At 73.2% G+C, this 57,671-nt stretch carries 53 protein-coding genes and 3 pseudogenes (2 of these 56 running past the window's edge); 23 read left to right on the forward strand and 33 right to left on the reverse strand.

The features are described from left to right. The 4 genes from MF406_RS09515 to MF406_RS09530 form a co-directional block, all read right to left on the reverse strand. Positions 1-348 carry the start of a GTPase gene (locus MF406_RS09515; RefSeq protein WP_242892429.1) on the reverse strand. It extends 1,410 nt beyond the left edge of the window, so the window shows 348 of its 1,758 coding nt (coding positions 1-348); its start codon is at positions 346-348; its stop codon lies off the left edge, out of view. After that, positions 345-2,261, reverse strand: a complete 1,917-nt coding sequence (locus tag MF406_RS09520; protein WP_242892431.1) for a GTPase domain-containing protein — start codon at positions 2,259-2,261, stop codon at positions 345-347. Before MF406_RS09520 ends, MF406_RS09515 begins: the two co-directional genes overlap by 4 nt. Beyond that, positions 2,261-3,697, reverse strand: coding sequence for a histidine--tRNA ligase (gene hisS / locus MF406_RS09525; protein WP_242892433.1), 1,437 nt, complete (start codon positions 3,695-3,697; stop codon positions 2,261-2,263). The genes MF406_RS09520 and hisS overlap by 1 nt, the downstream gene beginning before the upstream one ends. A 161-nt stretch (positions 3,698-3,858) precedes the next feature. Further along, positions 3,859-4,596 carry an MBL fold metallo-hydrolase gene (locus tag MF406_RS09530; RefSeq protein ID WP_242892436.1) on the reverse strand — a complete coding sequence of 246 codons (738 nt, stop codon included), beginning with the start codon at positions 4,594-4,596 and terminating at the stop codon, positions 3,859-3,861. A gap of 490 nt (positions 4,597-5,086) precedes the next feature. Between MF406_RS09530 and MF406_RS19100 the strand changes: the two genes are divergently transcribed. Then, complete coding sequence (locus tag MF406_RS19100) at positions 5,087-7,672, forward strand: DUF349 domain-containing protein (RefSeq protein ID WP_371744453.1); 2,586 nt, start codon at positions 5,087-5,089, stop codon at positions 7,670-7,672. Positions 7,673-7,814: 142 nt separating this feature from the next. On the opposite strand, the gene MF406_RS18720 is transcribed toward MF406_RS19100, so the two are convergent. After that, positions 7,815-8,375, reverse strand: a complete 561-nt coding sequence (locus MF406_RS18720) for a TetR/AcrR family transcriptional regulator (RefSeq protein WP_256463882.1) — start codon at positions 8,373-8,375, stop codon at positions 7,815-7,817. A 196-nt stretch (positions 8,376-8,571) separates the two neighbouring features. Between MF406_RS18720 and MF406_RS09545 the strand changes: the two genes are divergently transcribed. Beyond that, positions 8,572-10,221, forward strand: a complete 1,650-nt coding sequence (locus MF406_RS09545; protein ID WP_242892439.1) for an FAD-binding protein — start codon at positions 8,572-8,574, stop codon at positions 10,219-10,221. A gap of 192 nt (positions 10,222-10,413) precedes the next feature. Here the strand turns inward: MF406_RS09545 and MF406_RS09550 are convergent, their stop codons facing one another. After that, entirely contained in the window at positions 10,414-10,659 is a 246-nt protein-coding gene (locus MF406_RS09550) for an antitoxin (protein WP_242892441.1), read from the reverse strand. 217 nt (positions 10,660-10,876) lie between these two features. Here MF406_RS09550 and MF406_RS09555 point away from each other — a divergent pair, with 217 nt between their 5' ends. After that, a complete protein-coding gene (locus MF406_RS09555) occupies positions 10,877-11,101 on the forward strand; it encodes a hypothetical protein (protein WP_242892444.1) in 225 nt (74 codons plus the stop codon). A 186-nt stretch (positions 11,102-11,287) separates the two neighbouring features. On the opposite strand, the gene MF406_RS09560 is transcribed toward MF406_RS09555, so the two are convergent. The 10 genes from MF406_RS09560 to pdxT form a co-directional block, all read right to left on the reverse strand. Beyond that, a complete protein-coding gene (locus MF406_RS09560) occupies positions 11,288-13,615 on the reverse strand; it encodes a bifunctional (p)ppGpp synthetase/guanosine-3',5'-bis(diphosphate) 3'-pyrophosphohydrolase (protein ID WP_242892446.1) in 2,328 nt (775 codons plus the stop codon). A gap of 175 nt (positions 13,616-13,790) precedes the next feature. Next, on the reverse strand, positions 13,791-14,375 hold the full coding sequence (locus MF406_RS09565; RefSeq protein WP_242892450.1) for an adenine phosphoribosyltransferase: 585 nt from the start codon (positions 14,373-14,375) through the stop codon (positions 13,791-13,793). Beyond that, positions 14,372-15,484, reverse strand: coding sequence for a protein translocase subunit SecF (secF, locus tag MF406_RS09570; RefSeq protein ID WP_242892452.1), 1,113 nt, complete (start codon positions 15,482-15,484; stop codon positions 14,372-14,374). Before secF ends, MF406_RS09565 begins: the two co-directional genes overlap by 4 nt. Positions 15,485-15,490: 6 nt before the next feature. Beyond that, positions 15,491-17,974, reverse strand: coding sequence for a protein translocase subunit SecD (secD, locus tag MF406_RS09575; protein ID WP_242892455.1), 2,484 nt, complete (start codon positions 17,972-17,974; stop codon positions 15,491-15,493). Positions 17,975-18,088: 114 nt separating this feature from the next. Further along, positions 18,089-18,517 carry a preprotein translocase subunit YajC gene (gene yajC, locus MF406_RS09580; RefSeq protein WP_242892457.1) on the reverse strand — a complete coding sequence of 143 codons (429 nt, stop codon included), beginning with the start codon at positions 18,515-18,517 and terminating at the stop codon, positions 18,089-18,091. Between the two features lie 175 nt (positions 18,518-18,692). After that, positions 18,693-19,709: a Holliday junction branch migration DNA helicase RuvB gene (ruvB, locus tag MF406_RS09585; RefSeq protein WP_242892460.1), complete on the reverse strand. Its 1,017-nt coding sequence runs from the start codon at positions 19,707-19,709 to the stop codon at positions 18,693-18,695. After that, a complete protein-coding gene (ruvA, locus tag MF406_RS09590) occupies positions 19,702-20,310 on the reverse strand; it encodes a Holliday junction branch migration protein RuvA (protein ID WP_242892463.1) in 609 nt (202 codons plus the stop codon). The genes ruvB and ruvA overlap by 8 nt, the downstream gene beginning before the upstream one ends. Positions 20,311-20,462: 152 nt before the next feature. Then, positions 20,463-21,080 carry a crossover junction endodeoxyribonuclease RuvC gene (gene ruvC, locus MF406_RS09595; protein ID WP_242892466.1) on the reverse strand — a complete coding sequence of 206 codons (618 nt, stop codon included), beginning with the start codon at positions 21,078-21,080 and terminating at the stop codon, positions 20,463-20,465. A 211-nt stretch (positions 21,081-21,291) separates the two neighbouring features. After that, a complete protein-coding gene (locus MF406_RS09600; RefSeq protein ID WP_242892469.1) occupies positions 21,292-22,053 on the reverse strand; it encodes a YebC/PmpR family DNA-binding transcriptional regulator in 762 nt (253 codons plus the stop codon). A 15-nt stretch (positions 22,054-22,068) separates the two neighbouring features. After that, on the reverse strand, positions 22,069-22,857 hold the full coding sequence (gene pdxT, locus MF406_RS09605) for a pyridoxal 5'-phosphate synthase glutaminase subunit PdxT (RefSeq protein ID WP_242892472.1): 789 nt from the start codon (positions 22,855-22,857) through the stop codon (positions 22,069-22,071). Between the two features lie 51 nt (positions 22,858-22,908). Between pdxT and MF406_RS09610 the strand changes: the two genes are divergently transcribed. After that, entirely contained in the window at positions 22,909-23,700 is a 792-nt protein-coding gene (locus MF406_RS09610; protein WP_242892475.1) for a hypothetical protein, read from the forward strand. Positions 23,701-23,841: 141 nt separating this feature from the next. On the opposite strand, the gene MF406_RS09615 is transcribed toward MF406_RS09610, so the two are convergent. The 13 genes from MF406_RS09615 to thrS all read right to left on the reverse strand — a co-directional run bounded on the left by MF406_RS09615 (position 23,842) and on the right by thrS (position 36,026). After that, positions 23,842-24,396 (reverse strand): NUDIX hydrolase, encoded by a 555-nt coding sequence (locus MF406_RS09615; RefSeq protein ID WP_242892477.1) that lies wholly within the window; start codon positions 24,394-24,396, stop codon positions 23,842-23,844. Positions 24,397-24,632: 236 nt separating this feature from the next. Further along, positions 24,633-24,908 carry a hypothetical protein gene (locus tag MF406_RS09620; RefSeq protein WP_242892480.1) on the reverse strand — a complete coding sequence of 92 codons (276 nt, stop codon included), beginning with the start codon at positions 24,906-24,908 and terminating at the stop codon, positions 24,633-24,635. 26 nt (positions 24,909-24,934) lie between these two features. Further along, the gene (locus MF406_RS09625) at positions 24,935-25,336 is read right to left on the reverse strand and encodes a type II toxin-antitoxin system VapC family toxin (RefSeq protein ID WP_242892482.1); all 402 of its coding nucleotides are present in this window, start codon (positions 25,334-25,336) and stop codon (positions 24,935-24,937) included. Continuing rightward, complete coding sequence (locus MF406_RS09630) at positions 25,333-25,566, reverse strand: hypothetical protein (RefSeq protein WP_242892485.1); 234 nt, start codon at positions 25,564-25,566, stop codon at positions 25,333-25,335. The genes MF406_RS09625 and MF406_RS09630 overlap by 4 nt, the downstream gene beginning before the upstream one ends. A 116-nt stretch (positions 25,567-25,682) precedes the next feature. Beyond that, positions 25,683-26,645 (reverse strand): pyridoxal 5'-phosphate synthase lyase subunit PdxS, encoded by a 963-nt coding sequence (gene pdxS / locus MF406_RS09635; RefSeq protein ID WP_371744454.1) that lies wholly within the window; start codon positions 26,643-26,645, stop codon positions 25,683-25,685. 212 nt (positions 26,646-26,857) lie between these two features. Continuing rightward, the gene (locus MF406_RS09640; protein ID WP_256463884.1) at positions 26,858-27,766 is read right to left on the reverse strand and encodes a GNAT family N-acetyltransferase; all 909 of its coding nucleotides are present in this window, start codon (positions 27,764-27,766) and stop codon (positions 26,858-26,860) included. A 16-nt stretch (positions 27,767-27,782) separates the two neighbouring features. Beyond that, positions 27,783-28,994 carry a PrsW family intramembrane metalloprotease gene (locus tag MF406_RS09645; protein ID WP_242892490.1) on the reverse strand — a complete coding sequence of 404 codons (1,212 nt, stop codon included), beginning with the start codon at positions 28,992-28,994 and terminating at the stop codon, positions 27,783-27,785. Between the two features lie 580 nt (positions 28,995-29,574). Then, the gene (locus MF406_RS09650; RefSeq protein WP_242892491.1) at positions 29,575-30,168 is read right to left on the reverse strand and encodes a hypothetical protein; all 594 of its coding nucleotides are present in this window, start codon (positions 30,166-30,168) and stop codon (positions 29,575-29,577) included. Next, entirely contained in the window at positions 30,169-31,356 is a 1,188-nt protein-coding gene (locus MF406_RS09655) for a glycosyltransferase family 4 protein (RefSeq protein WP_242892493.1), read from the reverse strand. Then, on the reverse strand, positions 31,356-32,492 hold the full coding sequence (locus MF406_RS09660) for a phosphatidylinositol mannoside acyltransferase (RefSeq protein ID WP_371744455.1): 1,137 nt from the start codon (positions 32,490-32,492) through the stop codon (positions 31,356-31,358). Before MF406_RS09660 ends, MF406_RS09655 begins: the two co-directional genes overlap by 1 nt. Next, positions 32,489-33,319 (reverse strand): phosphatidylinositol phosphate synthase, encoded by an 831-nt coding sequence (pgsA, locus tag MF406_RS09665; RefSeq protein ID WP_371744456.1) that lies wholly within the window; start codon positions 33,317-33,319, stop codon positions 32,489-32,491. The genes MF406_RS09660 and pgsA overlap by 4 nt, the downstream gene beginning before the upstream one ends. Continuing rightward, entirely contained in the window at positions 33,310-34,008 is a 699-nt protein-coding gene (locus tag MF406_RS09670; protein ID WP_371744457.1) for an HIT domain-containing protein, read from the reverse strand. The genes pgsA and MF406_RS09670 overlap by 10 nt, the downstream gene beginning before the upstream one ends. Next, positions 34,005-36,026, reverse strand: coding sequence for a threonine--tRNA ligase (thrS, locus tag MF406_RS09675; protein WP_242892495.1), 2,022 nt, complete (start codon positions 36,024-36,026; stop codon positions 34,005-34,007). The genes MF406_RS09670 and thrS overlap by 4 nt, the downstream gene beginning before the upstream one ends. Positions 36,027-36,355: 329 nt before the next feature. Between thrS and MF406_RS09680 the strand changes: the two genes are divergently transcribed. From MF406_RS09680 to MF406_RS18885, 3 genes and pseudogenes are all read left to right on the forward strand, one after another. Further along, complete coding sequence (locus MF406_RS09680) at positions 36,356-36,628, forward strand: hypothetical protein (RefSeq protein WP_242892497.1); 273 nt, start codon at positions 36,356-36,358, stop codon at positions 36,626-36,628. Between the two features lie 1,734 nt (positions 36,629-38,362). Continuing rightward, positions 38,363-39,586 (forward strand): annotated as a pseudogene (gene istA, locus MF406_RS09685) (IS21 family transposase). Next, the gene (locus MF406_RS18885; RefSeq protein ID WP_305852948.1) at positions 39,586-40,053 is read left to right on the forward strand and encodes an ATP-binding protein; all 468 of its coding nucleotides are present in this window, start codon (positions 39,586-39,588) and stop codon (positions 40,051-40,053) included. Before istA ends, MF406_RS18885 begins: the two are co-directional and overlap by 1 nt. Before the next feature lie 303 nt (positions 40,054-40,356). Here MF406_RS18885 and MF406_RS09695 read toward each other — a convergent pair whose 3' ends face one another. Further along, on the reverse strand, positions 40,357-40,788 hold the full coding sequence (locus MF406_RS09695; RefSeq protein ID WP_242892499.1) for a M23 family metallopeptidase: 432 nt from the start codon (positions 40,786-40,788) through the stop codon (positions 40,357-40,359). A gap of 1,290 nt (positions 40,789-42,078) precedes the next feature. Here MF406_RS09695 and MF406_RS09700 point away from each other — a divergent pair. The 5 genes from MF406_RS09700 to MF406_RS09720 all read left to right on the forward strand — a co-directional run bounded on the left by MF406_RS09700 (position 42,079) and on the right by MF406_RS09720 (position 45,853). Continuing rightward, positions 42,079-42,252, forward strand: a complete 174-nt coding sequence (locus tag MF406_RS09700; protein WP_242892500.1) for a hypothetical protein — start codon at positions 42,079-42,081, stop codon at positions 42,250-42,252. After that, complete coding sequence (locus MF406_RS09705) at positions 42,219-42,455, forward strand: hypothetical protein (RefSeq protein ID WP_242892502.1); 237 nt, start codon at positions 42,219-42,221, stop codon at positions 42,453-42,455. Before MF406_RS09700 ends, MF406_RS09705 begins: the two co-directional genes overlap by 34 nt. A gap of 999 nt (positions 42,456-43,454) precedes the next feature. Beyond that, positions 43,455-43,844 carry a D-alanyl-D-alanine carboxypeptidase family protein gene (locus tag MF406_RS09710; protein ID WP_242892505.1) on the forward strand — a complete coding sequence of 130 codons (390 nt, stop codon included), beginning with the start codon at positions 43,455-43,457 and terminating at the stop codon, positions 43,842-43,844. A 156-nt stretch (positions 43,845-44,000) separates the two neighbouring features. Then, a complete protein-coding gene (locus MF406_RS09715) occupies positions 44,001-44,714 on the forward strand; it encodes a response regulator transcription factor (RefSeq protein WP_242892508.1) in 714 nt (237 codons plus the stop codon). Further along, the gene (locus MF406_RS09720) at positions 44,711-45,853 is read left to right on the forward strand and encodes a cell wall metabolism sensor histidine kinase WalK (protein ID WP_242892511.1); all 1,143 of its coding nucleotides are present in this window, start codon (positions 44,711-44,713) and stop codon (positions 45,851-45,853) included. The genes MF406_RS09715 and MF406_RS09720 overlap by 4 nt, the downstream gene beginning before the upstream one ends. 189 nt (positions 45,854-46,042) lie before the next feature. Here the strand turns inward: MF406_RS09720 and MF406_RS09725 are convergent, their stop codons facing one another. Further along, positions 46,043-46,813 carry a prolipoprotein diacylglyceryl transferase gene (locus tag MF406_RS09725; protein ID WP_242892514.1) on the reverse strand — a complete coding sequence of 257 codons (771 nt, stop codon included), beginning with the start codon at positions 46,811-46,813 and terminating at the stop codon, positions 46,043-46,045. A 343-nt stretch (positions 46,814-47,156) separates the two neighbouring features. Here MF406_RS09725 and MF406_RS09730 point away from each other — a divergent pair, with 343 nt between their 5' ends. The 7 genes and pseudogenes from MF406_RS09730 to MF406_RS09760 all read left to right on the forward strand — a co-directional run bounded on the left by MF406_RS09730 (position 47,157) and on the right by MF406_RS09760 (position 52,036). Then, complete coding sequence (locus tag MF406_RS09730) at positions 47,157-47,405, forward strand: heavy-metal-associated domain-containing protein (protein WP_242892516.1); 249 nt, start codon at positions 47,157-47,159, stop codon at positions 47,403-47,405. Between the two features lie 60 nt (positions 47,406-47,465). Next, positions 47,466-47,756 (forward strand): annotated as a pseudogene (locus tag MF406_RS09735) (cupredoxin domain-containing protein); the annotation flags it as partial. 227 nt (positions 47,757-47,983) lie between these two features. Then, a pseudogene (locus MF406_RS09740) lies at positions 47,984-48,088 on the forward strand (hypothetical protein); the annotation flags it as partial. Between the two features lie 36 nt (positions 48,089-48,124). Continuing rightward, positions 48,125-50,500 carry a heavy metal translocating P-type ATPase gene (locus MF406_RS09745; RefSeq protein WP_242892519.1) on the forward strand — a complete coding sequence of 792 codons (2,376 nt, stop codon included), beginning with the start codon at positions 48,125-48,127 and terminating at the stop codon, positions 50,498-50,500. Between the two features lie 63 nt (positions 50,501-50,563). Beyond that, positions 50,564-50,842 (forward strand): metal-sensitive transcriptional regulator, encoded by a 279-nt coding sequence (locus MF406_RS09750; protein ID WP_242897755.1) that lies wholly within the window; start codon positions 50,564-50,566, stop codon positions 50,840-50,842. A 16-nt stretch (positions 50,843-50,858) separates the two neighbouring features. Further along, positions 50,859-51,152 carry a DUF4193 domain-containing protein gene (locus tag MF406_RS09755; protein ID WP_242892521.1) on the forward strand — a complete coding sequence of 98 codons (294 nt, stop codon included), beginning with the start codon at positions 50,859-50,861 and terminating at the stop codon, positions 51,150-51,152. Between the two features lie 53 nt (positions 51,153-51,205). Continuing rightward, entirely contained in the window at positions 51,206-52,036 is an 831-nt protein-coding gene (locus MF406_RS09760) for a type II glyceraldehyde-3-phosphate dehydrogenase (protein ID WP_242892524.1), read from the forward strand. 55 nt (positions 52,037-52,091) lie between these two features. Here MF406_RS09760 and MF406_RS09765 read toward each other — a convergent pair whose 3' ends face one another. Both MF406_RS09765 and MF406_RS09770 read right to left on the reverse strand, forming a co-directional pair. Next, on the reverse strand, positions 52,092-53,183 hold the full coding sequence (locus MF406_RS09765; protein WP_242892526.1) for an integrase core domain-containing protein: 1,092 nt from the start codon (positions 53,181-53,183) through the stop codon (positions 52,092-52,094). Further along, a complete protein-coding gene (locus MF406_RS09770) occupies positions 53,183-53,479 on the reverse strand; it encodes a hypothetical protein (protein ID WP_242892566.1) in 297 nt (98 codons plus the stop codon). The genes MF406_RS09765 and MF406_RS09770 overlap by 1 nt, the downstream gene beginning before the upstream one ends. Positions 53,480-53,614: 135 nt before the next feature. Here MF406_RS09770 and MF406_RS09775 point away from each other — a divergent pair, with 135 nt between their 5' ends. The 4 genes from MF406_RS09775 to MF406_RS09790 all read left to right on the forward strand — a co-directional run. Beyond that, positions 53,615-53,827 (forward strand): hypothetical protein, encoded by a 213-nt coding sequence (locus tag MF406_RS09775; protein WP_242892567.1) that lies wholly within the window; start codon positions 53,615-53,617, stop codon positions 53,825-53,827. 67 nt (positions 53,828-53,894) lie between these two features. Then, the gene (locus tag MF406_RS09780; RefSeq protein WP_242892570.1) at positions 53,895-56,366 is read left to right on the forward strand and encodes a cation-translocating P-type ATPase; all 2,472 of its coding nucleotides are present in this window, start codon (positions 53,895-53,897) and stop codon (positions 56,364-56,366) included. Between the two features lie 88 nt (positions 56,367-56,454). Then, positions 56,455-57,405, forward strand: coding sequence for a DMT family transporter (locus tag MF406_RS09785; RefSeq protein WP_242892572.1), 951 nt, complete (start codon positions 56,455-56,457; stop codon positions 57,403-57,405). Next, positions 57,402-57,671, forward strand: partial view of a beta-phosphoglucomutase family hydrolase gene (locus tag MF406_RS09790; RefSeq protein ID WP_242892575.1) — the 5' end (the start) only. The gene runs 2,955 nt beyond the window's last position; the window shows 270 of its 3,225 coding nt (coding positions 1-270); its start codon is at positions 57,402-57,404; its stop codon lies off the right edge, out of view. Before MF406_RS09785 ends, MF406_RS09790 begins: the two co-directional genes overlap by 4 nt.

Consider the following 57,671-nt stretch of genomic DNA (forward strand, 5'->3'; position numbering starts at 1 on the left):
CTCGGCGACGCCGAGCCAGTCCAGCAGGTCCGCGGCGTCGTCGGCGCCCCACACCGCCGCAAGCGGCCGGGAGGTGGTCGGCCGGCGGGCCGCGACCCGGGCGACGTCGCGCCCCACGAGGGCGTTGAACAGGGAGGACTTGCCCGAGCCGGTGGCGCCCAGGAGCGCGACGACGGTGCGGCCGGCGGCGAGGTTCTGGCGCCGCTCGGCGCGGGCCAGCAGCGCCTCGGTGGCCTCCACCGGGCCGGCGGGCAGGTGGGCCGCGCCGAGGTCGACGGCCTCGCGCAGGGCGGCCAGGTCCGCGGGCAGGGCGGCGGCGGCGTCGGCGTGGCGGCGCTGGCGCCTCACAGCCCGGCCTCCGCCCGGCGGGCGGCCCGGACGGCGGTGACGGTGGCGTCGATCCGGTCGGTGGCGGCTGCGTCGATCGCCAGGCCGGCCAGCGCCTGCCGGTAGGCCTCGGCCTGCGCGGCGAGGTAGCTGCCGGCGCGGGCGTGCAGGTCCTCCCGGGCCCGGCGGGCCATCCGGCGCACCGCGTCGTCGCCGAACACCGCCTCGAGGATCTTCTGGGCGACGACGGCGGTGCCGCCGGCGATGGCGATCTCGGCGCCGGTCAGCCCGGCGGTCGAGGCGAACATGACCACCATGAGCGCGATGCCCAGGCCGTTGACGCCGAAGGACAGCATCCGGGCGGTGAAGCGCTTGTCGGCGCCCTCGTTGCGGACCATGGCGAGCAGGTCGCCCTGCCACTGCCGCACCTGGGTGGCGGCGGCGGCGTGCAGCTCCTCCTCGGTGGCCAGGGCCGCCGTCGCCTGGGCGAGCAAGGCCCGCGCGCCGGGCTCCAGCCGCCAGACGTGGTCGACGTCGGCGGCGGCCCGCTCGGCCTCGGCCACCAGCAGCGTCTGCAGCCCGCTGCCGATCGCCTCCTCCACCTGCTCGGTCGGCGCGGGCCGGCCGCGCAGGAAGCTCCCCACCCGGTCCCGCACCCGGCCCACCTGCGCCTCCACGCTGCGGAAGAACTCCCCGGTGCCGACGAACTCCTGCCAGCGGGCGAGGACCTCCCCGCGCAGCATCGCGCCGTCGGCGGTGGCGGCCATGATCCGCTGGTGGGCCTGGGCGTACGCCTCGTCCACGCGCCCGGCCAGGGCGACGAGCGCCGCGGTCTGCGCCTGGGTGCCCTCGGCGACCAGCAGGGCGCGGCCGAGCACCGCGTCGACCGCCCCGCCGAGGGTCTGGCGCGCCACCGAGGCGCGCGAGCCGGCGTCGGCCGAGATGCCGCGCAGCCAGCCCTGCAGGGCGGCGACGTCGGCGGCCGGCAGGAACCCGTCCGGGCCCAGCTCGGTCTCCCCCACGACGAACAGCGGCGCCCGGCCCAGGCCCTCGTCCTCCAGCCGGGCGGCCAGGTCCTGGCGGACCTCGGCGCTCACCCCCGGCGGCACCCGGTCCAGCACGACGGCGACGACGACCCGCCGGTCCGCGGCCTCAGTCAGCAGCGCCCACGGGACGGCGTCGCCGTAGCGGGCGGCAGTGGTGACGAAGACCCACAGGTCGGCGGCGGCGAGGAGCTGGGTGGCGAGCTGGCGGTTCTCGGCCACCACGGAGTCGATGTCTGGGGCGTCGAGCAGGGCCAGGCCCCGGGGCAGGGCGGCCGAGGCGCGCAGCTCCAGCTCGCCGGTGGGGGACGGCGCGGGGTCGGCGGGCGCGGTTCCGGCGGGGGCGGGCGCGGTGCCGGCGGGCGCGGACGCGGTTCCGGCGGGAGCGGACGCAGTCCCGGCGGGGGCGGGCGCGGTGCCGGCGAGGGCTGGCGCCGTTCCGGCCGGCGCACCGGCACCGGCCCGCGCGGTCGGCGTCGTCGGCGCGCTCCCCGGCGCCGGCCGCACCCGGGCCAGGCCGGGCAGGATCCGGTCGTCGGTGAACCAGGCGGCGTCCTCGGGATGGTGCACCAGCAGCGGGCGGCGGGTGGTGGGCCGGATCGCCGAGGCGGTGGCGACGTGCTCACGCAGGAGGGAGTTGACGAGGGTGGACTTCCCCGCCCCGGTCGAGCCGCCGACGACGGCGAGCAGGGGCGCCTCGAGCTGCTCGTAGCGGGGGATGACGTAGTCGGTGAGCTGGTCCAGCACCTCGGCGCGGTCGCCGCGCGCGGCGGCCGCGCCCTCGACGTCCAGCGGCAGACGGACCTCCGCCAGCACGGCCCGCAGCTCAGTGAGCGCGCCCAGGACGGCGCGGGCGCCGTCGCCCGTGCCCGCCGGGACCGACACGGTCATCACGCCTCCGGGGCCAGGCCGGGCAGCACCCGGGGCCACCGGTCCGCCGACGGCGGCTCCCAGGTGGCGGCGTCGGCCGGGACCTGCTCCCCGGACCGGATGTCCTTGACCTCGTCCCCGCCGTGGCCGCCGTCGCCCGCGGCGTCAACGCCCGCGCCGCCGTCGTCACCGACGTCACCACCGCCGGCGCCACCGCCGGCCGCCGCGCCGGCCCCCGGGAACCAGACGAAGGGGATGCCGCGCCGGTCGGCGTGGCGGATCTGCCGGCCGAGCTTGGCGGCGGTGGGGGCGACGTCGGCCGGGATCCCGCGGGCGCGCAGCGCGGCCGCGACCCGGTCGCTGGCGCCACGGTGCTCCTCGTCGGTGACGGCGACCAGGACGGCGGTGGGCACCGTCCGGGTTGGGGTGGCCAGGCCGTCGCCCAGCACGCGGGCGAGGAGGCGGGAGACCCCGATGGACAGCCCGACCCCGGGGTAGGTGCGGCGGCCGTCGGTGGCCAGGGAGTCGTACCGGCCGCCGGAGCAGATCGACCCCAGGTTCTCGTGCCCGACCAGGGTCGTCTCGTAGACGCTGCCGGTGTAGTAGTCCAGACCGCGGGCGATCCGCAGGTCCGCGACGACGGTGCCGGGGCTGCGCTCGGCGGCCGCCTCCAGCAGGGCGACCAGCTCGCCCAGGCCCTCCTCCAGCAGGGCCGAGCGGGCCCCGAGGGCCAGGACCTGGTCGGCGACGGCGGCGTCGGTCCCGCTGATCCCGGCCAGGGCCAGCGCCCGCTCGGCCTGCTCGGCGGTGGCCCCGGCCTCGTCCTGCAGGGCCCGGGCGACGGCGGCCGGGCCGATCTTGTCCAGCTTGTCGATGACCCGCAGGGCCGCGGCGATGTCGGTCAGGCCGATCGCCTCGTAGAAGCCCTGGGCGACCTTGCGGTTGTTGACGCTGACCCGGACCGGGGGGATGGGCAGCGCGGCGAGGGCCTCGGCCATCACCAGCGGCAGCTCGACCTCGAAGTGGAAGGGCAGGGTGTCGGCGCCGACGACGTCGATGTCGGCCTGGGTGAACTCCCGGAACCGGCCGTCCTGGGGCCGCTCGCCGCGCCAGACCTTCTGGATCTGGTAGCGCTTGAACGGGAAGGACAGCTGGCCGGCGTGCTCCAGGACGTAGCGGGCGAGGGGCACCGTGAGGTCGAAGTGCAGCCCGAGCTGCTTGTCCGGGTCGGTCCGGTCGTCCTCGTCCTCCTCCTGCAGCCGGCGCAGGACGTAGACCTCCTTGGACGTCTCGCCCTTGCGGAGCAATTCCGAGAGCGGCTCGACCGCACGGGTCTCGATGCTGGCGAACCCGTGCAGTTCGAAGGTCCGGCGCAGGGAGTCCAGCACGTGGTTCTCCACGACGCGGCCGCCGGGCAGCCACTCGGGGAAGCCGGACAGGGAGGACGCACGTGCCATGGCGTCGATCCTTCCATCCCGGCGCGGCCGCGGGCGATTCGGCACGACGGGTGGACGGGCGACGGTGGCGTCGGGGTCGGGGGGCAGGCAGGTCAGCGGCGGGTCGGGTGACACGCGTGCGTCCGGGGGCACCGGCGCGGGTCAGCGGGCGCGGGCGCGCGTCAGCGGCGCGACGCGGCCCGCCGCAGGTACGGGTTCGTGGCCAGCTCGGCGGCCAGGGTGGTGGCCGGGCCGTGCCCGGGCAGCAGCACCGTCTCCGGCGGCAGCGCCCGGGCCAGGGTGGTGAGGGTGGCGGTCATCTCCGCCTCGTCCCCGCCCGGCAGGTCCGTGCGGCCCATCGACCCGGCGAAGAGCACGTCCCCGCACAGGCCCAGCAGGGACGTGCCGTCCGGGCCCGTCGGCGCGCCGGCGGGCAGGAGCTCGGGCGTGGCGAGGGCGCCGCGGACGAGGAGCACGGTGGAGCCCTCGGTGTGACCGGGGGCGGGGACGGCCCGCACGACGACGCCCGGGACGAGCGGCGCACCGCCGCCGGTGAGGCAGCCCGCCGGGTAGGCGGAGACCTGGGCGGGTACTTGCCAGGGGCTGCCGGCGGCGCGGGCGAAGTAGGCGCCGAGCTCGGCGCCCAGCGCACCCGCCGGGTCCGCCAGGCGGTACCGGTCCCCCGGGCCGACGTACACCGGCGCCTCCCCGGCGACGGCGGCCGCGTCCCAGACGTGGTCCGCGTGGCCGTGCGTCAGGGCGACGGCGCCGACCCGCAGGTCGTGGGCGGCGAGGTGCTCGCCGAGGGCCTGGGCGGCCCCGGCCCCGGGGTCGACCACGAGCGCCGCCGCGCCCGGCGCCTCGGCCAGGACGTAGCAGTTGGTCTCCAGGACGGTGTCCGGGACGTGCAGCAGCAGCATCGGACCAGGCTACGGGCGGCGGGCGCGAGGCCAGGATGAAGGGGCGGTGCCGCCGGACGGGCGAAGGAGATCATCATCGCCCGGGCGGCGAGAGGTCCGGCCGGCCCTGGAGCCAGTGGTCCAATCACTGCCGCTGTTCCCTCCTGCCCGGGCACGCGTTCTGCCGGCGACCACTATGCTGCCCACGAGCATGCGTTCTGCCCACGAGCGGGCCACGAGCGGGCGTTCCGCCCGCGAGCATGCGTTGCTCCGTGCCCCCGGGCGGGCGTCCCGCTTCCGGACCCTCCGGGCTGCCCCCTGGACCACCGGGCTACGCCCCGACGGCAAACGGGGCGCGCGAGCGTGGGGGCGGCTCCTAGACTGGCGGTCTCGCGGCCTGTGGTAACGGACGACCGTGCCGCTGGACGTCGGCCAGGTCCGGCGGTGCCGTGCGGACGAGACGAGAACGGTGTGGCACCTGCCTACCCCGTCAAGAAGGAGTGACCAGCGCGTGACCGAGCAGCCGAACCCCCGCGACCACGAGAGCACCGACGCACCGCAGGATGAGGCTGGACGCCCGGAGCCGCAGCCCGCTGGCGCGCAGCGGCCCACCGGCCTCGACCCGGACGCCACGACGGGCACGACGGCCGCTCCGCTGTCGGGCGAGCCGGTGGCCGAGCCGGACGGGCCCACGAGGACCCCGGCCACCGCGCCCGAGGCACCAGCCACAGTGCCGGACGACGGCGCCTCATCCGTTCCGAGCCAGGCTCCCGATGGTGCCGGTAACGGGACCGACGACGCCGCGCCGAGCCCCGCCGACGGGGCGACGGCGGAACCGCCGGCCGCGGAGGCGCCAACCGATGAGCAGGCCGACGACGTGCCGACCGCCGGGCCGGCTGCGGATGCGACCGGCGAGCTGCGCACCGAGGTTCCGGCCTCCGAGCCCGCCGCCGACGTGCCGGCCACTGAGCCCGCCGCCGACGTGCCCGCCGTCAACGTGCCGGCTACCGAGCCAGCCGCCGCCGAGGAGGGCGCTGGGCCCTCCGTGACCGAGGAGGCCACGGAACCGTTGGCGACCGAGGAGGCGATGGAACCGGCCGCGCCCGAGGCGGGAGCCGGCCAGCCGGCACCGGCCGAGCCCGTCGGCCAGGAGGCCGAGGCTGGAGTGACTGGGCCCAGCCCGGCCGCGGGCGGGCCGATGGCGATCGAGGGCGGCGGCGCGGAGCCCGAGCAGGACGTGACGCCGACCGGCCCGGCGGTGGTGGAGCCGCCGACGGAGCGCGGCGCGTTCGGCGCGGCTGAGCAGCAGCCGTCGGGCGCTCCGGTGGCGGCGCCCGACGGTCCCCCGGCTCCCCCCGGGGAATCTCCGTCCGCCGCCGGTGCACAGCCGCGGCCGAGCACGGAGGCGACCCCTGCACTCAGCACCGGCGCGGTGGGATCGGCAGCCGGTCCCGGCGAGCAGCCGGCACCGGGTCCGCAGCCGGCACCCGGCCCGCAGCAAGCGGCCACCCCGCACCCGGCACCTACCCCAGGTGCGGCACCCGAGCTAGAGCCCGAGCCGGACCCCGCGCCGGGACCGCGACCCGCACCGACCGCGCAGCCGGCGCCTACCCCGCGCCCGGCCCCGACCCCGCGGCCGGCGCCCGGCCCGCGGCCCACCCCGTCGCCCGGTGCCGTCCCGCGCGCGCCACGTCCGCAGGCCAGCGCCGAGCCCTCGGCTGCGCCGGGGGCCGCGCCTGCGCCAGCGGCCGCGCCGGCGCCGGCGCCCCGGCCCCGCCCGGCGCCGGTCCCCCGGCCCGTCGCCAACCCCGCCCCGGTCACCACCCCGGTCACCCCGCTGGTCGACCCGCGCGAGGCGGCCGAGGCAGCCGCCTGGGGCCGGGTCGACGACGACGGCACCGTCTGGGTACGCGAGGCCGCCGGCGAGCGGGTCGTCGGGCAGTACACCGGCGCCGACACCGAGGAGGCGCTGGGCTTCTACGTCCGACGGTTCCTGGACCTGCAGGCGCAGGTCGCCCTGTTCGAGGCACGCCTCGGCCAGCTCACGCCCAAGGAGATCGACCAGAACCTCACCACCCTCGCCGAGGCCCTCACCGAGCCAGCCGCCGTCGGCGACCTCGACGCCCTCCGCGCCCGGCTGGACGCCCTGCGCGAGGCCGCCGCCCGTCGCCGGGAGGAGGCCGCGGCGGAGCGGGAGGCCGCCCGGGCCCGGGCCGTCGCCGAGCGCACCGCGATCGTGGAGCAGGCCGAGCAGATCGCCGAGCAGGACCCGGCCCGCACCCAGTGGAAGCAGTCCGGGGAGCGGCTGCGCACGCTGCTGGACGAGTGGAAGACCGCCCAGCGGAGCGGCCCGCGGCTGGACCGGTCCACCGAGGACAAGCTGTGGAAGCGGTTCTCCCGGGCCCGCACGGCGTTCGACCGGCACCGCCGGCAGTACTTCTCCGAGCTCGACGCCGCCCAGTCCCAGGTCAAGGCGGCCAAGGAGCAGCTCATCGCCCGCGCCGAGGAGCTCGCCACGTCCACCGACTGGGGCCGCACGACCGCCGCCTACCGCGACCTGATGACGGAGTGGAAGGCCGCCGGCCGGGCCTCGCGGAAGGACCACGACGCGCTGTGGGCCCGGTTCCGGGCTGCCCAGCAGCGGTTCTTCGACGCCCGCAACGCGGCCAGCTCCGCCACCGACGCCGAGTTCGAGGAGAACCTGAAGACCAAGCTCGCGCTCCTGCAGGAGGCGGAGGCGCTGCTGCCGGTGCGGGAGCCCAGGGCCGCCCGGGCGGCGCTGCGCGGGATCCAGGACCGGTGGGATGCCGCCGGGAAGGTCCCCCGCGCCCAGGTGCAGCGGGTGGAGGGCCGGCTCCGCGCCGTCGAGCAGGCCGTCCGGGACGCCGAGCAGGCGGCGTGGAAGCGGTCCAACCCGGAGACCCGCGCCCGCGCGGAGGGCGCGGCCGCCCAGCTCACCGCGGCCATCGACCAGCTGGAGGCCGACCTCGCCGAGGCCCGGCGCAGCGGGGACGCCCAGGCCGTCGCCGACGCCCAGGCCGCCCTGGACGCCCGGCGGGCCTGGCTGGACCAGGTCCAGCGCACCGCGCAGGGCTGACCGGCCGACGGCGGCCGGCCGGGGGCGGGGGCCGCGAAGTCCGCTCGGGCTCGGCGGGGCCGACCGGGCCCGGCGGGAACGCCCGGGCCGCCCGGCAGGAACGCCCGGCCGGCTCCCGCCCGGGCACGGCGCCGCCCGGTGGTCAGCGCGGTGAGCCGCCGTCGACCGGCAGCACGCGCCGCACCAGCGCCGCCACGTCCTCGCCGTCGACCGCCGTCGCGGCGACCCCGTAGGCCATCCGCACGCCGAGCAGGACGTCCTCGGTCGTGAGCGCCCTGGGGAGCAGGCCGGCCTGCCGCGCCCGGGGCAGCGTGGACTCGATCAGGGCCCGCAGCCGCCCGACGCCGTCGTAGTCCCGCGTCGATTGCCGGGCCTCCACGAACATCTCGACGAACGTGGACTCCTCCACGACGAGGGCGAGCAGCCTGGACCAGAGCCGCAGGAAGGCGTCGGGTGCGGGGTCGGCCGCGATCTCCTCGAGCTCGGCGAAGTGGATCTCGAAGACCTCCAGCGCCAGGTCCAGCCGTCGCGGGAAGTGCCGGTAGAGCACCCCCTGGCCGACGCCCGCCTCCTTCGCGATGGCCTGCAGCGGCACCCGGTAGCCCCGGGCGGCGAACAGGCGGCGGGCCGCGGCGAGGATCGCGCGTCGGTTCTCCGCGGCCGCCGCCGGGCCGCGGTTGACTCGGCTGGCGCGTAGGGGCACCCCGGCAGCGTAGCCATCGGGGGGACCTGGTCGTAGCCGGCGGGGGAAGGTCGCCGCTGACCGCGGCGGGAGCCGCGCCAGAACCCCGGCGCCGGCGGCCACGGCCCCGCGCTCGCCCGGTTGACGGCGCCCGGGGCCGGGGGCATGCTGGCGCCAGCGATCCGGACAGTCCTGTCCGGTAGGGAGGGAGTGCAACGTGGCAGTCAGCGACCAGTCCTTTGACAACACCTACGACGTCGTCGTGGTCGGCTCCGGCGCGGCCGGGTTCGCGACCGCGATGGGCGCGGTGGACGAGGGCCTGAGCGTGCTCATGGTCGAGAGCACGGACAAGTGGGGCGGGAGCACGGCGATGTCCGGCGGCGGGCTGTGGATGCCGAACAACCCGCTGATGCGCCGGGAGCGGATCGGCGACTCGCGGGAGGACGCCCTCACCTACCTGGAGACGACCGTCGGCGACGTCGGCCGGGCCACCAGCCGCGCCCGCAAGGAGGCGTTCGTCGACGGCATCGCGGACTTCGTGACGACCGCGGAGAAGTTCGGGCTGCACTTCGTCCGGTCCACCGACTACCCGGACTACTACCCCGAGCTGCCCGGCGGCAAGATCGGCCGCGCCATCGAGGTCGAGCCGCTCGACGCCAAGGCGCTCGGCCCGTGGCGCGAGACCATCCGACCCGGCCTCCCGCTGCCGGTCAAGACCGACGACGTGTGGCTCCTCGCCCGCGCCTGGTCCACTCCGGGCGGCTTCGTCCGTGGCGCCGAGCTGGTGTTCCGGGCGCTCGGCGGGCTGGTCAGCGGGAAGCAGCTGGTCGGGCTCGGGAACGGGCTGGTGACCGCCTTCTGCAAGGCGGTCGTCGTCGACCGCGGCGTGCCGCTGTGGCTGAGCTCCCCGCTGGACGACCTGATCGTCCAGGACGGCCGCGTCGCCGGGGTGCGGGTGACCCGCGAGGGCAGGTCCGTCTCGGTCCGCGCCAACCGCGGCGTCATGCTCGCCGGCGGCGGGTTCGAGTCCAACCCCGAGTTGCGCCGCAGGTACCAGGGCATCGACGGCAACCCGTCGGGCAACCCCGGCAACGTCGGCCACCCGATCGAGGTTGCCGCCCGTGCCGGCGCGGCGCTGGAGCTGCTCGACGACGCGTGGTGGGGTGCGTCGATCGCACCCCCGACCGGCGGCACCGCCACCTTCATCCTGTCCGAGCGGTCGATGCCGTACTCCCTCATGGTCGACGCGAAGGGCCAGCGCTTCGCCAACGAGTCCGAGTCCTACGTGGACCTGGGCCACCACATGCTCGAGCACGACAAGGACGGCGCGTACTGGCTCGTCCTCGACGCGCGCGCCATGCGGCGGTACCTGCGCACCTTCGCGCTGGACCCGCGGGCCACCCGGAAGATGCGCCGGGAGGGGATCTCCGTCAAGGCCTCGACCCTGCGCGACCTGGCCGCGAAGATCGGCGTGGACCAGGGCACCTTCCGCGCCACCATCGAGCGGTTCAACGGGTTCGCCCGCTCCGGCGTGGACGCCGACTTCGGCCGCGGCAACTCCGCCTACGACCGCTACTACGGCGACCCGCTCGTGCGGCCCAACCCGAACCTCGGCCCGATCGAGAAGGGCCCGTTCACCGCCTACCGGGTCGTCATCGGCGACCTGGGCACCAAGGGTGGCGTCGTGACCGACGAGCACGGCCGGGCCCTGCGCGAGGACGGCACCGTGATCGAGGGGCTGTACGCGGCCGGCAACAGCTCCGCCTCGGTCATGGGCCGCACCTACCCCGGTCCCGGCTCGACCATCGGTCCCGCCTCCGTCTTCGGCCTGCGCGGCGCCCGGCAGATGGCAGCCAGCGGGGCCTGACCGAGGCCGGCGCCGCGGTCCAGTGCCGCGAGGCCGACGACGGTCCGCCCGGGCCGGCCGCAGAGACCGGCCGGCCCGGGCGCACGGGCACGACGGCGAAGTGTCACGCAAACGCGCGGGCCACGCGCGTCGCGGATCATGCCGACGGCCGCGGCGGCATCGACGACTGCGGTGGCATCGACGACGACCTGCTCAGCGGTGGATCGGCTCGTCGTCCTCGGTGCGCGCGTCGGCGACAAGTTCTGCCCCGGTCGGCCCGCCCGCGTGGTTCGGGCCGAGCTCGTGCAGGCGCCCGAGCCACTGGCCCATGGAGGAGACTGCCACATGCGCGGTGAGCACCTCGCGCAGGTAAGCGCCCAGACTCTTGTCCTCGGCGGCGGCACGACGGGGCAGTTCGGCGTGCACCTCGGCCGGCAGGCCTCTGACCACGAGATCCATGACATGACGATACCCATCAGACGCTCGGTGCCCGCCTGACTCACGACCGACGGATCGCCGATCGCGACCGTCCATCGCCTGCTGCCGGTACGGTTCGATCAGGCGCCCAGCGAGGGCGGCCTCGTCGTCGCGGCTCCCCTGGTGGTCCTAGCCGACGGCCGGTTGCCGGTTCTCGCTGCGCCGCACTTCTACTGGAAATTTGTGCTGCACACACCTCATGGACGATCACGCCACGGTCACGATCTGGGACGCCGCCGACTCCCTCGGTGCGGTCACGACGCAGGGAGCCGGTCACGACGTCTGGATCAACTACACCATGCTCCGCGGGCTGCGCGCCGAGGACATGCGCCCGGGGATGCGGGTGCACGTGACCTACGAGCCCACGCCCTATCAGGACGGGTACACCTGGATCGGGATCGACGTCAGACCAGCATCCCCCTGAGGCAGCGGCCGCCGCGGGCGACCGCATCGTCGTCCTCACGGCCGGGTACGGCTGGCCCGGGACGGCAGGGCCGCGCAGCGGCCGAACCGGACCCGCAGGGACGAGCGGTGACTGGCCCGGGACCGGCAGGCGGCGGCCCGAGCCGGGAACGGCGGGCCCCGAGGCCTCGGGCCTCCCCCGGCCGGGTCAGCGCTGGGCCGGCGCGGCGGGCGCGGCGGACCGGGAGCCGGTGATCCGGTACACGTCGAAGACGCCGTCGATCCGGCGCACGGCGTTCAGGATGTGGCCCAGGTGCGAGGGCTCGGCCATCTCGAAGACGAACCTGCTCAGCGCCACCCGGTCCCGCGAGGTGGAGACGGTCGCCGACAGGATGTTGACGTGGTTCTCCGACAGCACCCGGGTGACGTCAGACAGCAGCGCGTTGCGGTCCAGCGCCTCGATCTGGATCTGGACCAGGAAGGTGCTCTGGGCCCGCTCGGCCCAGCTGACCTCGATCATCCGCTCGGGCTGGTTGCGCAGCCCGTCGAGGTTGGCGCAGTCCGCCCGGTGCACCGACACCCCGGCCCCCCGGGTGACGAACCCGACGATCGGGTCCCCGGGCACCGGCGTGCAGCACCGGGCCAGCTTGGCCCACACGTCGCCGTCGTCCATCCCGGCGACGACGACCCCCGCGTCCCCGGCCCGGGGGCGGCTGCGGTGCTCCCCCGGCAGCGTCGCCTCGGCGAGGGTCTCCTCGGCGCCGGACTCCCCGCCCATGGACTGCACGAGCCGCTGGACGACGTTCGTGGCCGAGATGTGGTTCTCCCCGATCGCGGCGTACAGGGCCGAGACGTCGGCGTAGCGCATCTCGGTGGCCAGCGCCCGGAGGGAGTCGTGGTTCATCAGCCGCTGGATGGGCAGGTTCTGCTTGCGCATCGCCTTGCCGAGCTGCTGCTTGCCGGCCTCGATGGCCTCCTCGCGGCGCTCCTTGGTGAACCAGGCCTTGATCTTGTTCCGGGCCCGCGGGCTCTGCACGAAGGACAGCCAGTCCCGGCTGGGCCCGGCGCCCTCGGCCTTGGAGGTGAAGACCTCCACGCTGTCGCCGTTCTCCAGCGTCGACTCCAGCGGGACCAGCCGCCCGTTCACCCGGGCGCCGACGGTGCGGTGCCCGACCTCGGTGTGCACGGCGTAGGCGAAGTCCACCGGGGTGGCCCCGGCCGGCAGCGAGACGACGTCGCCCTTGGGGGTGAAGACGTAGACCTGGGAGCCGGACATCTCGTAGCGCAGGGAGTCCAGGAACTCCCCCGGGTCGGCGGTCTCCCGCTGCCAGTCGACGAGCTGGCGCAGCCAGCCCATCTCCTCCGTCCCCGGCCCGAGCCGGCCGGCCTGCTCCCCCTTGCTCGCCGGGTTCTCCTTGTACTTCCAGTGCGCGGCGACGCCGTACTCGGCGCGGCGGTGCATGTCGTGGGTGCGGATCTGGATCTCCACCGGCTTCCCGCCGGGGCCGACCACCGTGGTGTGCAGCGACTGGTAGAGGTTGAACTTCGGCATCGCGATGTAGTCCTTGAACCGCCCGGGCAGGGGGGTCCAGCGGGCGTGCATCGAGCCGAGCGTGGCGTAGCAGTCCCGGACGCTGTCCACCAGCACCCGGACCCCGACCAGGTCGAAGATGTCGTCGAAGTCCCGGCCGCGGACGATCATCTTCTGGTAGATCGAGTAGTAGTGCTTGGGCCGGCCGGTGACCACGCCGCGGATCTTCGCGGTGCGCAGGTCTGCCTCGATCTGCTGGCGGACCTGGGCCAGGTACTCGTCCCGGGCCGGCGCCCGCTCGGCGACCAGGTGCTCGATCTCCTCGTAGACCTTGGGGTACAGCGTCTGGAAGGACAGGTCCTCCAGCTCCCACTTGATGGTGTTCATGCCCAGCCGGTGGGCGAGCGGGGCGTAGATCTCCAGGGTCTCGCGGGCCTTGCGCTGGGCCGAGGCGGCCGGCACGTACCGCCAGGTGCGGGCGTTGTGCAGCCGGTCGGCGAGCTTGATGACCAGCACCCGGATGTCCTTGGCCATCGCCACGACCATCTTGCGGACGGTCTCGGCCTGGGCGGCCTCGCCGTAGCTGACCTTGTCCAGCTTGGTCACGCCGTCGACGAGCAGGGCGATCTCGTCGCCGAACTCGGCCCGGAGCTGGTCGAGGGGGTAGCCGGTGTCCTCCACCGTGTCGTGCAGCAGCGCCGCGGCCAGGGTCGACGGCGTCATCCCGAGCTCGGCCAGGATGGTCGCGACGGCGACCGGGTGGGTGATGTAGGGGTCCCCGCTCTTGCGGGTCTGCCCGCGGTGCGCCCGCTCGGCGACCTCGTAGGCCCGCTGGATCAGGTGCGTGTCGGCCCGCGGGTGGTGGGCCCGCACGGCCCGCAGCAGCGGCTCGATCGCGGGCGGGCTAGTGTGCCCGCGGGAGCCGAGCCAGACCAGCCGGGAGCGCACCCGCGAGCCCGGCACCACCGTCTCGGTGCTGCCGTCGGGTACTCGCTCACCGGCCATCTCACGATTTTACGGCACCCCGGCGGGCGGGCGAGGCGGCTCCGCGGCCGGCGAACCCGCGGCGTGGAGCGGCCGACGGCGGGACGTGTGACGGCGCGGGACCGACGGTCGAGGGCCGGTTACCCGGTGGCGGGAGCGACGGCGTGGGGCGGCGGGACCGACCCCGGACGGGCTGTCAGTACACCAGCACGGACTCGACCGGGTACCCCTCGAGCTTGCTCCGCCCGCCCATCTCGGCCAGCTCCAGGAGCATCGCCAGCGCGACCACCTGCCCGCCGCTGCGCTCGATGAGCTCCACCGCGGCGGCGCCGGTGCCGCCGGTGGCCAGGACGTCGTCGAGGATCAGGACGCGCTGGCCGACCTGGATGGTGTCCGGGCGCACCTCCATCCGGGCGGTGCCGTACTCCAGGGCGTAGTCGACGCCGAGCACCGGGCCGGGCAGCCGGCCGGCCTTGCGGACGGTGATCATCCCGACGCCCAGCGCGGTCGCCAGCGGGGCGGCCAGGATGAACCCGCGCGACTCCAGCCCGGCGACGGCGTCCACCTCGCCGCGGTAGCGGTCGGCCAGGCCGCCGATCACCGCGCCGAAGGCGGGCCCGGCGGCGAGCAGCGGGGTGATGTCCCGGAACAGCACGCCGGGGGCCGGGAAGTCCGGCACCTCGCGCACGTGCGTGCGGACCAGGTCGGTCAGCTCGGCCGGGAAGGCCGGGGCCGCGGCCCGGGCGGCGGTGGCCCGGGAGCCAGGGGCGGGAGCTGTCATCGTCGGCCCTTCTTGCGTCGCTTCGGCTGGGCGGTCACGCCCAGGTGCTGGCCCGCCACGACGGCGACGCCCAGGTCGTCGGTCCGGGCGGCCAGGTCCACGGGGCCATCCTGCTCCGCCTCGGCCGCCGCGCGCCGTCGTGCCCGCCGGTCGAGAACCTGCCGGGTGTGCCGGCGGACCTTCTCCGACCGCTCGCGCAGCGCCACCTCCAGCGGGGTGGCGAGGAAGACCGAGGAGTAGGTGGACAGCAGCATCCCGACGAACAGGGCGAGGGCGATGTCCCGCAGGGTCCCGGCGCCGAGCAGGAACGCGCCGACGAACAGGATGGAGGCCACCGGCAGCAGCCCGGTCACCGAGGTGTTGATCGAGCGCACCAGGGTCTGGTTGACCGCGAGGTTGGCGCCCTCGGCGTAGGTGCGCCGGTGCTGGGTGAACAGGTCGGCGTTGTTCTCCCGGACCTTGTCGAAGACGACGACGGTGTCGTAGAGGGAGTAGCCCAGGATGGTCAGCAGCCCGATCACCGAGGCGGGCGTGACCTCGAACCCGACGGCGGCGTAGACGCCGACGGTGACCACCAGGTCGTGCACCAGCGCGCCGAGGGCGCCCACCGCCATCGTCCAGGTGCGGAAGTACAGCGTCATCACCACGGAGACCAGGACGAGGAAGATCACCAGGCCCTGCAGCGCCTTGGCGGTGACGCTCTGCCCCCAGCTGGGGCCGACGTAGGTCGCGGCGACGTCGGTCACCGGGACGCCGTAGGCGTCGGCGAGGCCCTGCTGGACCTGCTGGGTCTCCTCGTCGGTCAGCTCGGCCGTCTGCACCCGCAGCGCGCCGGACCCGACGGCGGAGACCCGCGGCGGCTCGCCCTCGCCGAGCTCGGCGATGACGTCCTCGGCGAGCTGCTGGTCCTGGGTGGTCGCCCCGGAGACGGTGAACTGGGAGCCGCCGCGGAACTCGATGCCGAGGTTGATCCCGCGCACGGCGACGAGCAGCACGGAGGCGACCATGAGGACGACGGCGACCGTGAACCAGGTGCGCCGGCGGCCGATGACGTCGAGCTGGCGCCGGCCGGCGTAGAGGTCGTTGCCGAGGGTGGCGAGGCTGGGCATCAGCGCTCACCTCCTGCCGTGGGGGCGTCGTCGGGGGTCGTCGGGGTGGCGCCGGGCCGGCGGTCGTCGGCGGCGGGGCCGGCGGGCCGCGCGGCGCCGGTGCCCGGCGGGCTCGTCGCCGGTGCCCGGCGGGCCGTCGTCGGCTTCCTGCGGCGCGTGCTCGGGCGGTGCGGCGGCGGCCAGCCGCGCCCGCTCGGCAGCGCGCCGCTCGGCGATGGTGAGACGTCGGCCGTCCTCGGCGTACCGCGGCCCGGTCGGCGTCGCGGCGGCGGGCCGCGCGTCACCGCGGCCAGAGCCCCCGGCGCGGCTGGTGCCCGATCGCGCCGACTCCGGCGCCGAGCCGGTACCGGGGACGCCGTCGCCACCCGGCTCACTGGCGGCAGCGGGGCCCGCTGCGGTTCCGGGGGCGGCGGCCCGCGAGGCGCTGGCGGCACCGGCGGCGGTGGCGCCACCGGAGGGCGTGCTCGTGCCGGCCGAGCCACCGGCCGACCTTCCGGTCATGGCCGAGCCCCGGGCCGACCGGCCGGCGGCGGCGGCGCCGTCCGCCGGGCCGGCCGAGGCACCCACGCCCACGAGCGCACGGTCCGGCTCCGGCTGGGGCTCCTCAGCCGCCGTCGCTGGTCGCCGCGGCGGCCCGAACCGGCCCCGGCCGCGGTAGGTGGCCGAGCTCGCGCCCAGCCGCGCCGGGTCCAGCCCGGAGAGCCGGTGCCCCTGGCCGAAGAACTTCGTCCGGATGAGCAGCCGCATGAGCGGGTGGGTGAACATCGCGACGACGAGCAGGTCGATGAGCGTGGTCAGCCCCAGGGTGAAGGCGAACCCGCGCACGCCGCCGACGGCGAGGAAGTACAGGACGACGGCGGCGAGGAAGTTGACCGTGTCCGAGGCGATGATCGTGCGGCGGGCCCGGGACCAGCCGTGCTCGACGGCGTCCACCAGGAGCCGGCCCTCGCGGACCTCGTCGCGGATGCGCTCGAAGTAGACGATGAAGGAGTCCGCGGTGATGCCGACCGCCACGATCATGCCGACGACGCCCGGCAGCGACAGGCGGTACCCGACGAGCCAGGAGAGCAGGGTGATGGTGAGGTAGGTCAGCGCCGCAGCGATGAGCAGGCTGGCCACCGAGACCAGGCCCAGGCCGCGGTACTGCCAGAGCATGTAGAGCACGACCAGGACGGCGCCGAGCAGGCCGGCGAGGATGCCGCGGGAGAGCTGCTCGGAGCCGAGCGTCGCGGAGATCTCGTCCTGGGACTGCACCGCGAAGTCCAGCGGCAGGGAGCCGAAGTTGAGCTGGTTGGCCAGGGTCGCCGCGCTCTCCCGGTCGAAGCTGCCGGAGATCTGGGCCCGCCCGTCCAGGATGGCGGCCTGCATCTCCGGGGCGGAGATGACCAGCCCGTCGAGGACGATGGCGAACTGGTTCTGCGGCGGCTGCATGTCGAGCAGCCGCTGGCTGAGCTCGGCGAAGGTGTCCGTGCCCTCCCCGTCCATCTCCAGCGACACCACCCACTGGCCGGTGCTCATGCCCTGGGCGTTGGTGCCGATGCCCGAGGAGGCGGAGGTGACGTGGGTCCCCTCCAGGGCGGTGGGGCCGAGGACGAACTTCGCCGTGCCGTCCGAGGAGCACGAGACCAGGGGCGCGGCCGGGTCGTCCTGGACCCCGCCGCTGAGGTTGGCCTGGTCGGTGCAGTCGAGCATGTAGAAGTCGTAGAGGAGCTGCTCGGTGACCCAGTTGAGGTCCGAGCTGTCAGCGGGCTCGGCCGCGGGCTCGGTGCTGAGCTGGCCGTCGCCGTTGCTGTCGGCCGCCTGCCGGGCCGCCGCCTCGATCTCCTCCCGGGTCGGCGGGGTGGTGGGCTCCTCGGTCGGGGTGGCGCTCTCGCCCTCGGCCGGCGCCTCGGTGGCGGTCTCGCCCTCGGCGGGGGCCTCGGTGGCGGTCTCGCCCTCGGCCGGGGCGTCGGTGGCGGTCTCGCCCTCGGCCGGCGCCTCGCCCTCGGTCACCGCCTCCGGTGCCTCCGCCGCCGCGTCGGCCGGGTCCTCGGCCGCCTCACCCTCGCCCTCGGCGGCCGCCGCCGGGTCGATCGGCCCGGGCGGCGCCGTCGTGAGCACCGGCCGGAACCGCAGCTGGGCGGACTGCCGGACCAGGTCCAGGGTCTCCTCGGAGGGGCGGCCGGGGAGGGAGACGACGATGTTCTGCCCGCCCTGGCTGGTGATCTCCGCCTCGGCGACGCCGGAGGCGTCCACCCGCTGGCGGATGATCTCGATGGCCTGGTCGACGTCCTCCTGGGTCACCTCCGAGCCGTCGGTGGTGGTCGGGGTGAGGATGAGCTGGGTGCCGCCCTCGAGGTCGAGGGCAAGCTTGGGCGCGAACGAGGCGGGGTTCTCGTCGTCGGCGGTGAGCCGGACCCCCGCCACCAGGGTGCCGAGCAGGGCGATGACGAGCACCGCCAGCAGGCCGAGGGTGCGGCCCGGACGGGGCTTCTTCGGTCGTTGCGCCACCGGTGTCTTCTCTCGTGCAGGGCGGGTGGACCCCGCCAGGGCGTGCCGGCCGGAGCCGGCGTCAGGCGCCCGGCCGGCCGAAGCCGGGGTCGGGCGCGGGGCGTGGGGCCGGGGTCAGGCGCGGGGCCGGCGCTGGTCCTCGTCGGCCGGGCCGTCCTCGGGCCGGTTCTCGCCGATCGGGTCGGCGTCGCGGACCACCGGGCTGCTGCCGGCCGGCGGCATCAGGGAGGCGGCGTCGTCCGGGACGACGACGTCTGCGGGGGCGTCCTCGTCCTCCTCCACGGCGGCGAACGGCGGCTCCTTGGGCTCCTTGATCGCACCCTTGAACCAGATCGTCTCCACCCCGGAGGGGCTCTCCAGGGTGACGACGTCGCCGTCGGCCTCGACGACGCGGCCGAAGAAGCCACCGATCGTCATCACCCAGGTGCCCGGCACGAGGGCATCCTCGACGCGCTGGCGGGCGGCGGCCTGCTGCTTCTTCCCACGGCTGGTCATGAGCCACATCGCCCCCACCATGAGGACGATAAGGATGAGGAATTCCATCAGGAGTGCTCCGTCGGGCTGGGGGCAATGGCCACCTGAGTCTAGGTGAGTCCGGGCCCGGCGCCTAACACCCTGTCCGTGCTGGGTGAGATTCGACGGGCCGGAAGGTCGACCCCCGGGCGGCCTCCCCCGGCCGGTCAGCCGCGCCGGCGCCGATCAGCCGCGCCGGTGCCGGTCAGCCGAACAGCGTGCCGGCCTCGGGCCGGGCGAGCCCGAGGTGGTCGTAGGCCGCCGGGGTGGCCACCCGGCCCCGGGGGCTGCGCACGATCAGCCCCTCCCGGACCAGGAACGGCTCGGCCACCGTCTCCACCGTCTCGGGCTCCTCCCCCACCGTCACCGCCAGCGTGGTCAGGCCCACCGGGCCGCCGCCGAACCGGGTGCACAGCGCGCGGAGCACCGCCCGGTCGAGCCGGTCCAGCCCGAGGCGGTCCACCTCGAAGACGTCGAGCGCGCCGTGCGCGGCGGCCAGGTCCAGGGCCCCGGTGCCGCGGACCTCGGCGAAGTCCTGGACCCGGCGCAGCAGCCGGTTGGCGATGCGCGGGGTGCCGCGGGAGCGGCTGGCGAGCTCGGCGGCGGCGTCGTCGTCCAGCCGGACCCCGAGCAGGCCGGCGGAGCGGCGGAGGACCTGCTCCAGCTCGGCCGGCTGGTAGTACTCCAGGTGCCCGGTGAAGCCGAACCGGTCCCGCAGCGGGGCGGGCAGCAGCCCGGCGCGGGTGGTCGCGCCGACCACGGTGAAGGGCGGCAGGGTCAGCGGGATCGACGTCGCCCCGGGCCCCTTGCCGACGACGACGTCCACCCGGTAGTCCTCCATCGCCAGGTAGAGCATCTCCTCGGCGGGGCGGGCGAGGCGGTGGATCTCGTCGATGAAGAGGATGTCGCGGTCCTGCAGCGAGGACAGGATCGCCGCCAGGTCCCCCGCGTGCTGGATCGCCGGCCCGGAGGTCAGCCGCAGCGCGCCGCCGACCTCGGCGGCGATGATCATCGCCAGGGTGGTCTTGCCCAGCCCGGGCGGGCCGGCGAGCAGCACGTGGTCCGGCGGGGCCTGCCGGGCCCGGGCGGCGTCCAGGACCAGGGAGAGCTGGTCGCGGACGACCTCCTGGCCGACGAACTCGGCCAGCCGCCGGGGCCGCAGGGCGGCCTCCGCGGCGCGCTCGACGTCGTCCGCGCCGGCGTCGAGGACCGGGTCAGCCATGCTGGCCCCCCAGGTGCTGGAGGGCGGCGCGCAGCACCGCGGGCACCTCGCGCGGCGCGTCCTCGGCCGCGAGCACGGCGTGCACCGCGCCGTCGGCGACCTTCTCGGTCCAGCCGAGCTGGACCAGCGCGGCGACGACGTCGGGCATGCCGTCCGTCCCGGGCGGCGGGACGGCGGCGGGTGCGTCGGGTCCCGGGGCCGGGGCGCCGAGCTTGTCGCCGACCTCCAGGACGATCCGCTGGGCCCCCTTGCGACCGATGCCGGGGACCCGTTGCAGGGCGGCCAGGTCCTCACCGGTCACCGCCCGGCGCAGGCTGTCCGGGGTGTGCACGGCGAGGACGGCCAGCGCGAGCCGCGGGCCCACGCCGGAGACGGTCTGCAGGGTGGTGAAGACGGCGCGCTCGTCGTCGTCGGCGAAGCCGAAGAGGGTGAGGGAGTCCTCGCGGACCACGAGGGAGGTGGCCAGCCGCGCCTGCCGGCCCACGACCAGGCCGGCCAGGGTGGTGGGGGTGGCGTGCACGGCGACGCCGATGCCGCCGACGCCGAGGACCGCGTGGTCCAGGCCCACCGCCTCCACGGTGCCGGTCACTGAGGCGATCACGCCCTCCCCTTTCCGTTCGTGCCCGTCCGTCCGTCGGTGCCCGTGCCCGCGCCGGCGCCGGCCGCACGGCCGCCGTCGGGCCTGCCGTCCCGGCGACGCGGGGCAGCGGCAGCCCTCGCCGGCGCAGACCAGCGAACATGCGTACGGCCAGGTTAGCCCCTGGGGGTGACAGCGCCGGCCCGGCGCGCCGAGCGCTCGGCGGCGGCCCAGGCCCGCTGCGCCGGGGTGAGGCCGGTGCCGCTGGCCCGGGGCAGGGTGTCGGCGCCACCGTACTGGGCCCGCACCCCGCTGCCCTGCCCGCCGCCGCGCCAGGCGTGGCAGATGGCCAGGGCGAGGGCGTCGGCGGCGTCGGCCGGGCTGGGGTGGGCGGGCAGGGTGAGGATGCGCCGGACCATCTCCTGGACCTGCTTCTTCTCGGCCCGGCCGTTGCCGGTCACCGCCGCCTTGACCTCGCTGGGGGTGTGCAGCGCGAGGGGCAGGTGCGCCCGCGCCGCGGCGAGCATGGCGACGCCGGCCACCTGGGAGGTGCCGGTGACGCTGCGCACGTTGGCCTGGGCGAAGACGCGCTCGACGGCGACGACGTCCGGGCGCAGCTCGGTGAGCCAGGCCTGGAGCTGCTCGGCGACGGCGAGCAGCCGCAGCTGGGGGGCCAGGTCGGCGGGGGTGCGCACCACGCCGACCCGGACGAGGGTGACCCGCCGGCCGGCCGCGGCGTCGACCACGCCCAGGCCGCACCGGGTCAGGCCCGGGTCCACGCCGAGGATCCGCACGTCCCTACCCTCGCACCGAGGTGGGACACGGCCGGGTAGCGACACCCCGGCGGTGAGGTTGGGCCACCCGGCCCCGGTCTCCGTCGGCGGGCCGGGCTCCCCGCGCACCGGCCCGCCGTCGCGAATCAAGCGCGGTGAGCCGGCCCCCGGGCCGGTATCGCGGCGTGTGCGGCGGCCCCGCACCGGCGCGGTCGCCGTCGGCGGGCCGGGCTCAGGCGTCCGCGCCGACCGCCGCCATGACCTCGTCGGAGGCGTCGAAGTTGGCGTAGACGTTCTGCACGTCGTCGCTGTCCTCCAGGGCGTCGATCAGGCGCAGCACCTTCCGCGCGCCGTCGGCGTCCACCTCGACCTCCATCGACGGCACGAACTGCGCCTCGGCGGAGTCGTAGTCCAGCCCGGCCTCGACCAGCGCGGTGCGGACCGCGACGACGTCGGCGGGCTCGGAGATCACCTCGAACGCGTCACCGAGGTCGTTGACCTCCTCGGCGCCGGCGTCCAGCACCGCGGCCAGCACGTCGTCCTCGGTGAGCCCGTCGGTCTTGGGCACCACGACGACGCCGCGCCGGTTGAACAGGTAGGACACCGAGCCGGGGTCGGCGAGGTTGCCGCCGTTGCGGGTGAAGGCGACCCGGACGTCGGAGGCGGCGCGGTTGCGGTTGTCGGTGAGGCACTCCACCAGGACCGCGACGCCGCCTGGCGCGTAGCCCTCGTACATGATCGTCTCGTAGTCCGCGCCGCCGGCCTCGGCGCCGGAGCCGCGCTTGACCGCCCGGTCGATGTTGTCCGCCGGGACTGAGGACCGCTTGGCCTTCTGGATGGCATCGAACAGGGTGGGGTTGCCGGCCGGGTCGCCGCCACCGGTGCGGGCGGCGACCTCGATGTTCTTGATCAGCCGCGCGAAGAGCTTGCCGCGCTTGGCGTCGATGGCCGCCTTCTTGTGCTTGGTGGTGGCCCACTTGGAGTGACCGGACATGTGTGCTCCCTGGTGCTAGCGCTGCTGGCGGCCGCCCGGCGTCGTCGCGCCGAGGATCATCTCCACGAAGTACCGGTGGACCCGCGCGTCGCCCCCGATCTCGGGGTGGAAGGCGGTGGCGAGCAGCCTGCCGTGCCGAACTGCCACGATCTTACCGTCGGCGCTGCCGCCACGGTCGGCGGCGCCCTCGTCGACGGCGGCCGTCGCCTCGCCGGGCGTGCTCGGCGTGTCGTCCGTGGCCGCCGCGGCGTCGTCGGCGGTGGCCCCGGACTCGCCGGTGCGCCGACCGCCGTCGGCAACGACGCTCCCGGCGCCCGTGCGAGCCAGGACCTCCACGTCCGCCCCGACCTCCTCCACCCACGGCGCCCGGATGAACACCGCGTGCAGGTCCGGGCCCTCGCCGGTGACGGCCGGCGCGCGCAGGTCCTCCTCGAAGGAGTCCACCTGCCGGCCGAAGGCGTTGCGCCGCACGGTCATGTCGATCCCGCCCAGCGTCTGCTGGTCGGCGGTGGCGTCCCGGACCCGGTCGGCCAGCAGGATCATCCCGGCGCAGGAGCCGAAGACGGGCAGCCCGCCGGTGATCCGCTCCCGCAGCGGCGCGAAGAGGTCGAAGGCGCGCAGCAGCTTCTCGATGGTCGTCGACTCCCCGCCGGGCAGGACCAGGCCGTCGACGGCGGCCAGCTCGGCGGGCCGGCGCACCGGGACGGCCTGCGCCCCCGCCGCGGTGAGCGCCGCGAGGTGCTCGCGGACGTCGCCCTGCAGGGCGAGCACGCCCACGCGGGGCGGCGGCGGGGAGGCGGTCACGGCTGCCGATCCTACGTCCGGGCGGCCCGCGGCTGGGCTACGGTGCCCAGGGTGAGCGCCAGCTTCGTCGTCCCCGCCCGGTTCTGCGGCCCGCCGCGCTCGGCCAACGGCGGCTGGGTCAGCGGTCATGCGGCGGCGCTGCTAGCGACCGGCGCCGACCGGCCGGCCGTGACCGTCCGCCTGCTCAGCCCGCCGCCCCTGGACCGGCCGATGCAGGTCCGGCGGGACGGGGACAACGTGGAGGTCCTGGCCGGGGACCGGCCGGTCCTCCAGGCCCGCCCCGCGCCGGCCCTCACCGGCGGCGTCCCGGGCCCGATCAGCTTCGCGGCCGCCGTCGCGGCCGGGGACTCCTTCCCGGGCCTGGTCGACCATCCCTTTCCCACCTGCTTCGTGTGCGGCACGGACCGGGTGCCGGGCGATGCTCTCGCCCTGCGTCCCGGGCCGGTGCCCGGCGGTGGCGCGGACGCGGCGGGCGGCGGCGGGGTCGACGACGGAAGAGGTCGCGACGGGGGCGACGGGGTTCTGCACGCGGCGGCCTGGGTGCCGACGGAGACGTCGACCGAGCTGGTCTGGGCGGCGCTGGACTGCCCGGGTGCCTGGGCGCTCGACGTCGGCGGCCGGCCCATGGTGCTCGGCACCATGACGGCGCAGGTGCTGGCGCTGCCCGTCCCCGGCGCCGAGCACGTGGTGCTCGGCTGGCGGCGCGGCGGGTCGGGCCGCAAGCACTTCAGCGGGACCGCCCTGTACACCGGGGACGGTCGCCTGCTCGCCCGGGCCGAGGCGGTGTGGATCCAGGTCGACCCGGCGGCGATCCTGCCGGCGGGAGAACCCGCTGCCGGGTGAGCCCTGGGCGGTCCCCCTGATCCACGGCCACGCCCACGGCCACTGCCCCCGGTCCACGGTTCACCGGTGACGTGCCACACCGAGGGGCTGCCAGGTGCCTGCAGGTCTCGTGCCGAGGGGCTGCACAGGTGCGGGCAGGTGTTAGACCGAGGACTCCGCCAGGTGTGGTGTCGTCCCGTCCCACCCGGCCAGGAGCCGGCGGACGAGGCCCGGCAGCTGGGTCGGGTAGACCACGGCACCACCGGCCAGCGCGGCCTCCAGGTCGTCCAGGTCCCACCAGCGCATCTCGTCCAGGACGTCCCGCTCGAGGTCCGTCCAGCCGTCGGTGGAGAGGTCACGGCCGGCGGAGACCCGGGCGAGGAAGAACTCCTCGTCCTGACGGCAGGTCACCCGCGCGAAGTCGAACACCGCGCTGCGGGTCAGCACCGGGCCGACCAGCTCGGCCGGTGCGACGACGAACCCGGTCTCCTCCAGCACCTCCCGGACGGCACCGGCGCGGGTGTCCTCCCCCGGGTCAATCCCGCCGCCAACGGTGAACCACCACGACCGGGTCGGGTCGCCGACGTCGTGGCCGCGGACCAGCATGATGCGGTCATCCTCGTCCAGGAGGATCACCCGGGCGGCCCGCCGGAAGGGCAGCCCGTCCGCGCCGGCCTGCCACTCCGGGCCGAGGCCGTAGGTGAGCGGGTCAGGCACGGCGTGCTCGCCGTCGGCGGCTCACCCAGCCGCGCTCCGCCAGGCGGTGCGGGACCGGGACGTCGTCGACGTTGATGCCGTGGTCCGCGGTTGACGCCCGTCCTCTGGAGGTCGCGCGAGGGATCGTCGAAAGACTGAGCACGGTCATCAGAGTACTCAGGGCATGTTGCCGAGACTGTCGCGTTGACCAGGCGTGAACTCCTGAGGGTCGCTCGAGCAGGCGGTGTCCACCCGCGCTAAGGTCGTCCCATCATCATCAGCCCGTCGCCGGAAGGTGCGGGCTGATTTCTGTTCAAGGAGCTCCATGTGGAGTACACGAAGCCCTGGCTCTCGGTGAGCAGCAGGTCCAGCGGCTGGCGAGTCGCGGGGGCGACGTCGGCGACGGTGACCATGCAGCGGCGCTCCTGAAGGCGGTCGGGTGCTACCGCCTCACCGGCTATCTCTACCCGCTCCGAGAGTCCGAGCAGTACATCCCGCTCGGCGAGTGTGTGAGGGGCGGGCAGGTCGGCCACGTTGATGCCATGGTCCAAGATTGCTGTCAGGCGATCACGCGGACGGGACACCGGGCAACACCGGCTTTCGCAATCCGAGCATCTGCGGTGACAAACGTCAGGTCGTGCGACTCGGCGACGGCGACGTATCCGGCGTCGTAGGCCGAGAGGTTTGCGCGCAGTTCCCACACTCGGGACACGTGCGGGCCGGTGGGGGCGACCGCGACCGTCACCGCCCTGAGCCACTCCACTGCCGCATCGGCGTCGGCCGGATCGATCTTGCCGCCAAGAGCCAATGCGCGGACGGTGCTGAGGAACTCGATCCTCCAGTGCTCCGGGACCAACCAATCCGGATCGCGTCGCATCGCTCGGGTCGCCCCGATGACACGGGAGTCAACATCCGGGTCACCGAACAGCAGGACCGCAACAGATGCGTCGGGAACGATCACGCCCCATCGCGCCCGGCGGCACGGGCCTCGAGGACGTCTTCGGCCGTGAAGCCCGACCGGCCACGCCGGGCGACGACCTCATCGATCAGCGCCCGGTTTCCAGCGAACGACGCCTCGCGGACGACCACCTCGCGAAGGTACATATTCAGCGACTGCCCGCGCTCTCGCGCGCGCTCGGCGAGCACGGCACGAACGTCGTCAGGCACATCGCGGATCTGCAGGTACGGCATGCACTAACAGTACACGCATTCTGCATGGGCCTGGCGTCGAGCGAAGTGCGACGCCGACCTGGTGCGGGCGAACAGCGTGGACGCCGACGACGCGCCGGGAACGACGTGCGGCGCGATCACCAGCCACGCTCGGCCAGGCGGTGCGGGACCGGGATGTCGTCGACGTTGATGCCGACCATGGCCTCGCCCAGGCCGCGGGAGACGTCGGCGATGACCGCCGGGTCGTCGTAGAAGGTGGTGGCGCGCACGATCGCGGCGGCGCGCTGGGCGGGGTTGCCGGACTTGAAGATGCCCGAGCCGACGAAGACGCCCTCGGCGCCGAGCTGCATCATCATCGCGGCGTCGGCCGGGGTGGCGATCCCGCCGGCGGTGAACAGGACCACCGGGAGCTTGCCCGCCTCGGCGACCTCCTTGACGAGCTCGTACGGCGCCTGGAGCTCCTTGGCGGCGACGTAGAGCTCGTCCTCGGGCAGGGACTGCAGGCGGCGGATCTCCTGGCGGATGGCGCGCATGTGGGTGGTCGCGTTGGAGACGTCGCCGGTGCCGGCCTCGCCCTTGGAGCGGATCATCGCCGCGCCCTCGGTGATGCGCCGCAGCGCCTCGCCCAGGTTGGTGGCACCGCAGACGAAGGGGACCGTGAAGCGCCACTTGTCGATGTGGTTGGCGTAGTCGGCGGGGGTCAGCACCTCGGACTCGTCGACGTAGTCCACGCCGAGGGCCTGGAGCACCTGCGCCTCGACGAAGTGGCCGATCCGGGCCTTGGCCATGACCGGGATGGAGACGGCGGAGATGATGCCGTCGATCATGTCCGGGTCGCTCATCCGGGAGACCCCGCCCTGGGCGCGGATGTCGGCCGGGACGCGCTCGAGGGCCATGACGGCGACGGCGCCCGCATCCTCGGCGATCTTCGCCTGCTCGGGGGTGACGACGTCCATGATGACGCCGCCCTTGAGCATCTCCGCCATCCCGCGCTTGACCCGGGCCGTGCCCTGCTTGGGGGCGCCGTTGGCGAACTCGTTCTCAGACACGTGGATCCTCGGGGTCGTGATGGGGGTGGCGGGAGCTCTGGACGCAACCATTCTAGTCGCGTCCGGCGGGTGTCGGGCTGGGGTGGAGAGGTCCTCGGCGGCCGACGGCGACCGGCCAGGTTCCGCCGTCTGCGCCGACTCGCGGCCCGCTGCGCCCCCGCCATCGGACGGTCAGCTCCCGACGCCGGCCGGCCAGGCTCCGCCGCCCGAGGCCGCGGACCGCCAGGCTGGGTCCCGCCGTCGCCGGCCGACGGGTAGGTGGGTCACGGCCCGGGGGCGAGGTCCTTCTCGAACAGCACCGCCGGCATCCCGGCGACGACCGTGGACCCAGTGCGCACGAACCCGAGCGAGGCGTACAGCGCCACGGCTGCCCGCTGCTGCTCCGTCGTGTCAAGGACGAGGCGACGGAAGCCGAGATCCACCGCGCGGTCCTCGAGCGCACGCGCGACCGCGCGGCCGACACCACGACCCTGCCAGCGCGGGAGCACGCGCATGCGCTTCACCTCGGCTGTGACGACGTCCACCGGGCGCAGTGCGCCCATCCCGACGACGACGGGTCCGAGCGTCGCGACGAGGAACTCGCCGCCGGCCTGCACGTACGCGGCCTCGACGTCCTCCAGGTCGTCGTCCCACCCGCCCGGGCCGGCGTGCGCACCAGCTGCCCACAGCGCGGCGTGGTGCAGGCGGATCACCTCCGGCACGTCGCGCTCGACGACTCGGCGCACCCTGGGCGTCGACGTATGCGGGGCGACCCGGCGCACGTCGCGGAGCAGCACCGCGTGGTCGACGGCGAGTGCGTCGTTGGCCACGCCGCCGTCCCCGGCCCGCAAGGGCCACCACCGCGCCTCAGCCCCGTTGCTCGCCGCACGCACCTGCGCTGGCTCGGGCAGGACCGCCAGGTGGAGGAGGCTCGCGTACCGACCGCGCGGGTCACGCCCCGGGTCTGTGTAGCACCCGAGCAGCACGAGGTCCTCCGGCCCGAGCACGACGCCCGTCTCCTCGGCGAGCTCCCGGCACGCGGCGTCGAGCGTCGGCTCGTCAGGGTCGACGGTGCCGCCAGGCAGTGCCCAGCGACCCTCCTGCGGCGGATCCGCGCTCCGGACCAGCAGCACGGTCCAGGCCGCACCCTCTCGTGCGAGCACGGCCACGTCGACGGTCAACGCCCAGACCACGCGGACGGGCTCCCGCTCAGTGCGAGCGGCCGACCCGGGAGGTGAACTCCTCCCGCGCCCGGGCCACCCGCTCCAGCAGCTCGGCCTCGTCCTGCCGGGCCCGCGGGTCGCGCCCGGACAGGGACCGCTGGCGCGCGTAGGCCAGCGCGCTCGCCGCCGACTGGAACTCGCGCATCGCTGCGGCGGCGTCCGGTCCCCCGGCGTCTGCCCAGCGACGGGCTGCGCGGCGCCCGGCCAAGGAGGTGAGCATGGTGACCTCGTAGGGGGCGAACCAACCGGCCTGGGCGTACTCGGTGAGGCGGTGGCCGATGGTGGCCCGTTCGTCGTTGCGCAGCCAGAGCACGAGGACGATCCCGGCGGCGAAGAGCGGGATCTCGAAGACCCAGTACAGGACGCCGTAGAGGGACAGCGCGGCGGAGGCGTTCCAGACCGCATGCAGGATGACCGCGCCGAACCAGCCGAGCGGGGCGAGGTACAGCCAGGACCACCGGCCGGCGCGCGAGGCGTAGCCCAGCGCGATCCCGATGCAGGCGGTGAAGGTGACGTGGGCGAACGGCCCGATGATCGCCCGGGAGAGGAAGACCTGCGGCAGGGTCTCCTGGTACTGGACGAAGTAGAGGATGTTCTCGGTGAAGGCGAAGCCGGCGGCCACCACGCCGGCGTAGACGATGCCGTCCACCGGGCCGTCGAAGGAGCGGCGGTGCAGCAGGAAGATCAGCAGCACCCCCAGGCCCTTGGCGCTCTCCTCCACGAGCGGTGCGCCGACGACGCTGCTCACCACCGAGGCGACCGTCGCGTCCCCGGTGCTCACGTACACCGAGGCGGTGATCAGCTCGTTGAAGATCAGGGCGACGGCGGTGGAGACTCCCACCCCCCAGACCAGTGCCGTGAGCAGCACCCAGCGAGGTTCTGGCTCCCACCGGTCCACCCAGCGCACGACCAGCAGCACCACGAGCAGGGGGATGAAGGCGAGGCCGCCGGCGACGGCAGTGGCGCTCGCGCCGCCCTCGGCCAGGACCAGGGAGAGCACCCAGACCAGGCCGGCCAGGCCGAGGGCGATGCCGAAGACCTCGAGGACGAGGACGGGGGTGCGACGCCGGGGGACCGGCCGCCAGCCGGGTCCCCCGGCCAGCATGGGGCCGCGCTCGGGAGCGGCCGGCACGGGGGCAGCCGCGGCCGCGTGCCACCCGGCGCCCGTCGCCGGGGCGGGGTGACCGGGGTTCGCCATGGCGCACACCCTATGGGTCGGTGCCGCTGCCGGCTCTCCGGCATGAGGCCGCTGCCGGCTCTCCGGCATGAGACCGCTGCCGGCTCTCCGGCATGAGACCGCTGCCGGCTCTCCGGCATGAGACCGCTGCCGGCTCTCCGGCATGAGACCGCTGCCGGCTCCGTCGAGGCCCGGGGGCCACGTGCCCGTCGTGCGCCGCTCGATCCGCTACCGCGCCTCCGGGCGGAGGACTGTCGGGCGACGTGCTCCGCGCGGGCCGGCGCCGGCACCCCCTGACCAGGATCCACTCCGGAGTGGAAAATGTGCCATATACGGCTGACATCCACTCCGGAGTGGATTTTGGTCACCAGAATCCGCTCCGGAGCCGATCGCAGTTACCCGGATCCACTCCGGAGCTGAAAATGCGTGCTACATGACGAGAATCGACTCCGGAGTCGATCCTGGTGACCGAGATCCACTCCGGAGGCGAGCACCGGCCAGGGCCGGCCACGGGCACCGACACGAACGGATTCAGCCAAGCCAGGTCGCGGCGCCGCCCGGTCAGACCTGGCGCCACCCACCCAGTCACGGCGCCGCCCGGTCACGCCACCGCGTCGTCCAGGTCCACCGGCTCGGGCAGCGGGGCGCGGCCGGCGAGGTGGAACAGCCGCACGACCGGGTTCGCGCGCACCCGCCGGGCCTCCCCCACGTGGGTGTTGTGGAAGCGGCGGGCGAGCTGGAGGCGGTAGCAGGCGCGCTCCAGGTCGGCCAGGGGCTGCGCGGAGCGCGGGTCGGCGGCCAGCGCGGCCCGCTCGGCGCTGTCCCCGAGCACCTCCCGCAGGGTGCGGCTCAGCTCGCTCTCCACCAGCCGGCGGTCCGGCCCGGGCCGGTCCTCGTCGAGGTCGGCGACGGCGGGTCCCTCGAGGTGGTCCCCCACCAGCGGGGCGGACGCGGCGTCGATCGCCCGCAGCGCGGCGTCGGCGACCACCAGGGCCTCGGCGGGCTCCAGCGCGCCGGACGCGGCCAGCTCCTGCGCGGCGGCCGCGCGGCGGAAGAGCTGGGTCTCGAGCGTGGCCCGGGAGCGGAGCACGGTCTTGTGCAGCCGGTCCACCCGGGACGCCTGCTGCAGCAGCAGGGCGGCGACGACGACGAGCACCACCACGACGCCGAGCAGCACCCACGCGGTGTCCCCCACCTACGCCTCCCCCGACCCGGTGGCGGCCCGCAGCAGCCCCATCGCGGTCCGGGTCCGCGGGTCCTCCCGCACCGGGGCGGCGGCGGTGGCCAGGACCGTCTCGTACACCGCGAGCACCTGGCCGGTCACCACCGACCAGTCGTAGCTGCGGGCCGCCCGGGCGCCGGCCTGCCGCACGGCGTCGCTGCCCGCAGGGTCGGTCAGCGCCGCGACCAGGGTGGCGGCCAGGCTGGCCGGGTCCCCCCGGCCGAACAGCCGGCCATACCGGCCGCCGTCGAGAACCGCCTGGAAGGCCGGCAGGTCGGCGGCGACGACGAGGGTGCCGGCGCTGAGCGCCTCGACGAGCACGATGCCGAAGCTCTCCCCCCCGGTCTGCGGGGCGACGTAGGCGTCGACCGAGGCGAACAGGCTGGCCTTCTCCGCGTCGGTGATCCCGCCGAGGAACTCCACCGCGTCGCCGTACCGGGCGAGCAGCGCCCGTTCCTCCGCCGCCTCCCCCCGGCCGGCGATGAGGAACCGGGCGCCGGGGACCTCGGCCAGGACCGGGCCGACGGCGGCGGCCAGCACGGGCAGCCCCTTGCGCGGCTCGTCCAGCCGGCCGAGGAAGGCGACGGTGGGCCGCTCGGGCGTGCCGACCCAGCGCGGGTCGGGCCGGGCGGCGGCGAAGGTGTCCACGTACACCCCGTTGGGGATGACGACGGCGTCCCCGCCCACGTGCTGCACCACCGTGCGGCGGGCCTCCTCGGACACGGCGATCCGGGCGGCGATCTTCTCGAACATCGGCACCACGACCGGGGAGATCGCCTGCAGGGCCCGGGAGCGTTCCATCGCGGAGTGGAAGGTGGCCACCACCGGCCCCTGCGCCGCCCACAGCGCCCGCATGCTCAGCGAGGGGTTGTACGGCTCGTGCAGGTGCAGGACGTCGAAGGCGCCCTCGTCCACCCACCGCCGGACCCGGGCGCCGACGACCGGGCCGAAGCTGAGCCGGGCGACCGAGCCGTTGTACGGGATCGCCAGGGCCCGGCCGGCGGGGACCACGTAGTCGGGCAGGTCGGTGCCCTCCTCGGCGGGGGCCAGGACGGAGACGCGGTGCCCCCGGCGGCGGAGCTCCTCGGCGAGGTCGCGGACGTGGAACTGCACCCCGCCGGGCACGTCGAAGGAGAAGGGGCAGACGATCCCGACGCGCATCAGGCCGTCCCGTCCCCGCGTGCGGGATCGGCGGTGCGGCCGACGGCGCCCGGTGCCGGTGGGGTGGCCGGGTCGCCGACGACGGCGCCCGGTGCCGGTGGGGTGGCCGGGTCGCCGACGACGCCGCCCGGGGCCGGTGGTGTGGCCGGGTCGCCGCTGCCGCCGCCCGGGGCCGGCCCGCCCGCCCGGTCACCGCTGCCGGCGGACGCGGCCGCCGGGGCCAGGCGCGCGGGGTCCAGGTCGGCGAGGAAGACCTTCTGCAGCATGTGCCAGTCGGTGGGGTGAGCGCGGACAAAGGCGCCGAGGAAGTCGACCCACCGCTGGGTGAGGTCGCCGACCGCGGGCCGCTCGCCGTCGGCGAGCAACGGCGCGGAGAATTCGACGACGATGCCCCAGCGGCTGCCCGCCGCCCGCTGGCGGGCACCGGTGAGCCGCTCGTGCCGGATGCCGACGGCGTACAGCGGGCGCGCGATCGCCAGCGCTAGGGCGGCCGGGCCGGCCGCCACCCGGGCCCGGTGCCCCGCGAGGTCGACGTCGACGCCGGTGCGGGACAGGTCCCGGTCGGCCAGCAGCGGGGTGATGAAGGTCTGGCCGCGGGCGCGGCGCAGCAGGGTGCGGAAGGTGGACCCGCCCTTCTCCAGCGGCACGATCGTCATGCCCAGGCCCTGCCGGAAGTCGAGGAACCCGCGGAAGAGCTCCTCCGGCTCCAGGTGCTCGGCGACGGTGAGCACCTCGCCGAGCTCGTAGCTGGCCCACGCCCCGGCCAGGTCCCAGTTCCCGGCGTGGCCGAGCGCGCAGACGACCGACCCCTCGGCCAGGTCCGCCCGCACCGGGTCGGCGCCGACGGTGCGGACCCGGGCGCGGATCTGGTCTGGGGTCAGCCGCGGCAGGCGGAAGACCTCGTAGTAGTAGCGCAGGTAGGACCGCATGCCGGCCCGGGAGAGGCGGCGCAGCGCGCGCCGGCCCAGCCCGGGCCGCAGCCGGGCGAGGTTGCGCTCGAGCTGGCGCACGCCGTCGCCGTGGGCCGCCCAGGCCACGTCCGCAGCGGCGGCGAACAGGGCCTGGCCGAGGGGCTCGGGCAGGTGGGCGACGGCGCCGTTCGCGAGGCCGAAGAGCCGGACGACGTCGAGCCTCACCGGCCCCGCCCCCCGGAGCCGCGGCCCGGCCCGCCGGGGACACGGCCGGCCCGGTCGGTCCGCCCACGGCCGGCCCGGTCGGTCCGCCCACGGCCGGCCCGGTCGGTGCGACCGCGGGTGGCCAGCCCCCGGCCCGCCGGGTCGGTCCGCCCGGGCCCCGCCGGGCTGCCGGCACCGCCCGGCCCCAGGGGAGCGTCGGGACCGTCAGCGCCGGCGTGGGCCTGCCGGTGCACGGTGACCATCCGCTGGCCGATGGTGACGGCGCTGGCGACGGCGAGCAGGGCCAGGGCCACGGTCAGGACGGCGACCGGCAGCCCGAGCCCCACCAGGAGGGTGGCGACCAGGACGACCAAGATCCGGTCCGCCCGCTCGGCCAGCCCGACGTCGGCGCGCATCCCCAGCCCCTCGGCGCGGGCCTTGGCGTACGGCACCACCGAGCCCAGCACCAGGCAGGCCAGCGCCAGGGCGGTCGTCACCGCCCCGACGGTGCCGGTGAGGTGGTGCACGGACCACAGCAGCAGCCCGGAGAAGATGGCGGCGTCGGAGATGCGGTCCAGGGTGGAGTCGAGGAAGGCGCCCCACCGGGAGGTCCGTCCGGTCAGCCGGGCCATCTGCCCGTCCAGGTTGTCCCCGAGCACCACTGCCCCGAGCACCAGGGCCCCGGCCGTGAGGTGCCCAGTGGGCAGCAGCGTCAGCGCCGCCACCGTGGTGGCCACGGTGCCGGCGACGGTGACGGCGTCGGGGCTGACGCCCAGCCGGACCAGCGCACGGGCCGCGGGCCCGAAGACCGCCCGGGCGAAGCCCCGGCCGCGGCGGCTCAGGACCACGGCGCCGCCTCCGCCGGGGCCTCGTCCGCCGGCGCCGCCTCCGCCGGGGCATTCGCCTCGCCGTCCGCCGGGGCCTCGTCCACAGCGGTGCCGCCACCCGGGCCCTCGTCCGGCCACGCCGCGGCCAGCAGCTCGCGGGTCTCGCCCAGCACCTGGGGCAGGGCCTTGGTGCGGGCGATGATGGGCAGGAAGTTCGCGTCCCCGCCCCACCGCGGCACGACGTGCTGGTGCAGGTGCGCGGCGATCCCCGCGCCGGCCACCGCGCCCTGGTTCATGCCCAGGTTGAACCCGTGCGGGGCCGAGACGGCGCGGGCCACGCGCATCGCGGTCGCGGTGGTCTCGCCGATCTCGGCCCGCTCCTCGGCGGAAAGGTCGGTGTAGTCCGGCACGTGCCGGTACGGGCAGACCAGCAGGTGGCCGGGGTTGTACGGGTAAAGGTTGAGCACCACGTACGCCGTGCGGCCGCGGTGGACGACCAGGGCGTCGGCGTCGTCGCGGCGCGGGGCGGAGCAGAACGGGCAGGCCTCCGCCCCGTCGTCGACGGGCTTGTCCTGCCCGCCGACGTACACCATCCGGTGCGGGGTCCACAGCCGCTGCAGCGCGTCCGGGACCCGGGGGTGGCCGGCCGCGTCCTCGACGGCGCCCGGCTGGTCCGCCGCCCGACCGGCGGGGTCCCCCGGGCCCGTCACACCTGCTCCCGCGCCGCGATCCGCGCCACGATCTCCTCCACCGCGTCCCCGACCGGCACCTTGTTCCGCTGGGAGCCGTCCCGGTAGCGGAAGGACACCGCGCCGGCCTCGACGTCCTCCCCGCCCGCGATGAGCACGAACGGCACCTTCTCCTTGGCGGCGTTGCGGATCTTCTTGCCGAACCGGTCGTCGGAGGTGTCCAGCTCGCAGCGCACCCCGCGGGCCCGCAGCTGGTCCAGGACCCCGCGCAGGTAGTCGTCGAAGACGTCCGCCACCGGCACCCCGACCACCTGCACCGGCGCGAGCCAGGCCGGGAACGCGCCGGCGTAGTGCTCGGTGAGGACGGCGAAGAACCGCTCAATGGAGCCGAACAGGGCCCGGTGGATCATCACCGGGCGCTGCCGGGAGCCGTCGGCGGCGGTGTACTCCAGGTCGAAGAGCTCGGGGAAGTTGAAGTCCAGCTGGATGGTGGACATCTGCCAGGTGCGGCCGATCGCGTCCCTGGCCTGCACCGAGATCTTCGGGCCGTAGAACGCCGCCCCGCCCGGGTCGGCGACGAGCTCCAGGCCGGTGGCCGCGCCGACCTCGGCCAGGGTCGCGGTGGCCTCCGCCCACGCCTCGTCCGAGCCGACGAACTTCTCCGGGTCCTTGGTGGAGAGCTCGAGGTAGAAGTCCTCCAGCCCGTAGTCCTTCAGCAGGCCCAGGACGAACCGCAGCGTGGTGGCGAGCTCGCCGGCCATCTGCTCGCGGGTGCAGTAGATGTGGGCGTCGTCCTGGGTGAAGCCGCGGGCCCGGGTCAGCCCGTGCACGACACCGGACTTCTCGTTGCGGTAGACGGTGCCGAACTCGAACAGCCGCAGCGGCAGGTCCCGGTAGGACCGCCCGCGGGAGCGGTAGACCAGGTTGTGCATCGGGCAGTTCATCGGCTTGAGGTAGTAGTCCTGGCCGGGCTTGCGCACGGTGCCGTCCGCGTCGACGACGGCGTCGAGCTGCATGGGCGGGAACATCGCGTCCCGGTACCAGTCCAGGTGCCCGGAGGTCTCGAAGAGCTGGCCCTTGGTGATGTGCGGGGTGCTGACGAAGGAGTACCCCTCCTCCAGGTGCCGGCGGCGGGAGTAGTTCTCCATCTCCATCCGGATGATCCCGCCCTTGGGGTGGAACACCGCCAGGCCGGAGCCGATCTCGTCGGGGAAGGAGAACAGGTCCAGCTCGGCGCCCAGGCGCCGGTGGTCGCGCCGCTCGGCCTCGGCGAGGCGCTCGGTGTAGGCCCTGAGCTCGTCCTTGCTCGGCCAGGCAGTGCCGTAGATCCGCTGGAGCTGGGGGTTCTTCTCGCTGCCCCGCCAGTAGGCGGCCGCGGAGCGCATGAGCGCGAAGCCGTTGCCGAGGAGCTTGGTGGAGGGCAGGTGCGGCCCGCGGCACAGGTCCTTCCAGGCCACCTCCCCGCCGCGCCGGACGTTGTCGTAGATGGTCAGCTCCCCGCCGCCGACCTCCACCTCGGCGCCCTCGGCGACCTCGCCGTCGGCGGACCCGCCGGGCCCCTTCAGCCCGATGAGCTCGAGCTTGTAGGGCTCGGCCGCGAGCTCGGCGCGGGCCTCGTCCTCGGTGACCACCCGCCGTCGGAAGGTCTGGCCCTCCTTGGCGATCCGGGCCATCACCTTCTCCAGCGCCCGGAGGTCCTCGGGGGTGAAGGGGGTGGCGACGTCGAAGTCGTAGTAGAAGCCGTCGGTGATCGGCGGGCCGATGCCGAGCTTGGCGTCCGGGTTGACCTGCTGCACCGCCTGGGCCAGGACGTGGGCGGCGGAGTGTCGCAGGATGGCCAGCCCGTCCGGGCTGCCCAGGGTGACCGGCTCGACGGCGGCCCGGTCCGGCAGCGTGGCCAGCTCGGTGCTCAGGTCCCGCAGCTCCCCGTCCACCCGGAGGGCGACGACGTCGGGCCGGCCGGGGAAGATGTCGGCGCCCGTGGACCCGGTGACCTGCTGCTCGACGCCGTCGATGATCAGGTGGTACTGGGCTGGCACGGTGGCTCCCGGGCTGGTGCGGAACAGGACCTAGCGATCCTACCGACGGCGACCTGCCGGCAGCGCCGACGCCGGGCCGGGTCGGTCGGGGACAGCCGGCAGTGACGAGCCGCGCGGGCACCGCCGACGTCGCGGGATGCACTCGGGCACAGCGAGCCGCTCCGGCGCCCCGCGCCGACAGGCATGGCTGCGTAGAATTCAAGCCTCCGCGACCGGAGGTCAGTCGTGCCGATCATCCGCCGGCTCAGCACCTGCCCAGCGACATTGGGGGTGCGGTGCGTGAACGAGTGTGCTCGTCTCGGAGACGACCTGCTCGAAGGCGAGCGCACGTGATGCGGCAGACAACGCTGACCCACGAGATTCCTCGCACCCTCATCGAGCTGCTCTACCTCCGGTCGGCGAGCGGTCTGGACGAGGGCGAGTTCCTGCGCCTCGGTGACCTTCCAGGTCTCAGCCAAGACGTCGACGTCGTCGCGCCTCGTCCCATCACTGCTACCGAGTGGATCCCCCTGTGGCGAGGTGAAGTCCGACGGCTGGGGACCCGTGGGGTCCACGACCCACATGAGGGCGAGGTCCACGCCCGCCTCCTCGCCGGGTCTTGAGCAGGAGGCGCTGCAGACCTGGATCATCGAGACCACCTCAGCCGCTACCGAACGCGCGTGATCGGGCCGGGTGGGAGGGCAGCGCTGGCAGTCGAAGCATCGGCGGCGATTGTCGCGGGCAGGACGATCGGGTTGTTGCCGCTCGCCGGCGAGTACATCGCTGTTCCGGGTCCCGCCCTGATCTTGGTGAGCGAATCAGTACGATGCGACACGAGACGGTACGCCACCCTGCTGGAAGGCCTCAGCGCCGAGTAGAGCACCGGTGATCGGCTCAGGTGAGCGTCGCGCGAGTACGACACCTTCGTCATCGAGTGCGAACGAGACCAACGATGGCCGGAGCTCTAGATACCGGAATGCCGGGGTTCGAGGATGCCATCCTTGGTGGGCGATACTGGGATCGAACCTGATACCTGTAGCCCGCTCACCTGCATCTTTGCTGCCTCTGGAACCTCCGTGGGCCCCTGGTGGGCCTACGTCTCGGATCGTTACCGAGCGCGAAGTCGCCGGACTGGTGTTCCCACGCACAGTGTGCGCTAGAACTGTTCCCAGTCTACCGCGGAGACTCGGACCGGTCAGAATTGATCCTACGACCCCTGGCGGATTCGGACGGATCCGAGTCGCCACCACGTGTCTCGGGAACTTGCGGATTCCCTTGTGATCACAGGGAACCGGACGGTTCACTCACTCTGAGTGTAGTTGGTTGGCGGGGGTCGCTAACGGTTGATTGCGATGGCTAAGCGGTAGGTCATGCCTTCCACCGAGCAGGCTTCGCCCGGCCGCCCTCGGGGCGGTAGACCCCCGCACACCGCTCCCCCGTCACCGCTCAAGCCGCACTGTCAGCCGACCTGCGGGTTTACCGAGCCCTTCGAAAGACGGTGCGGCGCGGCAGGGAGCTCGCAGCTCTCCTCACCTGACTCCCGCCGGTTTTCCAACCCCCGACCTTCTCGGAGGGGTTCGCAGTACTTGGCGCTCCGCGGAATCCTCTGGTCCGTCAGCCGATTCCTGCGTGGCTGACCTGCCGAACCGCAGCATATCAACAATCTTGACCTCGTCCGGAGCTCCGCCCGGGCGGTCGCCGCCAGTTCGCACTCGTCGTCAACGGTGGGCCAGAGGCCCGTGGAACACTCGCGGAATCGGCGCTCGCGTGGAATTTCGCGTGGAACCACTCGTTCGCACGGCGGACAGGTCGCAGCTTCGCTCGGGGCGCTACTGAAGCGCGCCGCACGCGCACGTCGCCGCGCCAGCACAACGGGCAAGACGAATGGCACCACCTCTCAGCCGACCACTGAGAGCAACAGACCAAGGACCGGCGACGCCGAGCCGACGACCGCCGACCAGAGGGTCTGAAGCGTCGAAAGATACAGCGTTCCCTTCCCCCGACGGCTGAGGGTCTCGTCCCGCCGCCCCCAGTCAAGGGTGTTTCGCGTCACTGTGTGATGCGCCTACGCCGCACCCCCGGCAAGGGGCGGTGGCACGCGAAGGGGGGCGGCTATCGGAGAAGGGAGAAGACCGGAGAGCAGAAGCGCTCACGCGCGGGGAGCTCAGCTCTAGTCGTCGATCGGTTCGATGAGCTGCGGGCCGTTGTTGCGAACGTTCCCGACCGCTTTGCCGACCGGGGGTGGCACCCAGGTGCGGCTCGGGGATAGCGGCGACCAGCTCTCGGAGATCGGCGAGATCCGTGATGCTCGAGTTGAGCCAGTCCGTCTCGAGACAGGGGGATGCGGGGTGTAGTCAGTGGAGGACTGGGCTGAGATCCGTCGGCTGCACCGGGCAGAGGGGATACCGATCATGGCGATCGCCAGGATGCTGGGGATCTCAAGGAACACCGTGCGCTCGGCGCTGTCGTCGACCGCACACCGAAGTACGAACGAAGACCGACCGGCTCGGCGGTCGACCTGTTCGAGCCGGCGATCCGGGATCTGTTGCGGGCCTATCCGCGGATGCCGGCGACGGCGATCGCCGAGCGGGTGGGCTGGCAGCGGGGCATGACGGTTTTCAGCGACCGGGTGCGCGAGCTGCGCCCGGCCCACCTGCCGCCCGACCCGGCCTCGCGCACGGCCTATGCGGCCGCGGAGCTGGCACAGTTCGACTTCTGGTTCCCGCCGGTGACCATCCCGGTCGGCTATGGCCAGCATCGCGAGGCCAAGCGGCTGCCGGTCATGACCATGGTCTGCGGCTACTCCCGCTGGGCAGCCGGGATGCTGATCCCCTCGCCCGACGCCCAGGACCTCCTGCTGCAGCAGCTGGGAGCGGTCCCACGCGCGCTGGTCTGAGACGGAGAGGGCGCGGTGGGACGCTGGCGCACCGCGCCAACCCGAACTCACTGCCGACTATCAGGCCTTCCGCGGGGTACTGGGCGCCAAGGTGGTGATCTGCAAACCGGCCGACCCGGAGGCAAGGACATAGTCGAGCGCCTGCACGACTACCTCGAGCGGCCCTTCCTGCCCGGGCGCAGGTTCAGCTCCCCGGCGGACTTCAAAGCCCAGCTGACCGGGTTCTTCGCCCGGGCCAACCGACGGCAGATGCGGGTGCTAAGCAGCGCCCCGGCCGACCGGCTGGCCGCCGACCTGGCCGCGATGCTCCCGCTGCCACCGGTTCCTCCGCAGGTCGGATGGCATCACTCGACGCGGCTGCCGCGCGATCACTACATCCGTCTGGACGCCAACGACTACTCGGTGCACCCCTCGGCGATCGGGCGACGGACCTACATCCACGCCAACCTGGACCGCATCTGGGCCACCTGCGAGGGAGCGATCGTGGCCGACCACGAACGCCTCTGGGCCCGCCACCAGACAACCACCGACTACAAGCACCTCGTGGCCGCGAAGCGGCTGCCGCCGCGGACGGGCCGACCTGCTGGCCCTACTCCCCGACGCGGCCACCGGTGAGGTCGTCGAGATCCGAGCACTGAGCGACTACGACGGCGCCCTGGGCCTGGTCGATGAGGAGGCCGGCTGATGGGCACCGCCCCCAGCACCGGGGAGGGACGCATCCGCGCCGCCCGCTTCCCGGCCCGCAAGTCCCTGGAGGACTTCGACTACGACCACGCCCGCGGCCTCAAACGCGAGACCATCGCCCACCTGGGCGCCCTGGACTTCGTCCTAGCCAAGGAGAACGTGATCCTGCTCGGCCCGCCGGGTACCGGCAAGACCCACCTGGCCCACCACCTCCCACTTGGAGGTCCTGGAGGCCGCCCCTCGTTGTCACCGCCGAGGCGCAGGCTGCCTGCTGACACCGGAGGCGCTCGCCTGGGACGCGGACCGTGGCCACTGGCAGCGGGTCCTTGGTTCGAGATCCCGCGTAGCCGCGTCCAAGTGCCCGTGGCGTGCCTATCGCGGTCACTGCCCGGGTCGAGTGGAAGCGCGACAGCATCGAGTTGCGGGCGAGGTCGCCGGGACGCTGGTCGCACGGATTCCGCTCGTTGATCTTCGCCAACGGCTCCGGTAGACGATCCTCGACCGGGGCACAGCGTCGGCATCTGGAACGGTCTGAAGAATCCGTTCGCCATCGCGTCAGTACCAAACGACAGAACCGGTCGAGACCTGCACAGCACCGATGCCAATGATCGCACCGAACATGAGGACCAACATCGCCGCGTGGGTCAATCACCGTCGGCCCCGTACCAAGGTTAACGCCATAGCGACGGACAACGCGTAGACCACTGTGTCGGTGAGCGTCCACGTCACCGCGGCAGGTCCGGATAGATCGCGGGGCAGACGGCTTACCTGTTACAGCTGGCCGACGTCGACGGCTCCCTGTTCCTGGAGCCAGGTGAGGGGGTTCACCGTGGAGAGCTGGTCGTCGGTGTGGACCTCAAGATGCAGGTGCGGGCCGGTGGAGTTCCCGTTGTTACCCACCCCCGCGATCACCTGGCCCGCTTCGACGGCTTGCCCGGGCTCGACGTAGAGGCCAGAGGCGTACATGTGGTTGTACCAGGTGTACACCATCTGATCCTCGATCTCGTGCTCGATGATGATGAGCATGCTCGACCGGCCCGCGCGTCCCTGCCCGACATAGGTCACGACGCCGTCGGCGACGGCGTGGATAGGGGTACCCAGGGGCGCTGCCAGGTCGACGCCGTAATGGAACTGCGCGCCCCCGCCGAACGGGTTCTGCCGCGCGCCATACCTCGAGGTGATCCGGTAATTGCCTTCGGCCAACGGCATGACAACCCGTTGGCGTGCAGGCACTAGCGCCGCGGCCATGCCATTGGCGGTGGGGCTGCCGTCTGCCGCTAGGAGTGACCGCTCTGCGGCGCGCGAGGCTCGGACCGCCGCCGCCATCTCTCGCTCGGCGGGCCGATCGAGTATTGCCGAAGTAGCACTGGCCGACTCCAGCGCGAAACGGTCCGCTGCACCGTGAAGAGCATCCAGGGCACTTATCTCCGCAGGCACAACGACGGCATCGGGGATGACCACCTCGGCCTGGGGGGATGACACGCTCACTGGAGCAGCCACGAATGCCACAGCACCCAAAGCCGAGGCAAGTGACGTCAGCGCACCGCGCCGCCGAACGGGCCGGCGACGAGTACGCAGGTCCTTCCTGCGTACTCGCTGTGGCGGCTCGGACCTCACGGCCTGCGCACGACTCGTGTCGGAACCGCGGTGCAGGTCCCGCCTGCGCGGATGCTCGACCGCCACTGCGGCGCCTGCCGCCCCTCCAGTCACCTGCTGGCTCGCCTGGCGCAACTCACGACGAGTAGGACGCAGTCCCTGCGCTGGCATGTGAGGCACGCTCAAGAAGCTCCTTCTGCGGACACAGCACGGCCGCAGAAGGCCGGGCAAGATCTCACGGGCGGTTCAGTCTGAGCACCACGTTACGTTCGGTTCAGCGCCCGAAGTGACAACCTCCCGATCTCTTCATTGAACCTTCACTTCGGTGTCGTAGTCCGCCCACGCCGCAAACCTGGTGACACCGCAACTGATTCTCGCCACCGAGACGAAGGAGCCACGCGACAGGAACCGAAAACGAGCGTCACACACGGTGGCGGGCGCTGGATGCGCGAGTCGTCGCCCGCTACCGGGACCGCTGGTCCATCACCACCACCGACCCTCTTGGGCCACAGGTGGAGGAAGGTCTCAGGGGGACGATTACAGCGCCGCAGGCGCGGCGCTAACCACGATGCGGGCCGCCACACGTGACGGGCGAGTCCTCGTCACGGCGTCGGAGCATAAGCATGAACCCGAGCTCGCTTCTGCGGAGCGCCTCGCCCAAGCTCGCGAGAGGCTCTCCCCGGCGACAGCAGCAGGGCCGTTAACGTCGGCGGGACCACCCGCCCACCCGCGGTGCCCCCAGCCGCGGCGGTCGCCAGCTGTAACCCACCGATGGCTCGTCGGGACCGCCTGGCTGGCCCTTGAAGCGCGGGATGAGCAGCCATCAGGCTTGCGACTTTCCCGGGTTTGTGGACAGATTCGCAGTGGTTTTTAGGTCGCTTCGCGCGTAGTTTCGGCATGAAATCCAATGTGGTTGCCACGCACGCCGACGCCACCAGGCTCGACATCCACGACCTGGTGCGGATACTCAACGAGAACGTGGGCACCTCGGTCGTGCAGGCGATGACCGGCACCAAAGACCGGGGCCAGCCCGCCAGGTGGCCCGCCCCGACGGCCCCGAGCCGCGTCTGAAGACCGTCAACCAGCTGCGACTGGGCTACCGCGTCTGGCACCTTATGGCGCAGGCGGAAGGGCCTGACGTCGCCCTGACCTGGCTGGTAGGCGCCAACCCGCGCCTCGGGGAGACGACCCCCGTTTCCGCGGTGCGCGACCTCAAGAGCGCCGAGGTCATCGGCGCCGCCTTGGCCTTCATCGACGGCTCCCCGGCGGCGTGAGCACCGCTCCACGTGCCCGGGTTTGTCCCCGCACCGGGGCTCTATCTCGTTCCGCACGCCGGACAGGACGGGTGTCGCGTCGCCCAGGAGCGTTACACCCGCTCGGGCGAGATCCTGGCCGTGCGCGTCAACGAGCACGTCGGACCGCTCCCTGCGGAGCTGCCCGACCGGCGCGGCCGCGCTTCGACACCATCGGGCGCACCGTCTATTTCGCCGAGCGGGCCACCACCGCGTTTCTCTAGGACTTCCGGGCCGCCCGAGTCGCCCTGCAGGCCCGACGCTGACGCCATCGGCATGAGCGTGGAGGACTACATCACCGCGGTCCGCGATCAGGCCGTAGCCAACGGCCGCGAACACCCGTGGGCGTCAGCTCGGCGGGAGTGTGGCGCTCGTCGCGCTCCACGCCTCTCGCCGTTCGAGCTGCGGTAGCAGTTCGGGGATGGGGACGTGCGGACGACTTCTGGGAGGCAGCCGCGCAGGCCCTGGCTCCCGCGTGGTAGTCCCTCGGTTTTCAGCGGCTCGGTGGGCACCTCTTCGCGCTCGACCCGGCCACGACCCCGCGCTGGACCACGCGATGGCCGCCTTCGGCGCGCAGCTCAACGCTGCATAACCCCAGCGCGCCGGCTGCCTTGCTCTCGGAGCGGTATCCGGCTCCCATCACCAGGTCATCCACCACGGTAACGGCGTAATAGCGGCGTTACCTGCCCCCGGGCAGTGCGATTGGAGGCTGGCTTTCGCTAATGAAAACGTGATTGACGTCGATAGAAGCAGTAGGCGACGAACGGAGCATCGATGGACGGGATCCTCGCCATCTCTCAGCGCATGGCACAGATCGAGGCGACCCTCAGCCTGATCTCGGTCCCGCGCGTACGGCCAGGCGCAGGCTCTGGCACGGCATTCTCCGAGGTCCTTGCCAGCGCCGTCGCCGACACTGCCCCGACTTCGGCTGCCGGCACCTCCAACCTTGGAGGGTCTCGGTTCCAGGTCAACGCTGACGGCGTGCCGGTCGATCTCGCGGCCTACGGCAACGGCCGCATCCCCCGTGAGGCTCTCGAACCGGTGGGCGCCACCGGCCACCGACTCTGGGCGCCCGCCGCCCAGTCGTTCGAGAGGCTCCTGTCGGCAGCTGCGGCCGAGGGCGTAGCCATCGGCGTCACCGACTCCTACCGCTCCTACGACGTGCAGGTCGACGTCGTGCGGCGCAAGGGCCTGTACTCGCAGGGCGGCCTGGGCGCCAAGCCGGGCACTAGCCAGCACGGCTGGGGAATGGCCGTGGACCTGGACCTGGACGCATCAGCGCAGGCATGGATGCGCACAAACGCCGCACGGTTCGGGTTCGTCGAGGACACCCCGCGCGAGCCCTGGCACTGGGCGTTCCAACCCTCCTGACGCTGGGACATGCACCCGGGCGCGAGAGCAGCCGTGATGCTCACGCCCTGTCGCGTCTGGTGTCCAGGGCAACTCGCGCGTCGAGTAGCTGCCCTGGCAGGCGCTTGTGCCGCGAGCCTGGTACCGATGGCCACGCCGGCTGTGAGAATGAGGGACATGACTTCGGCCCCTACTGATGTGAACCTGCCCCGCGTGCTCGTCGTCGATGACGAAGCCCCACTGGCCCGACTGGTCGCCGGCTACCTGGAACGGCACGGCTTCGAGGTTCAGGTCACCGGGGACGGCAGCGACGCGATCGCCCGGGCCCGGCAGTGGCACCCGGGCGTGATCGTCCTCGACCTCGGGCTCCCCGGCGCCGACGGCATCGAGGTCTGCCGCACCGTGCGCACGTTCTCCGACTGCTACATCATCATGCTCACCGCCCGCGTGGAGGAGGTCGACAAGCTCATCGGGCTCTCGGTCGGCGCCGATGACTACGTCACCAAGCCCTTCAGCCCACGCGAGCTCGTCGCCCGGGTGCGGGCCATGCTGCGCCGCCCACGCCAGGACACCGGGCCGCACGGCGCCGGCGCGTCGTTCGGGCCCTTGAGCATCGACCTCTTGGGCCGCGAGGCGTTCGTCGACGGGGAGCCCGTGGCGCTGACCCGCACCGAGTTCGACGTCCTCGCGGCCCTGGCGTCCCGCCCCAACATGGCCTTCTCCCGCCGTCAGCTCATCGAGACGGTGTGGGGACCGGGCTGGGTGGGTGATGAGCACCTCGTCGACGTCCACATCGCGCACCTGCGGCGCAAACTCGGTGACGACGCCTCCGCGCCCAAGTTCGTCAGGACAGTGCGCGGCGTGGGGTATCGGATGGGCGCCGGGCAGTGAGTCCCGCACCGCGCCGCCGGTGGGGCCTCGGCGCCCGGCTTCTCGCGGCGATCGTCGCCGTCATCCTCGTCGCGGCTGGCACCGCGTGGGCGGTCGCCTCGGCCATCGGCCCGGAGATCTTCCACGACCACATGCTCATGGCCCAGCCCTCCGACTCCTCGGTCATCACCCACGCCGAGGAGGCCTTCACCACGGCCTGGACACTCTCGCTGTCCCTGGCGCTGCTCGCCGCCCTCCTCACCTCGGTCGTCGTGAGCGTCTTCCTCACTCGGCGCATCGCCAGGTCACTCGAGCGGGTGCGGCAGGCCGCCGCCCAGGTCGCCAGCGGTGACTACGCCGCCCGCGTCCCCGAGATCCACATGGGCACCGAGTTCGACGACCTCGCCGGCGCGTTCAACACCATGGCCGCCGACCTCGGTGAGATCGAACAGACCCGCACCCGGATGCTCGGCGACCTCGCCCACGAGATGCGCACCCCGGTCGCCACGCTCGACGGCTACCTCGAGGGCATCCTCGACGGTGTCGTAGCGGCCGACGAACCAACCCTGGGGATGCTCCGCGAGCAGGCCGCGCGCCTGGCCCGCCTCGCCCAGGACATCACCCTGGTCACCGCCGCCGGAGAAGGACGCCTGAGCATGCACTGGCAGCCCCTCAAGGTCGGTGCGCTGATCGAGGACGCCGCCGCGCAGGCCGCCGCCATGTTCACCGACGAGGGCGTCGAGCTGAGGGTCGAGGCCACCGAGGAGGCCCGCCAGACGGTGCTCACGGCCGACCCCGACCGGCTCGGGCAGGTGCTGACCAACCTGCTGGACAACGCCGTGCGACACACCCCCCACGGCGGCCGGGTGCAGCTCGGCGCACAGCGCACCGGGTCCACGCTGCGCCTGTCGGTGCGCGACAGCGGCAGCGGGATCGCTGCCGAGCACCTGCCGCACCTCTTCGAGCGCTTCTACCGCGCCGACGCGGCCCGGGACCGCGCCCATGGCGGGTCAGGGATCGGGCTCGCCATCGTCCACTCCATCGTCCTCGCCCACGGCGGCACTGTGACCGTGGCCAGCGCCGGCCCAGGCCACGGCGCTGTCTTCACCGTCGAGCTGCCCGTCGACGCGGGGCACCGGCCGCAGCCCCGCTCAGCCTGACGGCGTGGTCTTCCTTGGCAGCTGTCTGCTCTACCAGCTCGTGGGCCGATCGAGTCTCGTCCCGTGCCTCGACGCCGGGGAAGAGAGCCCTGATGGCCCACACGCCAAGGGTAATGAAGACTAGGCAGATCGTGAGAAGCAGTATCCAAACGTCGATGTCCATGACGAGTCCTCCCTTTCCCGAGGCGATCACCTGACGGGTTCAGGCACGCCCGGCTCGAGGGCCACGTGATCTGCAGAGCGTTGTTGAGTGCCGCTGCGAACGATCAGGACGACGCCGACGGCGATGCTGAGCAGCGCCCACAGCTGGGGTTGGGTCAGGCCAAGGACCACCGGATCGTTGATCCGCAGGAACTCCACCAGGAAACGCGACAGGCCTGACAGGCCCAGATACGCCCCGAAGACGGCCAATGGCGCCCACCGCCGGACAAGTACCACCAGGACTGCGGCGATAACCGCTGCGAGGATCGCTTCATACAGCGGGGTGGGATGGACGGGCACATCGGTGGCGACCACGCCCGAGGGGAAGGCCATCCCCCACGGCAGGTCGGTGGGACGCCCGTAGGTTCCATCACCACTGACGAAGCAGCCCAGGCGGCCGATGCCGTAGGCCACCGTCAGGGGTACGGCGACTGCCCCAGCGACGACGTCGACCGGCAGCTGGTGGCGCCGGATGACGACCAGGGCCGCAATGACGCCCCCCACCAGGCCTCCGTACCAGGTGAAGCCCATCCCGCCCAGGTCGTGCATGGTGATGGCGGGGTACTGCTCGAGCAGGTAGTAGACCTTCGCGCCGACGAACCCCCAGACCGTGGCCCACAGCACCAGCGCGTGGGCGGAGTCCTTCTTCAGGCCCCGCCGTTCGAAGGCACGACCCAGCAGCCACGCAGCAACCAGGGCAGCGGCCGCCTTGCTCACTCCGTAACTTTGAACATCGATCCCCAGGATCGTGAACAACACCGGACGCACGCTCTCCCCAATCCTCGCGGGACGCATCGCCAGGTCAGCCGGCGGCGTCTTTCACACCACGATGACCAAAGTTCACGAAGAAGGCGTGCGCCGTTGGATGAAGGTTTGCTTAAGGCAGTGACCGCACGCGTCCGATAGCAGGAGTCGCCCAGAAGCCCTTCGCTGGGAGAGACCTCAACAGGGGGATCTGGCCGTGGCCTGGTGCACCGTTCCCCCACGTCCCCAGCCGCGCACCACGGTCTTCATGGATTCTTCATCATCCCTCCGGTGGAACGGACACAACCCGGTGGTTGGGTAGTACCCATACCCAGCAGGGGTATAGAAGGAGCGGACTGTGAAGACAAAGGTGTATCGGGTGTGGGGGCTGACCTGCGAGGTGTGCCTGGCTCGGCTGCTGGAGCGGGTGCGCCACCTGGCCGGTTTGCGGACCGTCGCGCTCGATCTGGTCAGGGATGGCGAGTCGCGTCTGGCGCTCACCGCCAGCCCCGCCCTCCCGCCGCAGGTCGTCCGTGCCGCGGTCGAGGACGCCGGGTTCTCCCTGTCCGCCCCGGCTGCCGAGTCAGCAGCATCTACGGAGGTGTGAGTCATGAGTGTGCTTGACTGGTCAGTGATAGCCGGCGGTGTCGTGCTGACCGCGTTCTTGATGTGGTACTTCTTCGGCCCGAAGAAGTCCCGCCGCGCCGACGTCGCCGACGGCGTGCAGGAAGTGACGGTCACCGTCAGGGGCGGCTACAGCCCCGACCTCATCGAGGTCCAAGCCGGGATGCCGGTGCGGTTGCTGTTCGACCGGCAAGAAAGCGGGGACTGCTCCTCCCGGGTGATGTTCCCCGACTTCAAGATCAACCAGAGCCTGCCGGCCAACACCGTCACCGCGGTGGAGTTCACCCCCACCTCCGCCGGGGAGTACGGCTTCGCGTGCGCGATGAACATGCTCCAGGGCAGGGTGCGGGTCGTCGGTGAGCCGGGGACTGAAGCCGCCGGCGTAGGCACGGCGGTTGCCGTGGCCGAGCGGCCCGCCGCCCATGACCACCACGGTGCGCCGGCAAGCGAGCTCGGGCACGGGGAGCTGGTGGACGGTGTGCAGGTCGCCGAGGTGAGGATCCGCGGCGGCTACCATCCCCAGGTCCTGCGGCTGCCCCCGGTGTACCGGCACAGCTGGTCCTGGTCCGGCAGGAGAACGGGGCGTGCTCTGAGCGATTCACCATCCCGGCCCTCGACGTGGACGTGGCCGTGCCGGCCTTCGGCAGCACTGTCCTGGACGTTGCGGCCCTTCCCGAAGGACGGTATGAGTTCACCTGCGGGATGGGGATGCTGCACGGCGCCCTCGAGGTCGGTGACCCGCCCGGCACCGACACGGGCACGCACACCGGTTCCACCGGTCAGGACTCCCCGCCACCGGTGACGGTTTCACCGCCGGTGGCACCGGAGGAGGACGCCGAGGAGCGGGAGCGGGCCGCAGAGATCACCAACCTGCGCCGGCGGGTGCTGCTGGGGGCCGCGTTGAGCCTGCCGGTGGTGCTGGCGGTGATGGCGGTGGAGTTCTTCTCCGCTGCGTGGGTCCCGGACTTCCTGATGAACCCCTGGGTGCAGCTGGCACTGATCACCCCGGTGATGTTCTACACCGGCTGGCCCATCCACAAGACCGGGTGGCTGGCCCTGTCCCACCGCACCGCGGACATGAACTCCCTGATCACCCTCGGCACGATCGCCGCCTACGGCTACAGCCTGGTCGTCACGTTCGCCCCCGGGCTGCTCCCCGTGGAGACCCGGCAGGTCTACTACGAGGCCGTCGGGGTCATCATCACCCTCATCCTGCTGGGCCGGCTGTTGGAGACCAAGGCCAAGGCCGGCACCGGTGAAGCGATCCGGACCTTGATCGGTCTGCAGCCGCGCACCGCCCGGGTGGTGCGCGCCGGGCAGGAGCTGGAGATCCCCATCGACGAGGTCGGCGCCGGTGACGTGGTCGTGGTCCGTCCCGGGGAGAAGCTGCCGGTGGACGGGCAGGTGGTGGAGGGCACCTCCACGGTGGATGAGTCGATGGTCACCGGGGAGCCGATCCCGGTGACGAAGTCCCCCGGCGATGAGGTCATCGGCGCCACCATCAACCAGACCGGTTCCTTCCGGTACACCGCCACCAAGGTCGGTGCGGACACGATGCTGGCCCAGATCATCACCCTCGTGCGCCAGGCGCAGGGGTCCAAGGCCCCGATCCAGCGCATGGTGGACAAGGTCTCCAGCTACTTCGTGCCCGCGGTGATCGTCATCGCGATCTGGGCGTTCGTGGTCTGGGCCCTCGTGGGTCCCCCACCGGCACTCATCTTCGCGCTGGTCGCCGCTGTCTCCGTGCTCATCATCGCCTGCCCCTGCGCGCTGGGGCTGGCCACACCGCTGTCCATCACCGTGGGCACCGGCAAGGGAGCTACCGCCGGCATCCTCATCCGGTCGGCCGAGGCACTGGAGACCGCGCACAAGCTCGACACGGTGGTGCTGGACAAGACCGGCACGATCACCAAGGGGGCCCCGGCCCTGACCGACGTGCTGCCCGCCGAGGGCTTCACCGACATCGAGCTGCTCAGCCTCGTCGCGGCCGTGGAGCGCTCCTCCGAGCACCCGCTGGCCAGCGCCATCGTCGCCGGCGCCGAGGACCGCGGCCTGCAACTTCCCGAAGTGACCGCGTTCGACTCGGTCACCGGGCAGGGCGTGCGTGCCCTGGTCGAGGGCCGGGAGGTCCTCGTCGGTAACCGGCGCCTGCTGGGCAGTGTCGGGGTGCAGCCGCAGACCGACGCCGCGGACCGGCTGGCAGCGGACGGCAAGACCCCGATGTTCGCCGTCGTCGACGGGCGCTTCGCCGGGGTGATCGGCGTGGCCGACACACTCAAGGACGGGTCGGTGGCCGCCATCGCCGCCTTGCAGAAGCGTGGCATCGACGTGGTGATGATGACCGGGGACAACCGCGCCACCGCCGCGGCCATCGCCCGCCAGGTCGGCATCACCCGGGTGGTGGCCGAGGTCATGCCCGAGCACAAGGCCGCGGAGGTCAAGCGCCTGCAGGGCGAGGGCCGCGTGGTGGGCATGGTCGGTGACGGCATCAACGACGCCCCGGCCCTGGCCCAAGCCGACGTCGGCTCGGCGATCGGCACCGGCACCGACGTGGCGATCGAGTCCTCCGACATCACCTTGATCTCCGGGGCACTGTCCGGGCTGGTCACCGCGGTGGACCTGTCCCGGGCCACGATGCGCAACATCCGGCAGAACCTGGTCTTCGCGTTCATGTACAACGCGATCGGGATCCCGATCGCCGCCGGGGTGCTCTACCCCGCGCTCGGCCTGATGCTCAGCCCGATGATCGCCGCGGCCGCGATGGCCCTGTCCTCCCTGTCCGTGGTCGCCAACGCCAACCGGCTGCGCGCCTTCACCCCTCGGCCCATCCCCGAGGTCACCAACGCCCCCGCCACCGACCCGGTGGTGGAGGTCGGGCACGACGACGAACAAGGAACGGAGAACACCATGTCCCAGTCTCAGAAGGTCACCGACCCCGTGTGCCAGATGAGCATCGACCCGGCATCGGCCGCCGACAGCGCCGAGCACGAGGGCCAGACCTACCACTTCTGCTCCACCCACTGCGCGCAGACCTTCCGCGCAGACCCGGCCCGATACGCCACCTCGGTGGCTCCCTAACCCACACACCCCGTGGGCACCGGCACCACGCTGGTGCCCACGGAGATCCCGGAGGCGATCAGGATGACCACCGACCAGCACACACGGGCCCTGCTCATCCGGCTGCGCCGCATCGAGGGCCAGGTCCGCGGCATCGCCCGCATGGTCGAGGAGGACAAGTACTGCATCGACATCCTCACCCAGGTCTCGGCCGCCTCCCGGGCACTGCAGAGCGTGGCCCTGGCGCTGCTCGAGGAGCACATGGCCCACTGCCTGCTCCACGCCGCACAAGCCGGCGAGCTCCAGCAGGAGGCCAAGCTCAAGGAAGCCTCCGACGCCATCGCCCGCCTGGTCCGCAGCTGAAGGAGGAGGAAACCCCGTGGCCATCGACTACGACGCCCCACGCCCCCGCGAGGAGGAGGCGCCCGACACGACGCCGCTGGCCGCGCTAGTCGCGGCAGCACCGGCGCCCCCGGAGGAGACCGACGAGGCCGAGCTGGCCGAGCAGTATGAGCTGCCCGGCGCGGACCTGTCCGGTGAGGAGCTGACCGTGGCGGTAGTGCCACGACAGCAGGACGAGTTCCTCTGCGCCCGGTGCTTCCTCGTCCACCACCACAGCCAGCTGGCCTACCACGACGCCTGCCAGCCGGTGTGCAGCGAGTGCGCGTCCTGACCACGGGGCCATCGCGGGCACTGATGACAACAACGACACGAAGGAGAACTGAGATGAACGTTCAGGTAGCCATCAACGGATATGGCGTGATCGGTAAACGAGTGGCCGACGCGGTGCGGGCCATGCCCGACATGGACCTGGTGGGGGTGGCGGACGTGACCACCGACTGGCGCGTGCGTACCGCGACCGAGCGGGGCATCGCCGTCTTTGCCGCCACCGATGAGGCCGGTGCCGCCATGGTCCAGGCCGGCGTGCCGGTGGCCGGCACCCTGGCTGAGCTGCTGGCCCAGGCCGATGTCGTGGTGGACACCACCCCCAAGAAGGTCGCCGCCACCAATCTGGAGGTCTACCGCGCGGCCGGGGTCAAGGCCGTGTTCCAAGGCGGGGAGTCCCACGCCACCACCGGGCACTCCTTCGTCGCCCAGGCAAACTACGCCACCGCGCTCGGCCGGGACACCACCCGGGTGGTCTCCTGCAACACCACCAGCATCGTGCGCGTGCTCGGCGCCCTGCACGATGCCGGCCTGCTCGCCCGCGCGCGTGGGGTGCTGATCAGGCGGGCCACCGACCCGGCCCAGTCCCACCAGCGCGGGATCATGAACACCGTGGTCCCCGAGGGCTCCATCCCCTCCCACCAGGGCCCCGACGCCCGCACCGTGCGCCCGGAGCTGGACGTGGTCACCATGGCCGCCAAGGCCGCCCACACCCAGACCCACCCACAACCACTTCTGGACGCTGCAGCTGACCCGCCCGGCCAGCCGGGAAGAGGTCCTGGACGCCCTGCGGGCCGCACCCCGGATCGCGTTCATCCGCATGGCCGACGGCCTGACCGCGTTGAACACCACCGTCGAGCTCATGGGCGACCTGGGCCGGCCCCGCGGTGACATGTGGGAGGTCGCTGACCTGTGTCAGCGTCTTTGTCCGCTTTAGGCCGTGGGATCACACCACATCGGGGTCTCCTGGGTTGGGTTGATTCTTCCGGTGTGCTCGGTGGTAGGCAAGGCGCTGGCGGGCAGCGCGGGCCAGCCCCTCGCGCCGGGCCCGACGGATGGCTTCGCCGCGGCCCTCGTGCTCGTCCAGCGGGGTGACGTAGCCGATGCCCGAGTGCAGCCGCGAGCCGTTGTACTCGGAGCGGACGACGTCGAGCTCGGCGCGCAGGACAGCGGGGTCGGTGATTGCCAGCAGGTGGGGCCACTCGGTCTTCACCGTCCCGTTGAGGGACTCGATCCAGGCCTGGTCGGTCGGCGTTGAGGGCCGGCCGAAGTGCTGGGCGATGGCGACCATGGCCATGAACTTGCGGGTGTGCCCGGCGATCATCTGCGAGCCGTTGTCCGAGACCGCCAGCAGGATCGGGGTCAACTCATCCTCCCCGTCCAGCTCCAAGTTCCGACCTCGGTCCTCGGCCCGCTGCACCGCAAGGTCGAGCAAGCCCTCGGCGTCAAGAGCCTGCTCGAAGCCGAGCCGGACCTGGACGTGGGTCTCCTCGGCCGAGACCACGTGCGTGAGCCACTTGCGCGAGACCAGGTCCTCGATGATCAGCACCGCCATCCCGGCCGCGGTGAAGTGGGTCGTGTCGTAGATCCAGATCGAGTTTGGCCGGTAGGAGGCCCAGTCCGGGAACGGACGCCGCTGCCCACGCGTAGGGCGCGGTGGATGACGAAACCGCAGGTCATGATCGGTAAGCACACGTCGCACCGTCGATGGGGAAGCCCAGAACAGGTCCTCATAGGAGCCGCGGTGGGCCAGGCGCCGGTGGGAGAAGTCTCTCTCCCCGAAGGTCTCGAACGCCGCCAGGATCGCCTCGATCTCCACCGGCCTCAGGGCGTTGACCGAAGCCCCGGGACGAGCATCATCCAGACCAGCCTCGCTGTCCGCTCGGCGCCGCCAGCGACGCAGCCGGCGCTCCTGCAGGCCGAGCACCTCACACGCCCGGGCCGCGGGCCAGCCCTCGCCCTCGGCGTGCTCGACCAGGTCCAGCAGCACCTGCTTGGTACCGGCGTCGACCCGGACTGGGACGGGGGCGGTGGGCATCAAACCCGCCCCCCTTTTCCCTCCAGGAGGGTCAGCTTCACTGCCAGTTCCTTGACCGCCTCCGAGAGTCGGGCGATCTCGGCGTTGGCCTCCTCCAGCTCCACATCACGCACCGACTTGCCCGGCGTGCCGGGCTTGGAGGCCGCCAGCGCTGCCAACGCGCCGTCCTTGGCCACCTGCCGCAGCCGGATGATCGTGGAGCGGTCCACCCCGGCCGAGGTCGCCGCCTGACCGATCGTGGCCTCACCCCGCAGCAGCTGCAGCCAGATCTCATACTTCGCTGACGGCGACAGCACCGTCCTGCTCCGCCGCGTCCTCGCGGCACCGTTCGTACTCATCGCGCACCCTCCTACAGGCGTCACGAAGACCGTACCGATGTTGCTTGATTCCCCGGCTCAAACCGGACACGAACGCTGACTCAACACATCGCCGTGTGGGAAGACGTCCTGACCGTTGAGGGGGACGAGGCCTACCTGACCTACCAGGTCAACAACGAGGCCATCGTCATCCCCGAGACCATCGACGCGATCCGGGCACTGACACAGACCGCAGCCGACGGTGCCACGTCGATCGCGCTGACCGACGAGGTCCTGGGGATGCGCCGCGAGTTCCTCCCCCACCCCGTCCCCGTCCCCGCCGACTGACACCAGCCGGCGCCGGGCTCCACCCAGCACATCCCAACACGGCCGTGCGGCCGGGAAAGAGGCGATCATGACCAACTCGCACACCACGGTCCTGGAGGTCGGTGGCCTGCACTGGGCCACCTCCGAGCCCGTCATCGAGAAGACGCTGCTGGGCCGCCCCGGGGTGCTCGCCGTCCAGGCCAGCGCCGCCTCCCAGAGCGCGACCGTCACCTACGACCCGGACACGACGTCGGTGGCCCAGCTGGTGAGCTGGGTCAACGACTGCGGCTACCACTGCACCGGGCAGTCCGTGCCCGACCACGTGTGCCACCCGATGGCCGAAGCGGCCCCCGCCGACACCCACGACGCGCACGCCAGGCACGACGCCCACGAGGGCCATGGCGAGCACAGCAGCCACGTCGGGCACGAGGCGCACGCCGGGCACGCGGGCCACGGGGACGATGAGGAGGTGGACCGCTCCGCGCAGGCGGTGATGGGCCACGGCGGGCACCACGGCGGCGGATCGATGGAGGACATGGCCCGCGACATGCGCAACCGGTTCCTGGTCGCCCTGGTCCTGGCCATCCCCATCACGATCTGGTCCCCGCTCGGACGTGATGTCCTGGGGCTGGACCCGCCGCTGGCGTTCGGGCTGCGCGACGACGTCTTCACCCTGATCCTGTCGCTGCCGGTGGTCTTCTACTCGGCGTGGATCTTCTTTGACGGCGCCTACCGGGCACTGCGGGCCAAGACGCTGGACATGATGGTCCTGGTGGCGGTCGCCGTGGGCGCGGGGTGGCTCTACAGCCTGGTCGTCACCCTCACCGGCGGCGGGGAGGTCTTCTACGAGGCGGTCACCGTGCTGACCACCTTCGTGCTCCTGGGGCACTGGCTGGAGATGCGGGCCCGAGGTGGGGCGAACGACGCGGTCCGCACGTTGCTGCAGCTGGCCCCCTCCCAAGCCGTCGTGATCCGCGACGGCCAGCCGGTGGAGGTGCCGACGGCCGAGGTCGTCGTCGGTGACCTGCTGCTGGTGCGGCCCGGGTCGAAGATCCCGACCGACGCGGTGGTGGAGGAGGGTGAGTCCGAGGTCGATGAGTCGATGGTCACCGGGGAGTCCATGCCGGTGGCCAAGGCCCCCGGCGCGGAGGTGATCGGCGCGTCGATCAACACCACCGGAACCTTGCGGGCCCGGGCGACGAAAGTCGGGGCGGACACCGCGCTGGCGCAGATCGTCAAGATGGTCCAAGAGGCCCAGAACTCCAAGGCCCCCGGTCAGCGCCTGGCCGACCGGGCTGCGTTCTGGCTGGTGTTCGTCGCCCTCATCGGCGGCACCCTGACGTTCACCGTGTGGATGCTCGCCGGCGCCGGGGTGCCGACGGCGATGCTGTTCGCGATCACCGTGGTGGTCGTCACCTGCCCCGACGCCCTGGGATTGGCAACTCCGATGGCGATCATGGTCGGCACCGGGCTGGGCGCCCAGCGGGGCGTGCTGTTCAAGAACGCCACTGCCCTGGAGGGCACGGCGAAGATCGACACGGTGGTGATGGACAAGACCGGCACGCTGACCAAGGGCGAACCGGAGGTCACCGACGTCATCACGGCCGGCATGAGCGAGGAGGAGATGCTGGCCCTGGTCGCCGCCGTCGAGCGTGAGTCTGAGCATCCACTAGCCCGGGCCATCGACAGCCATGCCGCTGCGCGCGGCGTGCCGGTGCTCAGCGTGAGCGAGTTCCTCAACGTTCCAGGGCACGGCGCCACGGCCACGGTGGACGGTCGCCGGGTCCTGGCGGGCAACCTACGCCTCATGACCAGGGAGAACATCGACCTCGGCGACCTGGCCCAACGGCGCGACGAGCTGGCCGCCTCCGGGCGCACCGCGGTGCTGGTCGCCGTGGACGGCCGCGCGGTGGGTGTCATCGCGCTGGCCGACGCGGCCCGGGACACGGCCGCCGCGGCCGTCGCGGCCCTGCACGAGTCCGGGATCGAGGTCGCCATGCTCACCGGCGACAACGAGGCCACCGCCCGGCGCATCGCCGAACAGCTCGGCATCGACACGGTCATCGCCGAGGTCCTGCCCGGGGACAAGGCCCAGAAGATCACCGAGCTGCAGCAGGCCGGCAAGACGGTGGCGATGGTCGGGGACGGCGTCAACGACGCCCCGGCCCTCGCCAAGGCAGACATCGGCATCGCGATCGGGGCCGGGACGGACGTGGCGATCGAGACCGCGGACATCGTCCTGATGCGCTCCGACCCGTTGGACGTCTCCGTCGCGCTGCGCATCGGCAGGGGCACGGTGCGCAAGGAGCGCCAGAACCTGGCCTGGGCGATCGGCTACAACGCCATCGCACTGCCCATCGCGGCGGGGGTGTTCTACCCCGCCTTCGGTCTGATGCTGCGCCCGGAGATCGCGGCCCTGACAATGTCAGGTTCCACGGTCATCGTCACGCTCAACGCCCTGCTGCTCAAGCGGCTCCGGCTGCCCGCCCAGCAAACCCCGGGCGCGCCCCAGCGCGCGGTCCCGGAGCCGACCACACCGGTCCCGGCCGGGACCCGCTGACGGGGTTGGCGTGGACGTCCCTGCCGGCACCACCGCTGCGGCCGCTTCGGCGGCCGGAGCGGTGCCCCGGCGGCCCAAGCCGTTGCGGATGCTGTGGATCACCGCGGCCTGGGGGGCGTGCTTCGTCGTAATCCAGTGGGGCCTGCGCGACGCCCCGCTGCTGTGGTACGCCGCGCTGCGTGCCCTGGTGGCCGGCGTCGCCCTGCTGGCGCTGGGAGCCATCCAGCACCGCCCGTCCCCCCGCGGCGCACGTGCATGGGGCCTGGTCACGGTCCTCGGGCTGGTCAACGTCACCCTCGCCTTCGCCACCATGTTCGCCGGGGTCGCCGGCGGCGCGACGGGCACCGCCGCGGTGCTGGCCAACGCCCAGCCGCTGCTGATCCTCCTGCCGGCCTGGTGGCTCTACGGCGAGCGGCTCTCCCCCCGGACCGCTGCCGCCCTGGTCGTCGGCTTCGCCGGGCTCGTCCTGGTCGCGGTGCCCGGTGGCGGGGGCAGCGGCGCGACCCTGTCGCTGCTCTCGGCGGTGGCCGTGACCGCCGGTACGCTGCTGTCCCGCCGCCTGGCCGGGCTGGACCTGGTCACGGCCACCGGCTGGCACCTGCTCATCGGCGGGCTGGCCCTGGTGATCGTCGCCGCGGCCGCGGAGGGCGCGCCGGTGATCACCTGGACCCCCCGCTTCGTCGTGTCGCTGGCGTTCCTCGGGCTGGTGGGCACCGCGGCGACCACGGTGGCGTGGTTCGCCGAGGCCCGCCGCAGCCGCCTGGACACCCTGACCACCTGGACCTTCCTCACCCCCGTCCTGGGCATCGCGCTGGCCGCCGTCCTGCTGGGTGAGCGCCCGGGCGGGTGGACCGCCGCCGGGCTCCTCGCCGTCATGGTCGCCATGTGGATCACCTTGCGGTCACCACGCCGGACCACCACCCCAGCGCCGGCGACCGGGCCAACCGACGAGGGCTCCGCCCAGGACCCGGGGCCGGGCACGTCCCGCAGCCGCCGGATGGCCACCGCACCTGTCTTGCCGACCGAAGGAGAACCGTGACGCACGCGACGACCCACCCGAGCCCGTCCCCGGCGGCGCCTGCCCCCACCGGGGCGGTCCCCCCGCAGGAGGCGGTGATCTTCGACCTGGACGGGGTGGTGACCGACACCGCCACGCTGCACGCGCAGGCGTGGCGGCAGCTCTTCGCGGAGGTGCTCACCGACCCACGTGCGGGCGGACCGGGCGCCCACGCTCCGTTCGACGAGGTGAGCGACTACCGCCGCTACGTCGACGGACGCTCCCGCCAGGACGGGCTGGCCGCCTTC

This window comes from Georgenia sp. TF02-10 (genome assembly GCF_022759505.1).
Classification (GTDB): domain Bacteria; phylum Actinomycetota; class Actinomycetes; order Actinomycetales; family Actinomycetaceae; genus TF02-10.

Coding starts and splice junctions, on each gene's coding strand:
- MF406_RS09520 (WP_242892431.1), bottom strand. CDS start 2,261: ATGACCGTGTCGGTCCCGGCGGGCACGGGCGACGGCGCCCGCGCCGTC.
- hisS (WP_242892433.1), bottom strand. CDS start 3,697: ATGGCACGTGCGTCCTCCCTGTCCGGCTTCCCCGAGTGGCTGCCCGGC.
- MF406_RS09530 (WP_242892436.1), bottom strand. CDS start 4,596: ATGCTGCTGCTGCACGTCCCGGACACCGTCCTGGAGACCAACTGCTAC.
- MF406_RS09550 (WP_242892441.1), bottom strand. CDS start 10,659: ATGGATCTCGTGGTCAGAGGCCTGCCGGCCGAGGTGCACGCCGAACTG.
- MF406_RS09555 (WP_242892444.1), top strand. CDS start 10,877: ATGGACGATCACGCCACGGTCACGATCTGGGACGCCGCCGACTCCCTC.
- MF406_RS09560 (WP_242892446.1), bottom strand. CDS start 13,615: ATGGCCGGTGAGCGAGTACCCGACGGCAGCACCGAGACGGTGGTGCCG.
- MF406_RS09565 (WP_242892450.1), bottom strand. CDS start 14,375: ATGACAGCTCCCGCCCCTGGCTCCCGGGCCACCGCCGCCCGGGCCGCG.
- secF (WP_242892452.1), bottom strand. CDS start 15,484: ATGCCCAGCCTCGCCACCCTCGGCAACGACCTCTACGCCGGCCGGCGC.
- yajC (WP_242892457.1), bottom strand. CDS start 18,517: ATGGAATTCCTCATCCTTATCGTCCTCATGGTGGGGGCGATGTGGCTC.
- ruvB (WP_242892460.1), bottom strand. CDS start 19,709: ATGGCTGACCCGGTCCTCGACGCCGGCGCGGACGACGTCGAGCGCGCC.
- MF406_RS09600 (WP_242892469.1), bottom strand. CDS start 22,053: ATGTCCGGTCACTCCAAGTGGGCCACCACCAAGCACAAGAAGGCGGCC.
- MF406_RS09630 (WP_242892485.1), bottom strand. CDS start 25,566: ATGCCGTACCTGCAGATCCGCGATGTGCCTGACGACGTTCGTGCCGTG.
- pdxS (WP_371744454.1), bottom strand. CDS start 26,645: ATGGTTGCGTCCAGAGCTCCCGCCACCCCCATCACGACCCCGAGGATC.
- MF406_RS09645 (WP_242892490.1), bottom strand. CDS start 28,994: ATGGCGAACCCCGGTCACCCCGCCCCGGCGACGGGCGCCGGGTGGCAC.
- MF406_RS09655 (WP_242892493.1), bottom strand. CDS start 31,356: ATGCGCGTCGGGATCGTCTGCCCCTTCTCCTTCGACGTGCCCGGCGGG.
- MF406_RS18885 (WP_305852948.1), top strand. CDS start 39,586: ATGGGCACCGCCCCCAGCACCGGGGAGGGACGCATCCGCGCCGCCCGC.
- MF406_RS09700 (WP_242892500.1), top strand. CDS start 42,079: ATGAAATCCAATGTGGTTGCCACGCACGCCGACGCCACCAGGCTCGAC.
- MF406_RS09715 (WP_242892508.1), top strand. CDS start 44,001: ATGACTTCGGCCCCTACTGATGTGAACCTGCCCCGCGTGCTCGTCGTC.
- MF406_RS09745 (WP_242892519.1), top strand. CDS start 48,125: ATGGGGATGCTGCACGGCGCCCTCGAGGTCGGTGACCCGCCCGGCACC.
- MF406_RS09750 (WP_242897755.1), top strand. CDS start 50,564: ATGACCACCGACCAGCACACACGGGCCCTGCTCATCCGGCTGCGCCGC.
- MF406_RS09760 (WP_242892524.1), top strand. CDS start 51,206: ATGAACGTTCAGGTAGCCATCAACGGATATGGCGTGATCGGTAAACGA.
- MF406_RS09765 (WP_242892526.1), bottom strand. CDS start 53,183: ATGCCCACCGCCCCCGTCCCAGTCCGGGTCGACGCCGGTACCAAGCAG.
- MF406_RS09780 (WP_242892570.1), top strand. CDS start 53,895: ATGACCAACTCGCACACCACGGTCCTGGAGGTCGGTGGCCTGCACTGG.
- MF406_RS09785 (WP_242892572.1), top strand. CDS start 56,455: ATGCTGTGGATCACCGCGGCCTGGGGGGCGTGCTTCGTCGTAATCCAG.